Raw genomic sequence first — 57671 nt, forward strand, 5'->3', positions numbered from 1 at the left:
GAATCTTTCAACGCAAAAATTAAAGCTTTTAGGGCACAGTTCAGAGGTGTGAGAAACGTAGATTTTTTCCTTTATAGGTTAACCACAGTATTTGCGTAAACACAACAATTGTTCTTGATCCGTAATATTGTCTCTGTTAGTAGAAAAATATTAGAAGATGGTTTTACTTTAAAGTTTTCTGGGATTGAAGAGATACCAGTTTATTTAGAGCTATTTGAAAATTCAATTCTAGTTTCAGCTTTTATAAAGGACAAAGAGGGTAATATTGTTATCCATATGGAAAATGGAGAATGGGCACTAAACAAGACAAGCAATTTTTCAATAAATTATGATGAAACTGCATTAGAAATTATCAATAAAAAAGGTCTGATAGCATTGCAAATTAGTCTTACTGACAACATTTTTCTATTACAAGGTATTATATTTAAAAAAGCAAATGTGGTTGTTTTTACTGACAAGTTCGCAAGTACATATTCGTATAAAAACAAAAATCTGGAAGAAGAATTATTCAAGCAAACTATTGGAACACCTAGATTATTCAAGCACTATGGAGAAAACTATCTTGGACAAAGATTATCCAATGATTAATTTTTGCCAATCTTTATTTTACATATCCCACACCATTTTCATTAATTCTGCTTAATCAAGTAGCTAATAGGTGTTATAAAATTCAATTAAAAAAAGCCCCACAGTTATGTGAGGCTTTGATATCATAAATAAATTTTCAGAAAAATTACTTCTTCTTAGCCTTAGCTGGCTTTGCGGCTTTGCCGTCCATTTTATCTTTAAGAGCTTGTAAAGCATCATTTGCATCACCTAAAGTAGGTTTTGCTTCTGCAGCAGCTGTAGCAGCTTTTTTGGTAGCAGCTTTTACGTTTGCAATTTCTTCAGCTTTATGTATCGCTGCATGGGATGCAACTACACGTTTAAACTCTTTGTTAAATTCAATGATCTTGAATTCTGCTTTTTCTCCTTTTTTCAATTTGCTACCATCTTCTTTTTCAAGATGACGTGATGGTACAAAAGCAACGATATCTTCGTTAAACTCAATTGTAGCACCTTTGTCAACTATTTCAGAGATTTCAGCTTCATGAGTTGTGTTTAAAGCAAATTCAGTTTCGTATTTATCCCAAGGATTTTCTGTTGTTTGTTTGTGTCCTAAACTTAGTTTACGACCTTCAACATCCAATTCTAGAACAACTACGTCTAACTTGTCGCCTACTGCACAAAACTCAGATGGATGCTTGATTTTCTTAGTCCAAGATAAATCAGAAATATAAATCAATCCGTCAATACCTTCTTCCAATTCAACAAAAACACCAAAGTTTGTAAAGTTACGTACAATACCGGTATGCTTAGAACCTAATGGATATTTAGTTGTAATATCAGTCCATGGATCTGGCGATAATTGCTTGATTCCAAGAGACATTTTACGGTCTTCTCTATCTAAAGTCAAAATTACCGCATCTACTTCATCGCCTACAGAAACGAAATCCTGGGCAGAACGTAAATGTGTTGACCAAGACATTTCAGAAACGTGAATTAAACCTTCAACACCATCGGCAACTTCAATAAACGCACCGTAATCTGCAATAACAACTACTTTGCCTTTTACTTTATCGCCAATTTTAACATCTTCTCCAAGAGCTTCCCATGGGTGTTTGCTTAATTGTTTTAGACCTAATTGGATTCTAGATTTATCTTCATCAAAATCAAGAATTACAACATTTAATTTTTGATCTAACTCAACAATCTCATTTGGATGGTTGATTCTAGACCAAGAAAGATCTGTAATGTGAACTAATCCGTCAACACCACCAAGATCGATGAATACACCGTAAGACGTAATGTTTTTAACAATACCTTCCAGTACTTGACCTTTTTCCAGTTGACCAATAATTTCTTTCTTTTGTTCCTCAATATCAGCTTCAATTAAAGCTTTATGGGACACTACTACGTTTTTGAATTCGTGGTTGATTTTCACAACTTTAAATTCCATAGTTTTATTTACATACTGATCGTAATCCCTAATTGGCTTCACGTCAATTTGAGAACCTGGTAAGAATGCTTCAATACCGAAGACATCTACAATCATACCTCCTTTAGTTCTACATTTAACGAAACCATTAACGATTTCACCAGTTTCGTGTGCTTTATTTACACGATCCCATGCTTGAATTACACGCGCTTTTCTGTGAGATAACACTAATTGACCAGTTGCATCTTCACGCACATCAATTAACACCTCAACCTTGTCTCCTACTTTTAAACCAGGATTGTAACGGAATTCGTTTAAGGAAATTACACCTTCAGATTTTGCATTGATATCGATAATTGCATCTCTATCAGTAATGTGAATTACGGTACCTTGAACAACTTCGTCGTCTAAGGTATCTACAAAATTTTCAGCTACTAATTTTTCAAATTCTTGAAGTTGTTGATCGTCCACCTCATCAATACCTTCTTGGTAATTGTGCCAGTTGAACTCTTTTAAGAATTTTTCGGGATTTGCTTGAGCTTCAGATACTGCCGGAGCTTCTGCTGTTGTTGCTTCAACCACTACTTCTTCCGAAGTTTCTGGGTTAGCTTGTTTTTCGTTTTCAGCCATGTGCTGATTAAAATTTGTATTCTGTATATTTCGAAAAGTTAAACGCTTAATACACAGAAGTGTTATAAAAATGTTTTTCAGTTCCTCTCTATCTTTTCGATCATGCGCTAAAAAGGTGTGCAAAAATACATATTTTGAAGTAATTAGCCTAATTCGTATTAAAAAAAGTCAGACTGAAATTATAAGCTATGAAAAATGCCACGAATACACGAATTAAACTAAAAATCAAGGATGGAAATTATTATCATGAATAAAAATATCTATACCGGTTGTGCATTTTGGCCCTTTTTAATAAACAAATGTCAGAACTGACAAAATTTTCTCAAAATGCACAACGGATTATCTATAGATTTTTTTTTAAAAAAAGTGTAAATTCTTTTTGTATTCATTGTTGACAAAGAAAAAATTCGTGTATTCATGGCAAAATAAATATGTTTTAGCCCTTTGAAAAATAAGTATAATAATATTGTGAACTATTAAATTATTGAAAAGCATAAAAAACCGACATTTCTTTTACTATATTTAGAACGTTAATTTTTAAACTAAAAAAACTATGACAGCAAAAGCTAAATACCAAGAAGTTTTAGATTTGGGAGCATCTCTAAACATTCAAAACGGTGATGTAAAAGAAGAAAATGGGACACTAAAAGTTTGGGGTACGGCTAACACGCCATATGAGAAAAATTTAATTTGGGACAAAATTAAAGCCATTGGAGGGGAAAGTCCCTCGGATATCATGGCGGATATCAAGGTTGCAGATAATAGTGTATATCACAGACATACCGTGAAAAGTGGCGAAACCTTAGGTAAAATTGCTATTCAGTATTATGGGAAAGCTTCTAAATACCAAGATATATTTAAGGCGAATTCCGATATTCTGAAAAACCCAGATGTCATTCATCCAGATCAGGAGTTGATTATTCCCAATGCTTAGAAAACAGAAGTTAAATTGATTGTAAAACGAATCTTTATTGAATAGGGATTCGTTTTTATTTGCCATAAATTCAAAGAAAACTTAGATACGGATTGTAAATTATTTCGCGGAGATACACAGAGTTTTACAGAGGGTTTTTTGACTGAGACTGAAAACTGCGACTGGATACTGAAAACAAAAAAAAATCACTCACACCCTTCCAAAGTCATCTTCACCAGCTCTAAAATCTTAGTGTATTGTTCGTTAAGGGTTAAATCTGAATTATCAATTTCTATGGCATCTTCGGCTTTAACCAATGGGGAATCTTCTCGGTGCGTATCGATATAGTCGCGCTCGGTAACGTTTTGTAAAACTGCTTCATAAGTAATAGCATCCCCACGTTCTTTTAATTCTTGGTAACGCCTTTCAGCTCTTTTTTCTGCGGAAGCAGTCATGAAAATTTTGAGTTCAGCATCCGGAAACACTACAGTTCCTATATCACGACCATCCATAACTACGCCTTTATCCTGCCCTATTTTCTTTTGAATTCCCACCAACTTCTGGCGAACTTTAGAAACTTCAGCTATTTTGCTCACAAAGCTGGAGACCTTTAAAGTTCGGATTTCCTTTTCAACATTTAGCCCATTTAAATACATCTCAGCAAAACCTAACTGGTCATTAAACTGAAAACTCAACTCTATTTGGTCTAGTTGATAAACCAGCGCTTCTTTATTAAAATCGTCTTCTGAAATCAAACCATTTTTAATGGCATAGAGTGTTACCGCCCTGTACATAGCCCCAGAATCCACATATACATAGCCTAAGTGTTTAGCGATTTGTTTTGCTACGGTACTTTTTCCAGTTGAAGAATAACCATCTATGGCAATCGTGATGTTGTTCATATTTTAAATAAATATCTCGGGGCAAGCCCGGGAGGTATTAAACCTGAGATCCCGCTAAAAAGCGGGATTAGTTCAACCATCAAAACTTAATGCGCTGCGCTTTTAAGTTTTGGGTTTCACTAATAAAAAGCAAAAGTAAGTATTTGTCATCATTTAGCTAAACATTCTATTGATTTCATCTTTAAATCCTGCATTAAGAACATATGTTGTATATATATAACCAATTCATCTATCTTCGTTGTTACAAATCTTTAATTTTGTTGATAGAATCTAAAACAATAACTATGAAAAGAATTACACGATTATTAATTTATCTTCTCTTAATTTCATTTAATTCATTTTTAGCGGCTCAAAATATTTATGTTGCTACAAATGGAGATGACACAACGGGAGATGGTTCCTCTGCGAGCCCTTACAAAACTTTTAACAAAGCTGTTTCTGTAATGTCGGCAGGCGATGTATGTATCATCAAAGGCGGTGTTTATGAAGAATCGCTAATTGTTAACAAAAACGGAACTGACGGTAATCTGCTAACATTTAAGGCTGCCGACGGCGAAGATGTTGAAATTAGAGCCACTACAAAAGTTAACGGATGGCAGCTGCATAGCGGAAGTATCTACAAGGCCGATGTAAACATGGGCATTGAAAGCAGGTTCCGTGCCGTATATCACAATGGTGATTATATGGATTTAGCACGATGGCCCAATAATACAGATAATAACCGCTGGACCGTTGACTGTACCCCTGTTACGGGCGGTGATGGCTCTCATTTTCTTGCCAATAACATTCCAAATATAAATTGGACTGGCGGCATGGTCTATTATCTTGGAGCACACTCTGGAACTAGTTGGACACGAATTATCTTAAGTAGCACAACTTCTAGAATTGATTTTACAACGGTCAATATTAATAGTTGGCCATTTACACCTCATAACCCAACAGTTTGGAGAGATTACCCCGGGAATGAAAGAGGACAGTTGTACCTTTTTAATAAACTGGAAGCTCTAGACCATGCTCGCGAATGGTTTTATGACGGCGGTACAAAAACACTTTATCTTCAAACAGCTAATGGCGCCATGCCTGCAGATGGTACTGTTGAATATGCAAGAACTAAACATGCAGCACAATTACAGGGAGATTATATTAAACTTGAAGGTTTAAACTTTTTTGGAGGTAGTGTTAGAATCGATAATAATGCAGACAACAACCAAATTATTAATTGTAAAATAGTTCATGGTAGTGAAGGACATGATGATTTGGCTAATACATCCGCTCAGGTTGGAGAGGCCGCTCTTGATGTTCTTGGAGACAATACCATCATAAAAGGTTGCACCATAGACCATAGTTCGGTCAGTGGCATAAATATAGCCGGTTGGGCAGCCTCAAATTGTACTGTTGAAGGAAACTATATTAGCAATACAGACTACCTAGGAATTCATGCATCACCAATAAGAACTAGTGCTAACAACATGAAAATACTGAAAAACACTATTGTTAATGCAGGTAGAGACGGTATGTATGTTGCTGGTTCTAACTGTGAAGTTGCCTATAATGATGTATCTGGGTCTCAACAAATGAATAGTGACTCTGGTGTATTTTATACGGTTGGAAATACCTCTTTAAAAAATAGTGAAATTCACCACAATTGGTTTCATGATGCTACGGCGCCATCCTATTCGCATGGTACTGGAGGTTCTGCTAAAGCCGCGGGTATCTATTTAGATAACGACAGTAAAGGCTACGTGGTGCACCATAATGTAATTTGGAATGTATCTTGGACTGGTTATCAGGTAAACTGGAACAATACTAATTTAGATTTTTTCCATAATACTATTTGGAATACTAGTAGCGCCATGGGATCCTGGGTTAATGGTCGTGAACAAAAGGATAATAAAGTGTATAATAATTTTGCAAGTGATGGCGAATGGTTTGCTGGTAACGGCCCAACAGAATTTGATATAAAAGATAATGTAATTTCAAGCACTTCTCCTTTTGAAAATGCTGCTAGTGGAAATTTTATGCCAAAATCTGGTAGTGCTGTTATTGATAAGGCGCAAGTTATTTCGGGGTTCACCAAACCTTTTAAAGGAGCTGCTCCAGATATTGGCGCTTATGAATTGGGAGGCACACGATGGACTGCTGGCGTTAATGCTATTGAAGATACTGGTGAAGGTGAAGAACTTTCTATTTCTGATATTCAGTTTACTATTGCTGCTTCATCTGAGACTTGTCCAAATGAAAATAATGGTAAAATCAATATATCTGCAGGTTTCGCAGAGGATTTTGTTGTAACTTTTAATGGTTCTAATACAGATTTTACACAAACATTGGACATTGAAAACATTGCACCTGACACTTATGATTTATGTATTTCCATTAAAGGAGATAGCGAAAGCAAATGTTTTAGTGTAGTGATTAAGGAATCACCAGGAATAAGCAGCAAATCTAGTTTAGGTGTCAATAAATTATCTGTAGCTATTGAAACAGGAACAGCACCTTTTACCGTAACTGTAAATAATGAAGTTGTTCGTGAAACCTCAAGCACTTCATTTGATGTTGCTGTAAAACATGGTGATATCGTGAAAGTGAAATCCAGTAAAGATTGTGAAGGGGAACTTGTTGAAAGCATAGATTTTTTCGGCAATATTCAATCCTTTCCTAACCCTACAACAGGAGATTTTCAGTTCTTGTTACCTATAGCCAACGGTCAGGTTGCTATCGAAATTTACAACATCCAGTCGCAATTGGTGTCTTCAAAAACATATCAAATTAATTCCGGAAAGGTTGATCTTAGTTTAAGCGATAAACCATCAGGAATCTACTTTGCGAAAATTATAGCAAGCAAACCAATCAATGTTAAAATCATAAAGAAATAAAACGATGAAAAATATAAAATTATTAGTAATTCTTGGAATTATTTTAGCCTCTTGTTCTGGTGGCGGTGATGATACTCCAGCCCCTGAAGAAAACAAAGCACCTGGAAAAGTAGGTTCGTTAACCTACCCAACCAATAATCTTCTGTGTATTTCGAACACCCTTCTATTTGAATGGGCTGATGCTATAGACCCAAATGGAGACCCTATAACCTATCTGCTTGAAATTTCAAAGGACAATCAATTTTCTAGTATTGAAGAATCAACAACTACCACAGCAAATTCAAAATCTGTTACTTTAGAAAAAGGGATTGCTTATTACTGGCGTGTTAAAGCCACGGATAGTAAAGGTTTATCAAGCGATTACTCTACAGTATTTCAATTTTACACGGAAGGTATAGCAGAAGTTAACCATTTACCATTTGCACCAAGCATAACTGCTCCAGCAAATGAGGGAACCGCTTCTGGTGCAACGACCAATTTACAATGGGATGCCAGCGATGTTGATAACGATCCTTTAACATATGATGTGTATTTTGATACTGTAAATCCACCAGTAACAAAGGTTGGCGATAATCAAAGTGCAAAATCTTTAACGGTAAACTTAAGCGCTGCAACAACATACTATTGGAAAGTAGTAGCCAAAGATGATAAAGGCGGACAAGCCATAGGACAAGTTTGGAGTTTTAGTGTGAACTAAATTTAAAATACTAGTACTATTTTAAACGACTGGAGCTATACTTCAGTCGTTTTTTATATATCATGGAGAGGTTTTCTTCCTGAACTCTAAACACTTTGATAACCAACTTAAACCTTTTATTTAAATCATATCATACAAGTAATTTTAAACCATATGTTATCCAAAAACGATTGTACGGACAACTTGATATGCAATCAGTTTAATAAATTTATAAAAAAACATTATGAAAAAAACACTACACTTATTTTTATGCCTATCCATTCTTTTTTGTAGTTCAATACTTCTTGCCCAAGATGTATATGTGGCTACAAATGGAAATGACACCACTGGAGATGGAACAATAGGAAACCCTTACCTTACATTTAATAAAGCCGTCTCGGTAATGAATACTGCAAAAAACACATGCATTATTAGAGGTGGTATTTACGAAGAATCTTTAATAGTTAACAAAAATGGCAATAGCACTACCCCTTTAACATTTAAGGCAGCCGCTGGTGAAAATGTTGAAATTAGAGCTACAAGTATTGTAAATGGTTGGTCATTGCACAGTGGAAGCATTTACAAGGCAACTGTAAACATGACTATTGATAGTCGGTTTCGTGCAGTATATCACAATGATGAGTATATGGATTTGGCGCGATGGCCAAATAATACGGATAATGACCGCTGGACGGTGGACTGTACTCCTGTTACTGGAGGTGATGGCACTCACTTTCTTGATAATACTAACAATATTCCTGGTATTGATTGGACAGGCGGACTGGTATATTATTTAGGGGCGCACTCTGGAACTAGTTGGACAAGAACTATAACGAGCAGCACGACTTCCAGAATTGATTTTACAGCAGTTAATACTGGAAGTTGGCCTTTTAGCATCCACAACCCTGGAGTATGGAGAGCTTATCCTGGAAATAATACAGGGCAAATGTATCTTTTTAATAAATTGGAAGCGTTGGATCATGCTCGAGAATGGTATTATGATAGCGGTACAAATACGCTTTATCTTCAAACAGCAAACGGTACTTTGCCGGCTAATGATAGTGTTGAATATGCAAGAACTAAGTATGTAGCAGAAATAACGGGAGACTATGTTAATCTTGAAGATTTAAACTTTTTTGGGGGCAGCATAAAGATTCATAACAATGCTGACAATAACCAGATATTAAATTGTCAAATTATTCATGGAAGTGAAGGACATGATGAATTAAATAATACAGACGCTCAAGTTGGTGAGGCGTCTATAGAAGTTCTTGGAGACAATACTATAATAAAAGATTGTACCATAGACCATAGTTCGGTAAGTGGTATATTTATAGCAGGTTGGGCTGCCTCAAATGGTACTTTTGAAGGAAACTATATTAGCAACATAGACTACGTAGGAATTCATGCGTCACCGATTAGATCTAGTGCTAATAACATGGAAATTCTAAAAAACACTATTTTAAATGCTGGTAGAGACGGTATGTACGTCGCAGGATCTAACTGTGAAGTAGCATATAACGATGTATCTGCATCTCAACAAATAAACAGCGATTCTGGAGTGTTTTACACCGTTGGAAACGCCTCTTTAAAAAATAATGAAATACACCACAACTGGTTTCATGATGCTACCGCACCGGCATATTCGCATGCTGTTGGAGAAGCTCCTAAAGCCGCTGGTATCTATTTAGATAACGATAGTAAGGGCTACGTAGTGCATCACAATGTGGTTTGGAATGTATCTTGGACGGGTTACCAAGTGAATTGGAACAATACCTTTTTAGACTTTTTCCATAATACCATATGGAATGCGCAAGATGCAATGGATTCTTGGGTTAATGGTCATTCACAATCAGATAACAAAGTATATAACAACTATGCAAGTGCTGGAGATTGGCATCCTAATGCTGGGGATACTTATCCTAATGTATTTTTTGATATTCAAGATAACTTAATCACTCCCACATCTCCTTTTGAAGATGCCAATAATCAAGATTTTATGCCGAAAAATGGTAGTGCAGTTGTAGATCAAGGTCAACTTATTTCTGGCATTAATGATTCTTATAAAGACGCAGCTCCAGATATAGGTGCTTATGAATTGGGAGGCACGCAATGGACTGCTGGAGTAAATGCTATTGAAGATACAGGAGATGTCCTTAGTACTTCTGAGGTACTTCTATCTCGAGTGCAATTATTTCCTAATCCAGCACACAATAATTTAAATATTGTATTACCAAATAATTTAAACTATACCAAAGGTTTAGTGGAAGTGTATTCGCTTATGGGGCGTAATGTGAAGACGATGGCTCTAAATGGAAACGACACTACAACGGTATCGTTGCCAATTGCTAATTTAGCGTCGGGAACATACCTTGTTAGGTTGATAGCCTCAAACGGAACATCTTACACTTCAAAGTTTATTAAGAACTAGAGCATCTTAAAATTGATATAAAACGGGGATATCTTATGGTGATGTCTCCGTTTTTTTTTTTGAATTTAGTATTTGGAATTTTACCCCTAGGTTTGCCACGAGGTAATTTATTGTAAATCTATTTGCAAACCAAAGAAGTTAGAATTTGCAGCACTAGTATATTTAGCGTGGGTATAACTAAAACGCATTTTATTTAATTTGATAGAGAACCCGGCAGAAAGCCCAGAGAAATTACGCTGATCTACAATTCTTAATTCTTCTGAACGGCGAAAATTATAACCCAATCGAAGATTAAAACCACCTTCAGGAAATAATTCTGCCCCTAAAATAGTATGCCTGATTACTTGCCCTAAAAATCCAATTTTTTCTGAAGTTTGATTACCAGATAAATCTCTTGTAGCTCTTACAGGATTTGGTCTTCCGATAGGCCATTCTTGTAGATTCTCGAAAGTTACATGCCACCTAAGTGGCACATGCTCTAAGGTTTGAGACATTCCGAAACCAATTTCAAATGGTAAAGGTTCATTTAAACCTGCATAAGTAGTTATTTGGGACCCTAAATTTCTAACTACTAAAGCAGCATGAAAATCTATATCCTCATCTATATATAATAATCCTAAATCTATAGCAGCTCCTAAAGAATTGTACTGTTCTAATTTTGAAGTGATTAATTTAAAATTTCCACCGAAATAAAAATCCGAATACCCCAGTTGAAGTGCATAACCTACAGATAAAGCACTTTCATTACCCGTAAACGTTCCCGTGGAGTTACCATCTTCATCATAACCATCAAAAGAACCATAATTGATATAGCTGATACCAGCGTGAACAGTACCAGTATGTCTATCTATTTCATAAGCATAAGCCGCTGTTCCATAACTTATACCTCCCAAGTAACTTGAGTAATTTAATGCCAATTGATTATCCATTTCAGCATTAATCGTCGCTGGGTTAAATAATCCTTGTGTGACATCGTAATCTACATTGGTAAATACTTTCCCTCCCAAAGCTGCTTGTCTTGGCGAAGACACTAAATTCAAAAACTGATACGTTGTCTCACCTCCTACTTGCGCATAAGCATTAAGTGTTAGAGACAAACAAAAAATAGTGATAATCTTCTTTAGCATATTTACGGTACAAAGTAAATGAATCTATCTTAAAACGATAGCATGTATCATTTATTTTTTTCAAGGGTGCATTTCTATTTTAATCGTAATTTTTGTCCAATAAATATGGTATTATTTTTCAAGGCATTTAAACGCTTTAGCAATTTTACAGTAGTATTTGTTTTTTTGGCAATACTATAAAGCGTATCTCCTTTTGAAACCATCCAAAAATCCGAGTTATTGCCATTAGAATTAATGCTTTCAAAATTTCTAACCCGTATCTTTTTTCCAATACTAATTAAAGTTGTTTCCAGATTATTGGCTTTTTTCAAAACATTTAAACTCACACCATACAATTTAGACAATGTAAATAAAGTTTCCCCGCTTTTTACAACATGAAAATCTGAAATACTTTCAGAATTAGATTCAATTGGAGCTATCGCAACCTTGGCCTCAGGATTAATAAGCGTAAACTCTCCGGTTGCCACATTTAATCTTGCAGGTTTTCCGTCTAAAAGCACCTCTTTATAATGTGGTTTAGATTGCGCAATTGCATGATAACAACAAAAAAATCCAAAGACAATTAAAAATACTAACCTAGAGTTTCTTCGCATTTTTAACTTTTTGATTTGTGATAGCTATGTCGATAACCTCACTCATATCGGTCACATAATGAAATGTTAAGCCCTTTAAATATTCAGCTTTAATTTCTTCAATATCCCGTCTGTTGTCTTCACACAATAATATTTCTTTAATACGTGCTCTTTTTGCAGCTAAAATTTTCTCTTTTAACCCCCCTACCGGCAATACCTTTCCACGAAGTGTAATTTCGCCCGTCATTGCTAAACTCTTCTTTACTTTCTTTTGAGTGAAAAGCGATACTAAAGAGGTTAACATAGTGACACCAGCACTTGGACCATCTTTTGGAGTTGCGCCTTCTGGCACGTGAATATGCACATTGTATTTTTCGAAAACATCAGCATCTATTCCAAAAGTATCTGCATTAGATTTTATGTATTCCATCGCGATAGTGGCAGATTCCTTCATTACCTTACCTAAATTTCCGGTAATGCTCATAGTGCCTTTTCCTTTAGAAAGAATAGATTCTATGAATAAAATATCCCCACCAACACTTGTCCATGCTAAACCGGTAACAACACCGGCAACGTTATTGTTTTCGTATTTATCACGCTCTAATTTTGGGCCACCTAAAACTTCAATGATATCTTCGTTAGATACTTTAACATTGTAGTCTTCTTCCATTGCAATATTTTTGGCGGCAAAACGCACCATTTTTGCAATTTGTTTTTCTAAACCGCGCACACCGGATTCTCGTGTATAGCCTTCTACAATTTTTTCCAGTTGAGGTTTGGCTATTTTCAAATGAGAGGTATCCAAACCATGCTCTTTTAATTGTTTTGGTAATAAATGGCGTCTTGCAATCTCTACCTTTTCCTCAATAGTATAGCCCGTTACATTGATGATTTCCATACGGTCTCTCAATGCAGGTTGAATAGTATTCAAGCTGTTTGAAGTGGCGATGAACATCACCTTAGAAAGATCGTAACCCATTTCCAAAAAGTTATCATAAAACTCATTATTCTGCTCCGGATCTAATACTTCTAACATTGCAGAAGATGGATCGCCTTGATGCGAATTTGATAGTTTATCAATTTCATCTAAAACAAACACAGGATTGGAAGTCCCTGCTTTTTTCAAGCTCTGGATGATACGCCCTGGCATGGCGCCAATGTATGTTTTACGGTGTCCGCGAATTTCCGCTTCATCGCGCAAACCTCCTAAAGACATACGCACATATTCTCTACCTAAAGCTTCCGCAATAGACTTTCCTAAAGATGTTTTTCCAACTCCTGGAGGGCCGTACAGACACAAAATAGGCGATTTCATATCGTTTCGCAATTTCAAGACTGCCAGATATTCTATGATACGGCGCTTTACATCGTCTAAACCATAATGGTCTCGGTCTAATATTTTCTTCGCACGTTTTAAATCGAATTTGTCTTTGCTAAACTCATTCCAAGGCAAATCTAAAAGTAGTTCTAAATAATTACGTTGAATTGAATATTCAGAAACCTGTGGGTTCATACGTTGCAACTTCCCTATTTCCTTTTCAAAATGCTTTGCTACGTTTTCGTCCCATAACTTCTCGGATGCTTTCAGCTTCATTTCCTCAATTTCCTCATCATGACTTACGCCTCCCAATTCTTCCTGGATGGTTTTCATCTGTTGATGCAAGAAATATTCACGTTGTTGTTGGCTCATATCCATTTGAACCCGAGACTGAATATCATTCTTAAGTTCTAATTTCTGAAATTCAACATTCATAAATTTCAGCGTAGCTAAGGCACGTTTCTGAAGATCGTTTATTTCTAAAAGTTCTTGCTTTTCGGTTACAGAAAGGTTCATGTTTGACGACACAAAATTTATCAAAAACGAATTGCTTTCAATATTTTTTATGGCGAAAGATGCCTCACTTGGAATATTTGGATTTTCCTTGATAATTTCTAATGCTAAATCCTTTATAGAATCTATAATTGCACTAAATTCTTTATTTTTTAGAGCAGGTTTCGCTTCAGGAATATCCCTAACCGTAGCATTCATATAAGGTTGCTCCGTAATAACTTCGGCAACTTTAAAACGCTTTTTCCCTTGAATGATAACTGTTACGTTACCATCGGGCATTTTTAAAACTCTTAAAATCCTGGCAACAGTACCCGTTTCATGGATGTCTTTTGCGGTTGGATTCTCAACAGTTTCATCCTTTTGGGCCACAACACCAATTACCTTACTGCCCTTATTTGCATCGTTTATCAGTTTTATAGATTGATCGCGACCAGCAGTAATTGGAATAACCACACCAGGGAACAATACCGTATTTCGCAACGATAGTATTGGAAGCGTTTCAGGTAGCTCTTCTTTATTTATGGCTTCTTCATCTTCAGGTGTCATTAAGGGGATTAATTCTGAATTTTCATCAAATTCCTGTGATGACAAACTGTCAAATGTTATAAAATTAGATTTCTTCATATAGCTCTCTAGGTCATTCTGTCATTAAAACAAAATAAACCAATTTTCAAATTTATTACATAAATATTTAAACATCTAAATATCAATACTTTAATGATAAATTAAATGCTTTATCGTTAATATAAATTCAATAGTTGTGCCAATTATGTTGCGAAAGAATTACATTTTACCTGCTTTCTTTAAAATAAATAAAATAACAATTGGTATTGCGAGTAAAGCAACCATTAAAAAGTTAGTTTTAAACAATACTGGTGATAGTAATAAAGTAATAATGTAACCACCAATTGCGCCACCAAAATGGGCATCGTGACCAATATTTCCCACTCTATTTTTCATACCGTAAATTGAATATAATAAGTAGCCAATACCGAAGATATATGCAGGAATTGGGATGGGTATAAAAAAGATATACAAGCTCATTCCTGGTTGCAACAAAATGGCAGCATAAAGCACACCCATTACTGCACCACTCGCTCCTACTGCGCTGTAGTGGTATTCATCTTTGTGAAAATAAAGCGAAAGTAAATTACCAAGTATTAAACTACCAACATAAATAATAAAAAAACCAAACACATCTAGCAAGCTTATTACCACATTGGCAAAGAAGTAAAGCGTAAACATATTAAAAAATAAATGCGCTGTATCGGCATGTAAAAAGCCAGAACTAAAGAGGCGAACTTGTTCCCCTCGTTTTATACCACCAACATTAAATTTATACTTTTCGAAAAAAGAAAAATCGTTGAAACCCTTGTAGGATATCAAAACGTTAGCGACAATGATAATTATAGTGATGATATCTAATTTACCCATGGACGTAAAACGATTAAATTCAAATTAACATATATTTGCGGTTACAAATCTAAAACTTATAAATGCAATTTCTAGCTTATATTATTCTTTATCCGTTTTTATGGCTAATTTCTATATTGCCTTTTAGATTGTTGTATGCTGTCTCCGATGGTATTTATGTGTTGCTTTATTATATTATCGGGTATCGAAAGAAAGTGGTTAACGAAAATCTAAGGTTGGCTTTTCCCGAAATATCTGATTCAGAGATTCGTAAAATCAGAAAAAAATTCTACCATCATTTATGTGATATGATTGTAGAGGCTGTAAAATCAATCACGATTTCTGAAGCCGAAATGCAAAAACGTTATGCTTTTACTAATTTGGATGTGCTGTATCAATTAGAAAAAGAAAACCGAAGTATTGTTTTATTTATGGGACATTATGCAAGTTGGGAATGGATTTTTATTTTACAAACACATGTGAATTACAAAGGGTACGCCATTTATAAACAGTTAAGTAATAAGTATTTTGATAGGCTTGTAAAACGGATTCGGGCTAAATATAACAGTCATTTAATTACTACAAAAGAAACATTTCCTGCCCTTGTTAGAGCCAAAAGAAATAATGAATTAACGTTTAATGGTTTTGTGTTCGATCAATCTCCAAAATTGAATAAAGCCTTATATTGGCAAGAGTTCATGGGTATTAGAGTGCCAGTTCATGTTGGTGCCGAAGTATTGGCAAAACGACTGGATATGGCTACTTTATTCTTAAAGGTAAAAAAGATAAAAAGGGGCTATTACGAATCTACATTTTCTATTATTTCTAAAAACCCAAAAGAACTAAAAGATTTTGAAATTACCGATATCGCGCTTAAACGCGTTGAAGAACAACTTTACGAAGCTCCAGAATATTACCTGTGGACTCATAAACGTTGGAAACATCGCGGACAAGAGCCTAAATAAGTTATTCCCTAAAATCTATTTCTCTGCAATCTGATTTATAGAAAATTTATGAGTGTTGTTTTTTCGTCCCCAATAAATACAGCAGCGCTCCAGGACCTGACTTTATCCTGCCAATTTCCCAATCGTATGTTTCGGTGTTTTCTAAATTTGCAACAAGTGCTTTCATTTCTTTTACAGAATAGGTTCTGAGTGAAGAAACCACACCATCCCACAAAACAAACAGAGGCACTATTGGAATAAGATATGTAAAAATAATTCGTCCAAATTTAAACGGCCTGATAAAAGGTGTTGTAAACAGAACACTTAAAGGAGAAAATAGCATTGCTAAAATACTAGGTAAACTTCTTTCCTGTGCTTCAAAAACTGCAATAGAACTGTTAGAGTTTACTGCGTTCTGCAAAACTTGTTTTGCATCATTAGGTTTAAAATGGTGCAACGATAAAAATTGAGTCCTTAAACCTTTCAACTCCTTTGGAACATCTCTTGCATCGACTGAAGCTTCAATAAATTCAAAATTAGATGCTTGTTTTTTTGTAAAATTAAATGCCGGAATGTTTGGGTAAAAATCAGTCAAAGTTATTTTTAAATCAGAAATCTCTTTTTTCAATTCAGAATTTAACCAAATTAATCCACCGCCACCACCTGAGCCTAAATCTACAATCTGATTTGTTTTGCTTTTCTGCAATCCTTTAATGAGTATTGGTACTATTGGTTTGTATAATTTCGTTTTGTTTGAAAGAAACTGCAAGAAATCGGTACCATAGTTTCTTAAAAATATTGGAAACCACTTTTGGTCTTCAAATTCGAATAAATGTATTCTTCCCATTTTATAGTGGTTCTTGAATTCACAACTCGCTTTTATATAGATAGTTCTAGGGTTGAATCTCTAAATTAATAAAATAAAATGAACTAGAGAGAAATTTGTAGAATTTTCCAAGTACATAGAAACTAGCACTTAACTTACAGCCAACGGTTTTAATAAACTCCCGTTCTAAGGGTGTTTATTTTTTTGTTGTTGATCTTTATTTCTTTACCTCAATATCATATTTTTTACTCAATACCTTTGGATTAAGGTATCCAGCTTGCAGAACTATTTGGAGTTTATATGGACCATTTAATATTTTGTCTTTTAACTCCCAACCAACAGCAATCATGTTATTCCTGCCCGGTTTTAATTGTTTTGTGCCATCCATTTTTAATGGTGCAAAATATATTTCATTACCTTTTTTCAAACAGAAACTAAATTTATAGGGCAAGTTTTTTTGTTCTAAATCGATCATATAATCATAAGGGTTTTTGATAGTTAAATCTACACGCCCCTTTTTGTTCAGTATTTTAAAGTTGTCGTTATTAATGGATGCCTCCAACTTATTAAAAATTGGATACTTATCAATTTTATGGTGTAAAATTATTTCGTTTGATCCTATTTTCAAACTGTCAAACATTTTATGAGGCCAATTTCCAATAAATAATACCGGAGTATCATTGAAAATAGCTTCAGCATTTAATAAATCATATTGGTTTTTTCTATAATAGGCGTTGTTGTCTGAAAAGGATGCTTCCCCAGTATAAAAAGAATATTTAGCTGCCTTTTGGTAGGAGTTAACAAAAACAACATTTTTACCATTTGCTTTCTTAAATATGGCCTCAAAATAATCCTTTTTTTCTATATGAAACTCTGTTTTTAAGGGTAGGTCCAATACTATCAATAGCCGTGCAGAAAAGATTAATACAATACTTAGAATTCCAATGAGCTTCATTTGTTTTCTAATATAATTATGGGATATCATTAAATTATAAATAAGAATTACCATTGGAATCGCTGAAAAAGCAACCCAATGTGCTTCTATTTTAGACCTGAAAGAATAGATTAGGAAAAAGGCTAAAAATCCTATAAAAATTTGAGTCATAAAATTATTTCTATCCGTAAAAAGTTTTTGTTTTTTGAGATAATAAAAAAATACAATAATTAGCGCAGGATTAAGAATAGCTACTGTACTCAACACATAATGTATCACATTTTTAAAACTAAACTCGCCCGAGGTCCGTTGAAAAAGATGATAATCAAAAGTGATAAAGTCATTTTGATATTGCCAGTTTAGATGCGGTAAAATCAGCAATAACGCCAGTATTCCAGAAATATAGATCCCCCATTTCTTTAAGAGCTTGAATTTTAAAAAAACAGCTAAAATAATTACAATACCACCATGATATTTTGAATAGATTAACAGGGCACTAGCGATGCCAAGAATCAATATATTAGTAAAGGATTCTTTTTTTGACATTCTTTCTAAGGCCAATAAAAAAAGGGCTGCCGCGAAAAGGAAAGGTGCATCTGGAGTAGTAATAAAACCATATATATTGAATATGGGTATCGCTAAAACCAATAGAATAAACATCAGTTCGGAATACTTATGCTCCTTATTTTCTTCTGGAATTAACTTCCAAATAATTTTTAATGTGAAACCAAGGAGAACAATAGTTATAAACCGCACCCCCAAGAGTGTGTTAGAAAACAAATACGAACTTAATTTTATGATATAGGCCACCATGGGAGGATGGTCAAAATAACCTAGATCAAGATTTTTGGAAAAGACCCAATAGTATGCTTCGTCATTTGTTATAGGTGTAAGAACTGCTTGAACAATATTTATGATGCAGATCCCAATAATATAAAGGTTTATCTTCTTTATTGGAATCTGTTTTTTAAGTAATCTATTTTCACCAAATAATATCTTGTTGAGATTCATCAATATATCGCCTAAAATTTATGGGTAAAAAAAGTTGCGTGTTTGAGTGAGAGAATCTCCAAAGAAAACTCAAAAGCTAGCAAAAACAACAAACTTTAGTTATGCCAAAAATAGCTTTTTTTTTAATCAGGTTCTACCTCTGTTAAAATGTTTGCAAATGCATATACAAAAGCTTACAAGACCTGTAAATAAAAGTTGCTTAAAAATGTAGTTTTACACCTCAATTTTGAGAATTCATTATCATTTTTTATGCAACTTCCCCCTCTATTTTATTCAGTTTTGAAATGAAAATTTTACTAAAGAATAAATAATTTTAAAGGTGCTCACAATATTTAAGTGCTTTTTTCTTTTCAACTATATTTGCACAATTCAGGAATTATAATTATGCCGTTTAAGAAACTAATAGCACCTTTAAAAGCTACTTTAGAACATAAAGGTTTTGAAGCCCCGCTACCCTTTCAGAAAAAGATACTATCCAAAATTAAAAGTGGTGCTAGTATGTTTGCCATCGCACCAAAGGGATCTGGTAAAACAACGAGCATCGTTTTAAGTGTGATTCAAAAATTAAAAGGTAAGGCGTTTGAGGATGCGCCTAGGGTATTGATATTTGTAGAGAACAAACAAGCCGCTTTAGATTTGGAATTAGAGTTTAACGCATTTAAAAGAGGTACAGATTTACGAGTGTATTGTGCATACGACGAGAAAAATATTGACGACCAAAGAAATGAAATCTATGATGGCACAGACATTGTTATCGCCACTCCAAAACGCTTAAACAAGATTTTTTTCCTTAACGGCATTAATTTGAATAAACTACAAATGTGCATTATTGAAGATGCCGAGTTTTTACTGGGCAATAATAGTTTTGCTGAAGTCGCCAGAACCCCAGAAAGCATCGGTAAATGTCAATACATAATTTTTGCTGAAAAGCTAGATAAACGTTTCGAGCGTTGGTTAGATACTTTTATGTATAATGCGCCGGTTGTGAAACTTTAAACATTGGTTGATTCAATAATTTCGTAATCGATACTTAGTTTTCCTAAAGTTCTTAAGGCAGAACCGGAGTTTTTATCGCCTACTTCAATGTCAACTGCGTCTCCTTCTAAGAGTATAGCCGTAAGTTCATAAGCCAAGGAATCACTAATATTTAATGAAATTTCTGCAATACATTTTGCTATTGCTCTTTTATCTGGTCTTTGGGCATCACAAGACATTCCATTGGTTGGTTTAATGCAGTACAAACTTGTTATATATAGTAACTTTTATCACTCATATCCCATAAATATATCACAAGGTATAGTAAATTTTATTGCTGTTATCTCAGTAAATATTCTCAATTTAAAGTAAGAAAAAGACACTATTAGATAGCTTAGCCCCGATTGAAACGGCATCCTTTTTAAAACCTAAATGGAACCAGAATTATACAGATTGCCACGTCGCCCACTCCTCGCAATGACGTTTTAATTACAAGCGGGAAACAGCTTCTAATAAAAAAGGATTAAATACCAGCTATAGCTCCAATTTCGGCGATAAACTTATCGGCCAACGCATCGGCTTCTTCTTGCGATTTTGCTTCAGTATAAATTCTAATAATAGGCTCGGTGTTACTTTTACGTAGGTGTGCCCAACTTTCGGAGAAATCTATTTTTACACCGTCTATAGTAGTGAGTTTCTCGTTTTTATAACGCTCTTCCATGGTTTTTAAGATACCATCTACATCCAAGCCTGGTGTTAATTGTATTTTCTTTTTACCCATAAAATAACTCGGATAGGTTTTTCTAAGTTCGCTTACCTTCATGCCTTTTTCTGCCAATAGGCTTAAAAACAACGCGATACCAACCAAGGCATCACGTCCGTAATGTAACTCTGGGTATATGATACCACCGTTGCCCTCGCCACCTATTACTACCTTGTTTTTCTTCATTAATTTTACAACATTTACCTCGCCTACTGCCGAGGCTTCGTACATGCCGCCATGTTTTTCAGTAACGTCCCTCAATGCGCGTGTAGAACTCATGTTGCTTACCGTGTTACCTGGGTTGTGGCCCAACACATAATCGGCACAGGCTACCAAGGTGTATTCCTCGCCAAACATTTCGCCGTTTTCGTCCATAAAGGCCAAACGATCTACATCTGGGTCAACAACTAGACCAAAATCTGCGTTGTGTTTTTTAACGGCATCAGATAGATCTGTTAAGTGTTCTTTTAAAGGTTCTGGATTGTGAGGGAATTGCCCGTTTGGTTCACAGTATAACTTTATAACATCTACACCTAAACGCTCTAATAACAACGGAATAACAATGCCTCCTGTTGAATTCACACCATCTACAACTACTTTAAAACGCTCTGCTTCAATAGCTTTTACGTTTACTAGTGGTAAATCTAAAACTTCAATGATATGTAAATCGAAATAGGCTTTATTTTTTGTAATTTTTCCTAAGCTATCCACATCGGCAAATTCTATGGTGTTGCCTTCGGCTAGTTCTAAAATTTTTGCGCCTTCTTCTCCGTCTAAAAATTCTCCATCCGAATTTAATAATTTAAGTGCGTTCCATTGTTTTGGGTTATGACTTGCGGTTAAAATAATACCGCCATCGGCATGTTCCATAGGTACTGCAACTTCTACCGTTGGTGTGGTTGACAACCCTAAATCAATCACATGAATTCCCTGACCTACTAAAGTGTTCATCACTAAATTCTGAATCATTTTTCCAGAAATACGTGCGTCTCTCCCCACTACAACTTTGTAGTTTTCTTTCGCACGTTGCTGTTTTAACCAAGCGCCATAAGCTGCTGCAAACTTCACAGCATCAATTGGAGTAAGGTTTTCGCCTACTTGTCCGCCAATGGTGCCTCTAATTCCTGAAATTGATTTTATAAGTGTCATATCTATTATTTTCAAATTGAAAAGCAAATATACAATTAGAAAATCGGATTTCTAAAAGTGGAATTCGTAAATTTCACAAATGAATTACTTAGCACACATTTATTTATCTGGAGATAATGATTTGGTAACTATCGGAAATTTTATTGCTGATGGCGTCAAGGGCAAAAGTTATAAAACTTATGATAAAGATGTGCAAATTGGAATTCTACTGCACAGACATATTGATACTTTTACCGATGCGCACAAAACGGTAAGACTAAGCACTAAAAGGTTACATTCAAAATACAGTCATTACTCAGGTGTTATCGTAGATATTTTATATGATCATTTTCTGGCTAAAAACTGGAGTAATTATTGTGATATTCCATTGAATGAATATGTTGATAATTTCTATAATTCACTTGAAGATAATTTTGAAATATTACCCGCAAGAATTCAAAAAATGATGCCTTATATGATGGCTGATAATTGGTTGTTGAATTATGCATCTATTGAAGGAATCAGAAGAGTTTTAGAGGGTATGAACAGAAGAACAAAAAACATTTCGGGCATGAATAAAGCTGTGAACGAACTGGAGGAATTCTATGCTGAATTTGAAGGCGAGTTTACTGCTTTTTTTGACGAACTCATTTTATTTTCCAAGGAAAAACTTAAAGAATTAAATAACGATTAGATGCTGCGATTTTATTGTATTTCTTTGTCATTATGTCTTTTTATAGCGTGTAAAAAAACGTCAGATAGACCAAAACCAATTAACGGTAATCGAGGTGTTATTGCAGAACATGCTATGGTGGTTTCTGCACGATCAGAAGCTTCAAAAATTGGTGTTGATATTCTTAAAAAAGGAGGTAACGCTTTCGATGCGATGATTGCTACTGAATTGGCTTTAGCAGTTTCCTATCCTTATGCAGGGAATTTAGGTGGCGGCGGTTTTATGGTGTATAGAAAAGCAAATGGCGACATTGGGTCTATCGATTACAGAGAAAAAGCACCACTGGCTGCCTCAAAAAACATGTATCTAGATGAAAAAGGCAACATCATTCCCGAAAAAAGCACATTAGGGGCTATGGCCATTGGCGTTCCAGGAACTATTGCCGGTGTTTTTGAAGTGCATGATAAATTGGGGTCTCTACCCATAGCAACCATTTTAAAACCTGTTATTACACTCGCTTATAAAGGTGTGGTGGTTAGCCAAAAGCAGGAAAATAGAATAAAACATTACCAATCGTCTTTCAGAAAAGCAAACAAAGATTCCATTGTTTTTGATTTCAATTGGGAAACTGGCGACACCATAACATATACCGCTTTAGCCAAAACCTTAGAACGCATTTCTAAAAACGGGAGAGATGAATTTTACAAAGGAGAAACCGCTAAAATATTGGCAAAGTTTATTCAAAATAATGGCGGTATGATTTCTGAAGCGGATTTGTCAAAATATGAAGCCAAATGGCGGGATCCGATAACATTCTCTTATGATGATTTGAAAATTATTTCCATGGGGCCTCCTTCGAGTGGCGGTGTTTGTTTGGCACAAATTTTAAAAATGCTCGAACCTTTTCCTTTAGACGAATATGGGCATAACACAGTAAAAACCATTCAAGCCATTACCGAAGCGGAAAGGCGTGCTTATGCCGATAGAAGTTTTTATCTCGGCGATCCAGATTTTGTTGAAATCCCTATTAAAACATTGATTAGTGATTCATATTTAAGTGGAAGGATGTCAAATTTTTCTTTTGAAAAAGCGACACTTTCCGAAGATGTGTCTCATGGAAACATTAAGATAATAGAAAGTATGGAGACTACCCACTACTCTATCGTTGACCAATTTGGGAATGCCATTGCTGCAACCACCACTTTAAATGGCGCTTATGGCTCAAAACTATATTGTGCTGAACTTGGTTTTTTTCTGAATAATGAAATGGACGATTTTAGCAGTAAACCCGGAGTGCCAAATATGTTTGGATTGATTGGTGCAGAAGCAAATAGCATTGCTCCGGAGAAACGCATGCTAAGTTCCATGACGCCAACTATAGTCGAGAAAAACGGCCAATTATATATGACACTCGGTACGCCGGGAGGAGCAACAATTATTACATCTGTATTACAAACCATTCTTAACGTACATGAATTTGATATGACCATGCAAAACGCCGTAAATGCACCGAGATTTCATCATCAATGGTTACCAGATCATATTCTGATGGAGCCCAATTCATTCGATAGGTCAGTAATCACTCAACTTGAAAATTTGGGTTATAAAATCAATGAAGGAGAATCAATTATTCTAGGCAAAGTCGATGGCATACTTGTTTTAGAAGATAACTCCTATGAAGGCGGAGCAGATTATCGAGGAGATGATACGGCTATCGGTTTTTAGCTGTTTTATTTCATCAAATCAATGATAATTAATAATTTAGCAATAGTCCCCAATCTATTAAAATAATGAAACTTAAAAAACCCATAAAAATCATACTTGGTGTTGTTGTGTTTTTAACCCTGCCTACACTTCTTCTTTTTGGTTTTTTATATTATAAACATCATCAAGACATTCCAGAGGGAGTTCAAGGTAAAGCTGCAGATAATTTGGCCACAAAAATGCTTGTCGCCTTAAATTACGAGGCTTACCAAAATACCGATTATTTAGAATGGACGTTTAAAAAAAGAAGGCATTACAAATGGGAAAAGACCAAAAGCATTTGTGAAGTTTTTTGGAAAGATTATAAAATTAAATTGGATTTAAATGACCACTCTGAAAGTAAAGCCTATGTACATGGATTTACTATTGAAGGGGAAATGGGCGAGGAATTAATCGCAAAAGGACAATCTTATTTTAAGGAGGATATATTTTGGTTAATTGCCCCATTTACAGTTTTTGATGAAGGTGTAACGCGACAATTAGTCACACTTGAAAACAACAAAAAAGGACTTCTAGTTACCTACGATAACAATGCATCTTACCTGTGGCATTTTGATGATTCTGGCAAACCAAAAGGTTTTAACATGTGGGATTCTAAAACCCCAATTGACGGATTAGAAGCTTCTTGGAACAATTGGCAAGTTGCAGAAACTGGTGTAAAATTGCCTACATTCCATAAAGTTTTATTTTTTGGTTCTGAAATCTCGCATATAAAGGCTGACTAACAATATAAATTGGTATAAAACCAAGATTTCTTATTCTAAATATTTCTAAAATTATGTTAAAATTGATTTTTCATTAGTTGTAATGGTACCCCTTTTTTTTTAAGGTCTTTTTTGATTAAAATTGATTTTCGCTTTATGGGGTAATCAAAAAAAGTCCCTTGCCCATAATTAAACATCCACTTTTTAAAAAACAACCCTTTTAAAAATAGGGTTCACTGCGTTTTTAAGGCAATATAGCATCTGTTAATTTTCTCTAAAATAAGTTGACAGATATATAGGTTATTTAATAAATTTATAGGAAATGTCGAATTATAAAAATTATAAAATCTAACTATCATGAAAAAACTGATCTTTATTTTGTCTTTATTGTTTACTCTTAATGCTACAATTAACGCTCAAAATAAAATTCCCAAACCAGAAATTGGAGATGTTTTAATGGTTAATGCTCCCGACGGAACCACATATAATCATGTGTTTTTTCCAAGATTAAATTTTCTGGTAAAAAGAGGAAAAGTAGCAAACTATAAAAGCGTTTATGGTAAAAAAGTCGTGGTTAAGGATGTGTTCGAAAAAAATGGTGCTACTTACGTAATGCTCACTCCTAAAAATGGCGAAAAATTTTTTGGGCATGTTTCAAAAGTTAAAGCTAATTATTCAAAATCCATAAATTCAGGAGAGTTATCCAAGGTTAAGGAAAGCCATAAAAAATCTTCAAAGCAAGAGTCATTGGCTATGCTAAGACTTTAAATGCACCAACAATTTTCATAAATTTATAAAGCTCAGTTTTTTTGCTGAGCTTTTTGTTTTCCAGCTGTTTCAAATTATTAATATACCAGCAGATATCCATAATTCAATGGGGAATTTTTAATGCTTTTTATAACAAAACTTACTTTTATTTTTACAACTGAAAAATAATTGGTAAAGAATAGGGAACAACAACAGCTTCCCCTCTTTGCTTACCAGGTGTCATTTGTGGCAGTAAACCAATTACTCTTATAGCTTCATTTTCTAAATCTGGATGTGGCCCTCTAGCGCTAATATCTATAATATTACCTGCTTTGTCAATTTTAAATATTAAATTTATACGTTGTATTCCTGTCAACCCTAAACCATCAGCTACAGCTACATTAAAATTATCATTAACAAAAGAACTTACCTCATTTGAAAAACACGCTTTTTTATCTGTTTCACTCTCACAGCCAGGGAAAATAGGTACTTCTTCTACTACCGCAAAAGGAACCTCAATATCTTGTGGATCATCAATAACAGTTTTAAAATTAAATACCGCACTAAACGTTTTGTTTCCCTTGTTATCTTTGGCAGCCACTTTCCAATAGTACGTAGAGTTTACAGAAAGAAGTGTTGTAACTTCGAAAGCCGAATTTTCTATATCTGAACCCAACTTTGAACTTGGATCCATATTAGTATCCAAATAAAAATCATAAGTAACTGGGTCTCCTTCTGGATCTATAGCTTCTTCCCATGTAAACGACGGATATAAAGAAGCTCCAGTTTGTCCATCAATTAGTGTTAATAAATTGAAATTTTGAGGTGCAGCATTAGGAAGCTGTACAATAGTTGTAAAACTAAATAGTGCACTCTTGGTAGTATTCCCGTTATTGTCTTTTGCAACTACTGCCCAATAATAATCCGTATTTAATTCTAATGATGTAGAAATACTATACTCTGTTAATGATAGGTCTGTTGCCACTTTTTGGGCAGGATCAGAATTTGTGTCCAAATAAAAATCATAGGTTACTGAGTCTCCATCAGGATCTATGGCTGCTTCCCAACTAAATGATGGGAACAAACCAATATTCTTAGCGTTATTAACTATTCCAAGCAAGTCAAAACCCAATGGATTTTGATTTACCCCAACTTCTTCTTTATTGTCTGTATCGCTTGAGCAAGCAATGAATAACAAAAGCAGTATTACAATACTCAATTCTCTTTTAAATTTCATTTCTCTAAATTCTATTGCGTTTTTAAACTTAGGTCGTAATTTCAAAACTAATAATTTAATGATAACAAGGCATCGTTTTATATCGATTTTTTCCTACATCTAAACGAAAACATTTAATATAAGTCTAAAACAACTTCACTTCATTTTTAAACCCAAAAAACGTAACTTCGCAACTTTGCTCGCCGAAAGGGCAGGTTTGTATTGCTATGAGTCATTTTGAAGAAAAAATTGAGGTTAAAGGTGCTAGAGTCCACAACCTAAAAAATATTGATGTATCTATCCCAAGGGAAAAACTGGTTGTTATTACTGGCTTATCCGGAAGCGGTAAGTCCTCCTTGGCTTTTGATACTATTTATGCTGAAGGACAACGCCGTTATATTGAAACGTTTTCAGCCTATGCCAGACAATTTTTAGGAGGCTTAGAACGACCGGATGTCGATAAAATTGATGGCTTATCCCCTGTTATCGCCATAGAACAAAAAACGACGAGTAAATCGCCACGTTCTACAGTTGGCACCATCACAGAGATTTATGATTTTATGAGGCTTTTGTTTGCCAGGGCAAGTGATGCTTACAGTTACAATACTGGCGATAAGATGATTAGCTATAGCGACGAACAAATTAAAGAACTTATCTTAAAAGATTTTGAAGGCAAGCGCATTACTATTTTAGCACCTGTTGTCCGTTCTAGAAAAGGACATTATCGTGAGTTGTTCGAGCAAATTGCAAAGCAGGGTTTTGTAAAAGTAAGGGCCGATGGCGAAATTAAAGACCTTGTAAAAGGCTTGAAATTAGACCGTTACAAAACACATGACATTGAAATTGTTATAGACCGCTTGGTGGTAAAAAGTGATATTGATAACGATAAACGACTCACGGAAACCATTAATACGGCCATGTATCATGGTGATGATGTTTTAATGGTGATTGACCAAGACACAGAAAAAGCGCGCTATTTTAGTCGGAATTTAATGTGTCCGTCTTCTGGGGTTTCATATCCAAACCCCGAACCCAATAATTTTTCTTTTAATTCGCCTAAAGGCGCTTGCTCCAATTGCAACGGTATTGGAGAATTGTATCAGGTAAATGCCAATAAAATTATTCCAGATGATTCACTTTCAATTTCAAATGGCGCATTAGCGCCGCATGGTCCTGAAAAGAAAAGTTGGATTTTTAAACAGTTTGAAACCATTGCACAACGCTTTGATTTTAAATTGACAGATGCTTATAAAGATATTCCAGAAGAAGCGAAGCAAGTGATTTTGTATGGTGGCAACGAAAAATTTTCAGTCGAAAGTAAAACCCTTGGCGTTACCAGGGATTATAAAATAGATTTTGAAGGTGTCGCAAATTTTATAGAAAATCAATATAAAACTGCAGAATCTACCTCTTTAAAGCGTTGGGCAAAAGATTATATGGACAAAATTAAATGTCCGGTTTGCGAAGGTTCACGCTTAAAAAAGGAATCCTTGTACTTCAGAATAAACGATAAAAACATTGCAGAACTTGCAAATACCGATATCGTAGAATTAGCCGAATGGTTTGGAGATTTGCACCATCATCTTTCTGATAAACAATTTAAGATAGCAGAAGAAGTTCTCAAGGAAATCAAATCGCGCTTACAGTTTTTGCTGGATGTTGGTTTAGATTATCTGGCATTAAATAGAAGCTCTAAATCATTGTCGGGTGGCGAAGCACAACGGATACGGTTAGCAACACAAATTGGTTCACAATTGGTTGGCGTGCTTTATATTTTAGATGAACCAAGTATTGGTTTACACCAGCGAGATAATGAAAAACTGATTAATTCATTAGAATCGTTACGGGATATCGGAAACTCCGTAATTGTTGTCGAGCATGATAAAGACATGATAGAACGCGCCGATTATGTAATTGATATTGGTCCGAAAGCAGGAAAATATGGAGGGGAAATTATCAGCATTGGAAACCCTGCGGAATTAAAAACACACAATACACTTACTGCCGATTATTTAAATGGTAAGAAGGAAATAGAAGTTCCGGAACAGCGAAGAACTGGAAATGGGAAGTTTTTAGAACTTAAAGGTTGTACTGGCAATAATCTTAAAAACGTTTCAGCAAAATTTCCGTTAGGAAAAATGATTGGCGTTACCGGAGTTTCCGGAAGTGGAAAATCTACATTGATCAATGAGACGCTCTACCCTATTTTAAACGCTTATTATTTCAATGGTGTAAAAAAACCAATGCCTTATAAAAGCATTAAAGGTTTGGAACATATTGATAAAGTTATCGACATCAATCAATCTCCAATCGGAAGGACACCACGTAGCAATCCAGCAACCTACACAAAAACTTTTGATGAAATTAGAAGTTTATTTGCTAAAATTCCCGAAGCCATGATTCGTGGCTACAAAGCTGGAAGATTCAGTTTTAATGTTACTGGCGGACGTTGCGAAACCTGTAAAGGCGGAGGTTTAAGAGTTATTGAAATGAATTTTTTACCTGATGTTTATGTAGAATGTGAAACCTGTCAGGGGAAACGTTTCAACAGGGAAACATTAGAAATTCGTTATAAAGGAAAAAATATTAGTGATGTTTTAAATATGACCATAAATGAAGCGGTTGCCTATTTTGAACATATCCCTAAAATATACAGAAAACTAAAAACCATTAAAGATGTTGGTTTAGGCTATATCACTTTGGGACAACAAAGTACTACGCTTTCTGGAGGAGAAGCACAACGCATTAAATTAGCAACAGAATTAAGTAAACGCGATACTGGAAATACATTCTATATTTTGGATGAACCTACTACGGGACTTCATTTTGAAGATATCCGTGTGTTGATGCTTGTTCTAAATAAATTGGTAAATAAAGGCAATACGGTATTGATTATTGAGCATAACCTGGATGTTATAAAAACCGTAGATCACATTATTGATATAGGCTACGAAGGCGGTAAAGGAGGTGGAGAAATAGTTGCTAAAGGTGCTCCAGAAGACATCATAAAACACAAAAAAAGCTATACTGCTAAGTTCTTAAAAAAGGAACTAGAAAATTAAAGATTTGGCACTCAAATACTAATTCTATGCTGATTCAAATTATAGATTAACCCATTTGCTACTGTAATTTTAGAATTAGGGAAATTTGTCATAAATTTAGAATAATAACTAAAAACATAAATTTTATGAGAGGTATTCTATGGTTAGTAGCGGTTATTTGTATCATTGGTTGGCTACTCGGTCTATTGGGCATAATTCCCGGAATAGGTACAAATAGTTTAATTCACATTCTATTAGTTATTGCTGTAATTGTAATATTGTACAATATAATTAGTGGAAAACGACCCATTTAGGGCGTATAACAATCTTTTAAAGAGGGCTAAACTTTTCTTAAGTTTAGCCCTCTTTTAATATCCTTTTGTTATTTTGCAGGTCAAAAAGGGATTATAATTAAATATGAGAAAAGAACAACGCAATAAAGGTTGGAATGAAATAAAAACCAACGATTCATGGGCCATATTTAAAATTATGGGCGAATTTGTAAACGGTTTTGAAAGAATGAGCAAAATTGGCCCTTGTGTTTCTATTTTTGGTTCTGCTAGAACTAAACCAGATGATGAATATTATTTATTAACCGAAAAAGTAGCAAAAAAAATAGTAGAAGCTGGTTATGGCGTTATTACAGGTGGCGGCCCTGGTATTATGGAAGCTGGTAATAAAGGCGCCCATTTAGGTGGCGGAACTTCCGTAGGTCTTAATATTGATTTGCCTTTTGAACAGCATGACAACCCATATATAGACTCCGATAAAAGTTTAGATTTCGATTATTTCTTTGTGCGCAAAGTCATGTTCGTTAAATACTCCCAAGGTTTTGTGGTCATGCCCGGCGGTTTCGGTACTTTAGATGAATTGTTTGAAGCCATGACATTAATTCAAACTCAGAAAATTGAAAAATTCCCAATTATATTGGTAGGGACAATTTTTTGGCAAGGACTAATGGATTGGGTTACATCAACATTGCTAGAGAAAAACGGCAATGTTAGTACAAAAGATATGGATTTGATTCATGTTGTGGATACAGAAGACGAGGTGCTTTCAATATTGGATGCTTTTTACAAAGAATCCGGATTAAGCCCAAATTTCTAATAAACATAAGCCTTTACATTCTTAAAATTATATTAATGATGCATTTAATTCATTATATTGCTGCGCCTAAAACACAAATCTGATAATTTTAAAACAATATTTTGAAGTTACGTTTATTAACTTACTTATTCTCTCTTGCCTACGTTATCGCAGGTTTTGGTCAAAATAGTATCAATATTAAAGCTGATTTTAATGTTGAGGAACGATTAATTACCATATCTCAACAAATAACTTACCAAAACACGTCTAAAGACACGCTAAAAACCATTTATTTGAATGATTGGAGCAATAGTTATGCTACCAAACATACAGCTTTGGCAAAACGATTAGCAGATGAATACAATAATAAGTTTCATTTGGCTAAAAACGAAGACCGGGGTTATTCTGTAATTGCTTCAATACTTCAAAATAAAGATAGTTTATCCTTCTCCCAACTCAAAAACCAAATTGATGTTATTAAAGTTGAACTATCAAAACCGTTATTCCCAAAGGAGTCCTATACAATTCAACTAGAGTATATTGTTAAAGTTCCAAACGATAAATTCACAAGCTATGGTGCTACTTCTGATGGCGATTTCAATTTAAGATATTGGTATGTCTCTCCCGCAGTTTATGATACTGAATGGCAGTATTATAGCAACAAGAACTTAAATGATTTGTTTATACCAAAATCTGACATCACATTAGAAGCTACATATCCCAAAACACATGTTTTAACTTCAGAATTAAATGTTGTTGAAGATAAAATTATTGGAAATAGGAAGAAAACAATTTTTAAAGGAAAAGACAGAAATAGCAACGAAGTTTACCTAAATAAAACGGACAAGTTCAAGTCTATTAAAAATGAAAAATTAGAGATTGTTTCAGATATTAAAGACAAAAATTTGGAACTTATCGATAAAGTTTTAGTTACAGAAAAAATAATTAACTACATAAACGACAATATTGGCACCTATCCACATGAAAAATTATTGTTAACTGAAATTGACAATGCCAATGATCCTGTATATGGATTAAACTCGTTGCCCAATTTTTTGCAACCCTATCCAGATTCTTTTGAGTATGAATTAAAGCTTTTAAAAATTACCTTACACAATTATTTAGAAAACACGTTGTTGGTCAACCCCAGAAAGGACCATTGGTTACTCGATGGCATTCAAATATATTTTTTAATTAAATATGTTGAAGACCATTACCCAGACATGAAGTTTTTAGGGGCTTTATCAGATTTTTGGGGCATAAGATCTTTTCATGCCGCCGATTTGCATTATAACGAAAAATACACCATTGCATATATGTCTATGGCGAGAACTAATAGAGACCAGCCAATCACCATGCAAAAGGATTCGCTTTTAAAGTTTAACAGCAATATCGCCAACAAATACAAAGCAGGAATTGGACTTAAATATTTAGACGATTTTATCAATCATGATGTTTTAGAGCATGCCATTAAGCCTTTTTTGGAAACTTATAAATTAGAACAAACATCTACAAAAGAATTTGAGGCATTTTTAAAATCAAAAACCTCAAAAAATATAGATTGGTTTTTTGATGATTATTTAGGTTCAAGAAAAAAAATAGATTTCAAAATTAAAAAAGTAGAACAAACCGAAGATTCCATAACTGTAACCATTAAAAACAAAAGGGATAACGGCATGCCAGTATCCTTATATGCGCTAAATAACGATAGTATAATTTCTAAATTTTGGATTGAAAATATCCGCAGCGAAAAAACAATTACAATTCCAAAGGATGAAGCCAACAAATTGGTTTTAAACTATAATAATGCAATTCCTGAATATAATTTGAGGGATAATTGGAAATCGCTTAAAGGGTTCTTTTTTAACAATAAACCATTACAGTTTAAACTATTTAAAGATGTTGAAGACCCTAACTACAATCAGGTGTTCTTCATGCCAATTATAGAATTCGACAACATATATGATGGATTAAACTTAGGCCTAAAAGCATATAACAATACATTACTTCGGAAAAATTTAAAATATAAAATCCAACCCCAGTACTCTTTAGGTTCTAAAACTATTACGGGTGGCATGTCTGCTTCAATGACACATAATATTGAAAACAAAAATTTATACACTATAAATTATGGCATTGGTTTTGGCTACAGTTCCTACGCAAAAGATTTGTTTGTGAGGCGTATTATTCCATCCTTATCATTCGTATTTAGGGAAGATGATGATTTTAGATCTAATAAAAGACAATTTTTAAGATTCAGGTTTTTAGATTTTAAACGCGATAGAGATCCAACAAATCCCGATAGTAGCGACGAACCTAACTATAGTGTGTTTAACGCACGTTATATCCATTCTAATGATAATTTAATCAATTTCAGTAAATGGTACACAGATTTTCAGTTGGCTAGAACATTCAGTAAGGTGTCTTTCAATTATGAGTACAGAAAGCTCTACGAAAGTAACAGACAATTAAATTTAAGATTCTTTACAGGGGTTTTTATTGACAATAACAATGATGTAAACTCGAATTATTTCAGCTTTGCTTTGGACAGACCAACAGATTATTTATTTGATTACAATTATTTGGGACGTTCTGAAGACTCAGGGATTTTTAGCCAGCAATATATAACTGCAGAAGGCGGGTTCAAATCTCAACTTGAGGTGCCTTTTGCAAATCAATGGATGTCAACTGCAAACGTAAGCACAACTTTATGGAAGTACGTGCTGGTCTATGGCGATTTTGGCTTGGTTAAAAACAAGCTCATATCCCCAAAGTTTGTTTACGATTCTGGGATTCGGATTAATTTAGTAACCGATTATTTCGAAGTTTACTTTCCCATATACTCTAACTTAGGCTGGGAAATTGCCCAACCTAACTACGACCAAAAAATAAGATTCAAATTTACAGTAGATCCTCAATCGCTATTAGGTTTGTTTAGAAGACGTTGGTATTAAGCAATTATCAGTTTTATTGCTATTTCGATATATATTTAATAAAATATCACTACAATATCAAGTTTTATTATAGAAAACGCACTCTTTTTAAGGGTTTATTAATTGCAAAACTCCTATTAATTTACTAATTTCGCGTAAGTTCTTAACCCGCCATATATGCAATCCATTTCCGACTTAAAAAACAACATAACATTTGATGATTTTAAAGCTGAGGTTTTAAATGATTATAAAATGGCTGTTCAAAGTCGAGAATGTAGTTTATTGGGAAGACGTGAAGTTTTAACCGGTAAAGCTAAGTTCGGGATTTTTGGTGATGGTAAAGAAGTGCCTCAGCTCGCCATGGCAAAGGCTTTTTTAAAAGGCGATTGGCGCTCTGGCTATTACAGGGATCAAACATTTATGATGGCTATTGGTGCACTAACCGTCGAGCAATTTTTTGCTGGTTTGTATGCCAATACAAATTTAGAATTAGAGCCCATGTCTGCCGGACGCCAAATGGGCGGTCATTTTGTAACACATAGTTTAGACGAAAATGGCAATTGGAAAGATTTGACAAAACAATATAATTCAAGTGCAGACATCTCTCCTACTGCTGGACAAATGCCACGACTTTTAGGACTAGCCCAGGCATCAAAAGTATATAAGGAATTAAAGGACATCAACTCCAAAAAGTTTTCTATTAACGGAAACGAAGTCGCTTGGGGCACCATTGGAAATGCCAGTACAAGTGAAGGCTTGTTTTTCGAAACCATAAACGCTGCCGGTGTTTTACAAGTTCCAATGATAATTAGTGTTTGGGATGATGAATATGGAATTTCCGTGCACGCAAAACATCAAACTACAAAAGAAAATATTTCGGAAATCTTAAAAGGTTTCCAAAGAGATAAAGACCATAAAGGTTTTGAAATTCTTCGTGTTAAGGGTTGGGATTATCCTAATGTGGTTGCCACTTATCAAGAAGCGGTTGCTATTGCCAGAGAAGAGCACGTACCGGTTTTAATTCATGTCACCGACTTAACACAACCCCAAGGACATTCTACTTCCGGTTCTCATGAACGCTACAAAAGTGGCGAACGTTTACGTTGGGAAGCAGATCACGATTGTAATAAAAAAATGCGAGAGTGGATTGTTGAAAGTGGTATTGCAGACAATGAAACATTGACCAATATTGAACGCACCTTAAGACGCGAAGTAAAACAAAGTAGAACCAAAGCATGGAATACATTTTTAGCACCTGTAAAAAGAGAGCAACATGAAATTATATCGTTATTGGAAAAAGTTGCTAAAAGTAGCGATAATGGCGTCTTTATTTCAAAATTAAAAGACACGCTTAAGGCCATTAATGAACCAACTAGAAAAGATATTTTATCAACCGCAAGAAAGGTGTTAAGATATACCATTGGAGAAAACACTAATGAAAGTAAACAACTCGGGGATTGGATAAACAACTACTTTAAAATAATTCAACCAAAATTCAGCTCACATTTGTATTGCCAAACCGATAAATCGGCTAGACATGTTACCGAGGTAAAACCTTTATTTGATGAATCTTCGGAATTGGTTGATGGCAGAATTATAATTAGGGATAATTTTGATGCACTTTTTCAAAAGCATCCAGAAGTTTTAATTTTTGGAGAAGACACCGGAAATATTGGTGATGTAAATCAAGGATTAGAAGGGCTTCAGGAAAAATATGGCGAAACGCGAGTTGCAGATACTGGTATTAGAGAAGCAACCATAATTGGCCAAGGTATTGGCATGGCATTAAGAGGCTTGCGCCCTATTGCCGAAATTCAGTATTTGGATTATACACTTTATGCCTTAAATACCATTAGCGACGATTTAGCATCGTTACACTACCGAACAAAAGGCAGACAAAAAGCACCGTTAATTATTAGAACGCGAGGCCATAGACTGGAAGGCATTTGGCATTCCGGTTCCCAAATGGGCGGTCTTTTAAACTTAATGCGAGGTGTTTTTGTGTTAGTGCCAAGAAATATGACCAAAGCCGCAGGTTTTTATAATACCTTATTATTGAGTGACGATCCTGCATTAGTTGTTGAATGTCTTAATGGCTACCGTTTGAAAGAAAGACGGCCCAATAATATGGGGAATTTTAAGACCCCAGTTGGTGTTGTAGAAACCATTAAAGAAGGATCTGATATCACTTTAGTTTCCTACGGCTCAACCTTACGTTTAGTTGAAGATGCAGCTAAAGAACTTCTAGCTGTCGGTATTGATGCAGAAATTATCGACGTTCAATCTTTAGTACCTTTTGATATTCATCACGATATTGTAAAAAGTATTGCGAAAACCAATCGCCTTATGGTAATAGATGAAGATGTTCCTGGCGGGGCTTCTGCCTATATTTTAGATAAAATATTGAATAAACAAAACGCATTTGAATATTTGGATAGCTCTCCAAAAACATTATCGGCCAAAGCCCACAGGCCGGCATATGGTAATGATGGTGATTATTTCTCAAAACCGTCAACAGAAGATATTTTTGAAGCTGTTTATGATGTAATGCATGAATTGAGCCCTAATGATTTTCCTAAGTTGAGATAATATATTAGTGAATTAATAAAAAGGATGCTGTTTAAAAATAAGACACGAATTTCACGAATTAGCACGAATAAAAAAATTTTAAAGCTTAAAATTCGTGCCTAATAAAATAGATTGATTCTATATATTCAAACTAATCAACTTTTTAAATGAAAGCAGTAAATCTCCCAGAAATAAAAAAAGAACTCCATACGCTTTCAACCCAAGAAATTCAAGACATCTGTTTAAGATTGGCTCGATTTAAAAAAGAAAACAAAGAGCTACTCACCTATTTATTATTTGAATCCCATAACGAAAGTGGCTATATAGAAAGCGTTAAAAATTATATAGATGATGAATTTGAACTGATAAATACAGATAGTTATTATTACATTAGAAAAAGTGTTCGTAAGATATTAAGGAACATCAAAAAGTATATCCGCTATTCTCAGAAAAAAGAAACCGAAGTAGAATTACTCATCTATTTCTGCGGAAAACTAAAAGATTTTAAACCAACTATCAAACGCAGTACACAACTGCAAAACATGTATGATAGACAAATACTTTTGGCTAAAAAAACGATTGCTAAATTACACGAAGATTTGCAGTATGATTATAATTTGATGTTGGAGGAGCTGTGAAATTTTCAAAATGAAACATTTAGTCACTTTATTAATTTCAGTATTATGTTTCATAAACTGCAACAACCCCAAAAAAGACATAGCACAAAATATAACCAAGGAAACTGGAATTACATGTTCTAACAACGGTTGCGAAGGCACATATCAAGGTGCTGAATTTATAAACGGTTCTGATATTGCACATCAATTTTCTAATAAAATGTCTCATGCTGTGGGCAACAAATTAAAAGAGTCATATCATTCTAAACAATACAGAAAAGTAGATTTTCCAAAAATTAAAATGACTACTGAAGGCATGGGTTCTGGCAAAGTCATCTATAAATTAACCATTCCTTTTATTGCTGTTGAAGAAAAATGTGATGCGTTTACGTCTTTCGATCATGTTGGCGGTTGGAATCACCCTCCTGCTTTAGCAGAAAGAAAGTTGCAATTGAAAAAATTGCTCATGCCAGCACATGAATTAAATATTAGTAACTTAAAAACAACTCCCGAAGGATTACAGGAATATTGGATACAATGGAAAAATAAAAAGGTGCAGTTTGATTGTGAGTAAACTATCATTAATTCATTTTAGAGTGGCAAAATTATAAAAAACACCCGCTAAAGTCCACTCAAATAGATAACAAATTAACAGATATTCTACACATTTATTTGTAGTACCTATTCTTCGATTAATTGAATTGATAGACCCAACGCCTTAGCTAATAAAGCAAAATTAGACAACCGAATATCCTCTCCATTTTCAATTCGGGAAATATATGGTCTTTTCTTTCCAACTTTTTCGGCGAGATTCTCTTGAGTCATTTGCAATTCCTTTCTGCGGTTTTTAATGATTTCACCAAAATAATAGGAAAAAGCACTTTCTCTAAATTCTTCGCGTTCTTTTGAACCTTCTTTTCCGTAACGTTTGGCAATTAGTTCTTTTGCCTTTATTGACTTTCCCATAGTTAGTTTTCTTTTAGATAAACTTCTAATATTTTTTCGGCTTGTTTAATTGCCTTGTTATAATCTTTAGTTCCTTTTTTCTGAAATCCACACAAACACATTGCTTTTGTGCATTCGGAAAAATTAAGATGGTCGATAGCAAAGATTACAACTCGATATTCGTTTCCTGCTTTTATTCGTAATTCATAAAATTGTGTCGATTGTAATTTTTTTAGAAAGTTAGAATTTATTACTTTAATTTCACCAATAACTTCTATGAGTTGGAAGAATTTAAGCGAAACCCTTTCGTTTTGTTTATCGATAAATTCCAAACATTCTTCTGTGATATCGATTTCTCTCTTATTACAAATGTAACGAATTCGTTACAATTTTATTTCATTCAGAACGCTATTTTTTTTAAAGAAGGATGAGTGCATTAAACAAACTACGAGTAACTAGGACAATAGCTTAGAGAACTACTAAATAACAAAATTACCAGAGGCAAAAACAAACAACATCTACAACACCAAATACCTAGCCAAAGTATCTTGATAAATCTTTTCATATTGAGGTACAATGGCATGTAAATCAAATTTTAAAGCTTCGTTTCGGGCATTGTTTTTAAATGTATTTAATCGTTCGTCATCACTTAAAATATAAAGTGCGTTTTTTACCATGTCTTCTATATCACCAACATCGCTTAAAAACCCTGAAACGCCGTTTACATTTACTTCTGGGATTCCACCTGTATTACTTGATATTACTGCAACTCTGGATGCCATAGCTTCCAATGCGGCCAGCCCAAAACTTTCGGTTTGTGATGGTAGTAGAAACAAATCGCTGAAACATAATATTTTATCAATTTCATTAGATCTTCCAAAGAAAATCACTTTATCTAAAATACCTAGTTCTCTACAACGTTTTTCAACCTTTTCCTTTTCAGGGCCTTCGCCTATAAACATCAATTTAGCAGGTATTTTCTTTTGAATGCCGTAAAACACGCTAATCACATCTTGAACTCGTTTTACAGGGCGTAAATTGCTAATATGGGTTATTATTTTTTCATCATCATTTGCCATTATAACGCGTTGACAATCGGTATAACTATGATTGTATTTATCTAAATCTATAAAATTTGGCACGACATGAATCTCGTTTTTGATATCGAACAAACGTATCGTATCATCTTTTAAACTCTTTGAAACAGCAGTAACCGCATCAGATTTATTAATGCTAAAAGTAACCGCTGGTTTATAAAATGGATGACTGCCCACAAGCGTGATATCTGTGCCATGTAAAGTAGTTACAATTGGCAGATGAATACCTTCCTCCTTTAACATTTTCTTCGCCATGTAAGCTGCGTAAGCGTGAGGAATGGCATAATGTACATGTACTAATTCTATACCATGGAGCTTTACCATATCCACCAATTTACTTGACAATGCCAACTCATAAGGTTGGTAATGAAATAATGGGTATTCAGGAACATTAACTTCATGATAATGCACATTGTTGCTCAACAGCTCCAACCTTACTGGCTGATTGTAGGTAATAAAGTGAATTTCGTGACCACGCTTAGATAGCTCTAAACCTAATTCTGTCGCTACTACGCCACTACCTCCAAATGTTGGATAACAAACAATGCCTATTTTCATATAATTAGTTTTAAATACTTTAAGTACTTTTAATCAACAATCGCTTCGTAAATAAAACGTTGAATTTCAGTTCTAATATTTCGTTTTAATAATAAATTTTTATCTGCATGTGGATAGGTTCTATTGGCTAAAAACACATACACAATTTCTTCCTCTGGATCTGCCCATGCGTAAGTTCCCGTAAACCCGGAATGTCCAAAACTTGTCATGGATATACAGCCACAAGTTGGTCCTGCATCTCCCAATTGCGGTTTATCAAAACCAACGCCCCGCCTATTATCTTTATGGCAATAATGACAGGTGTTGAATTTATCAATGGTTTTAGGGCTTAAATAGCGTTTTCCTCCGTAAAATCCTTTCTGTAAATACATCTGCATAATTTTAGCAACATCATTGGCATTACTAAAAACACCTGCATGCCCGCCAACGCCGTTTTGCATGGCAGCTCCCATATCGTGTACATAACCTTGTATTTCCTGGTAACGGTAGTACTCATCAACCTCTGTTGGTACAATGTGTTTATTGCTTATTTTTCTATATGGGTTATACATGGTGTAATTTGCGCCTAAAGATTGATAAAAATGATCTTGAACCAATTCATCTAAACCTTTGTCGTAATGTTTCTCAATAAATTTCTTCAAAATATAATACGGAAAATCGCTATACCTATAACGCAAACGATCTAACAACTCCGAATCTTTGATTATTTTCTGAATAGAATCCTGGTAATCAGACCTTAAATATAAATTCTTAGAGACTTCAATATTGAATTTTTTACTCTTTTCCGTTCTGTAATATTTTCCACTTGGACGTTTTGTGATGGTATCTAAAGTGTGGTAATAGAATGGTTCCCAAGGTCGTAATCGTGCGTAATGTGATAACATTTGCTTTAAAGTGATATTTGCTTTATTCGAACCCTTATACTCTGGCAGTAATTCTGATAACGGACTATTTAAAGATACCAACCCTTTCTCTTCCAGCTCCATTACAAGTGGTAATGTGGCTAAAATTTTTGTTAAGGATGCCACGTCATAAATATCATCAAAGCTCACTTTTTCTTTGCCTTTATAGGTATGCTTTCCAAAATTCTTATTATAAATTACTTTTCCTTTTCTGGCGATTAATAACTGAATGCCTGGGGTCATCATAGAATCGATTGCAACTTGAGCGATGGAATCTATTCGCTTCAATTTTTCGGAATTCATACCAACACGTTCAGGAATAGTATATCCCAATCTTTTAATAGCATTATTCTCTATACCCCCGCCCGCTTTAAAATTTGAACCAATAGAAACCGGTAGTTTTCCTTTTGAAGGAATAGCTCCAAAAATTAATTGTGCCGATTTTTCTTGAGCAATTTTACTGTTTTGATAGCTTACAATAATGCTCTCTATATTCTCAATAGTTTTTAAATCGTTTAGAGCATAGGGCTTCGTAAAAACATTTAATATAACATGGTGTGTTCTGGCAATTTCGTAAAGCCATACCAATTCCCGACTTGTAAACTTATGTGCTTTCCAAGGATTTTCATTTGAACGGTGAAACCCAACCACAACCGTATTATAAGGCTGTAATTTCTTGATTAATGGATATAGATTATCATCTTGAATTTGATGCACCTTGGTATATTTTTTTAATTCATTGAAAAATACGCTTCCATCATCATCTCCCATTTTAACATAGGCAATGGTTTTAGTTTCCAATTTGGTAATTGGGACTAAATCCTCTTTGCTTTTAACGACGGTTATGGCATTCTCCATCAATTCTTCATAAAGAATGTCGTCTTCCAATCTGTTTAAATCCTTGGTTAAATTGTACAATCCTATAGGTTCGTAATTATGTAAACCAACTTTATATTTAGCAAGAAGTATCTTTTTGACAGAATGTGCTAAACGCGTTTCAGTTATCTCTCCACTATTGTAGGCACCAATAAGTTTAGAAACACCTATACCGACGTTTTCGGACATGAGCATCACATCGTTTCCTGCTTTAAATGCTGCTAAATCAATGTCTCCAGATTCGCTAAAATCTGCTGCGCCCTTCATGGTAAGTGCATCAGTAAAAATAAGCCCTTTAAAACCTAACGAATCTTTTAAAATATCAGTAACGATGTGTTTTGATAACGACGAAGGGTAGCCGTCTCTAGGTTCCAAACTAGGCACGTTTAAATGTGCCACCATCACACTTGACAAGCCTTTTTTTATCAGTTTTTTATACGGATATAATTCAATAGAATCAATCCGTTTTTTATCAAAATTTATGGTTGGCAATGTAAGATGCGAATCTACTTCCGTATCTCCATGTCCAGGGAAATGTTTCGCATTTGCTAAAACGCCCGCACTTTGCATCCCTTTCATAAATGCTAATCCTTTTTCGGTCACGTTATCCCTATCTTCTCCAAAAGAACGATTCCCTATAATTGGATTTTTGGGATTTGTGTTGATATCAACCACAGGTGCAAAATTAAAATGAACACCGAGACGTTTACAATGCTCTCCTATTTGTCTGCCAGTTTGTTCAACAAGATTATTATCCTTTATAGCACCGAGAGCCATATTATAGGGAAACGCATAAGTAGAATCTAAGCGCATACTCAAGCCCCATTCGGCATCCATACCGATTAGCATTGGGATTTTAGACAGATTTTGCAATTCGTTATTCAATTGCGCCTGTCTCACCGGACCTCCATTGGAATAAATAATACCACCAATATGATGGTCTCTAATCAAGTTTATGATGTTTTTTTTGGCCAGAGCATTTTGGTTAGACATGACCTGAACCATGTATAATTGACCAACTTTTTCTTTAAGTGACATGGTATTATAAATACTATCTACCCATTTTTGTTGGGCTTCTGCGTCTTCACTTAAAAGAGGATTGGATATGTCTTGGGCTTTTGATAAAAAACAAGAGAAAAATAGTAGGCAATAAAAAAAATGGCGCATACGGGGATTAATTAAGCAATTTAACTGTGCAAAGATAGTCAGTAATAATCATGCCAAAATACTACTTTTCAAAAAAAGAGGAAAAGACTTTAGGATAGTTTTATAAAAAACTAGTGAACGACCTCTTTACCTGTTAATTCAATACAACAATTAATCTTTTAATTTCCATGAGCGCACCCAGTCGTAATATGTTGTTCTATCCTTGCTAGACCCTGTCATTCCCCCATCTGCAGGAACTGGATTCCAATTGTATGTCTCAACAACCATCCTTAAATACATCGGAATATTAAAATCTGCCGCTGGTGTAATTTTAGTTTGGAATTTCCCATCTAAAAAGAACAATACTTCATCTTTGCTTTTCCACCAAACACCATATACGTGATAGCCGTCGTAAACTTTTGCACCAATTTCGGCTTTTCCCCCAACAGTTCCTTTTAATATATCGCAATCTTTTGGAATATTTCTACTATGGGTATTAAAATTCATGGAATGGTCAAATTTTTGAAGTTCAGGATTTTCGCCAGTTATTTCTCCAACACATTCTTGAATATCTAATTCTGTGGTTCGGTTATCACATCCATTTAAATCTTCTCTATCATTAATCAACCAAAATGTAGAAGACATAAATGTTTTATTGGCTTTCATTCTACATTCGTAATAGCCATAGGTCATACCTTTTCTAGAGCCAGCATACCCACCGCCATGTGTAAACGTTTTTCCTTGTTTTACAATTGGCTTCGGAAGTTGCGTTGTTGTTATTTGTAAATAACCATCGGCAACCGTTACATTATGCGCCAAGAACAAACCAGGAGCACGCCCAATCCATCCTTGACCAGAAATTTGCCATTTTTTAGTGTTTATTTTTTTGCCTTCGAATTCGTCAGACATTTTTTTAACCAATACCCATTTTCCTTCTAATGGTTTTGGGTCTTCATCTGTTAAAAAATAAGGTGTGTTTTGAGCATATAATGAGCTTGCCAATAGTAGCAAAACCAAAATGGATATTTTTTTTAATGATTTCATTTTGAAATATTTTGATTACTTGTTTCTGATTAAATTGTATTCAAACTTAAGAAAAGCATACTGCACTAAAAGCTACAAAACATCTAAAAATAACAACAAACTATCCAAATTAAATATAACATCAAAAAAAAGCCCTACTTAAAAGTAGAGCTTTTGTAATTATATCAAGAATTATTTTCTACCAGAACATTGCGTACAGTACTGCCAACACAATACAAACTGCAAAGGATCCCATATTAAATAACGGAGTTGTTTTGAATAAATCTTTAGTAATTTCAATTCCTTTAGGGTCATCAGCACCATTATTTTCTAAATGACTAATAACCATAACAATAAGTATTGATAATACAGTTGCTATTCCCATTTGGTGCATCCATGGTTCCAAAAACGAAAATGCATCAACATACATTGGTAAAAACTTTAATGCCAACGCAATTGGAATTGATAAAACAGCGCCCCAAATTGCAGCATTGTTTGTCGTTTTTTTCCAGAATAAACCTAGTAAAAATACTGCCAATATACCAGGACTTACAATACCTGTATATTCTTGTATAAACTGGAATGCTTGGTCTATACCACCCAATAAAGGCGCCACAATAACCGCAATAATTAATGCCACCGCAGCAGAAATACGTCCCATATTTACAGTAGCTTTATCGTTTGCCGTTGGATTAATGTATTGCTTATAGATATCCATTGTAAAAATGGTAGATGTAGAGTTTAACATAGAAGCTAAAGACGATACAACCGCAGCAGCCAATGCAGCAAACGCCACACCTTTAAGTCCCGTTGGTAAAAATTGTAATAACCATGGATACGCTTTATCGGCTTGTTCTGTTGAAGGTACGTTAAGCATACCAACTTCCCCTAAATTTGCCATAATTGCTGGATCGTTAACCATTACATAAGCAGCAATACCAGGAATAACAACTATTAACGGAATAACTAATTTTAAACAAGCCGCCAGTAAAATACCTTTTTGAGATTCTTTTAAAGATTTAGCCGCCAATGTTCTTTGAATAATATATTGATTGAAACCCCAATAGTAAATGTTTGCAACCCATAAACCTCCGATTAAAACCCAGATACCTGGTAAATTAACGTAGTTGTCATTAGATTCATCAAGAATCATATGGAATTTTTCCGGTGCTGCTTCTACTACTTTGGCAAATCCAGCTAAAATGCCCTCTCCACCTGAAACAGTATTTAATGCTAAGTAGGTCGTTACTAAACCACCTAAAACCAAAAACACTACTTGTATAACATCTGTCCATGCAACAGCTGATAAACCACCATATAATGAGTATGCTGATGCAAACAAGGCTAATCCTATAATGGCATAGATCATATCTACTCCCATTATGGTTTCGATGGCTAAACCACCTAAATATAATACAGAGGCAAGATTCACAAAAATGTAAAGTCCTAGCCAGAATATTGCCAGAATAGTTTTTAAGTTGGTAGAAAAACGTTTTTCAACAAATTCTGGAATTGTATAAAGTCCTTTTTCAATAAAAATCGGTAAGAAATATTTACCAACAATTAATAAGGTTAATGCCGCCATCCACTCGTAAGACGCAATGGCCAAACCTAAGGCAAACCCAGATCCAGACATTCCAATAAACTGTTCTGCTGAAATATTTGCTGCAATTAATGAAGTACCAATGGCCCACCATGGTAACGATTTACTTGCCAAAAAATAATCCTCGGCGTTTTTTTCGTGACCTTCCTTATCGCGAGAAACCCATAATCCTACCCCTAAAATAAGGATAGCGTAGGCAATAAAAACGATGTAATCCCACGTATCAAATCCTGCTGTCATAATAAAATATTTAGTATAGTTAGTAATAAAGTTTCAAATATATAGATTAAATTCCAAAAAATAGTTTTTTTATAAGAAAAAAAACAAACTAGTAGGGTCTAGTAGGTTTTTTAAATAAAAAATTGTATCTTTGTTTATAATTATGATAAAAGTCAGCAAAAAGATAAGTACTCCCAAGTATAAACAGATTGTTAATTCTGTTGAAAGCGCAATAGCGTCGGGGTCTCTAAAAAAAGGAGACCAAATACCTTCTATTAATTCAATTAAGCAACAACATAAATTATCTAGAGATACAGTGTTGATGGCTTTTAACGAACTAAAAAATAGAGGAATTGTACAATCAGTTGTTGGTAAAGGGTATTATGTGACTAGTGAAAATATAAATGTAACCCAGAAAATATTCTTGCTTTTTGATGAATTAAATTCGTTTAAAGAGGATTTGTACAATTCTTTTTTACGACATTTAGAGGAAAATACTCAGGTTGATATTTTCTTCCATCATTTTAATAAAAATTTATTTAGAAAATTAATACATGATAATTCTGGCGATTATAATTATTACGTGATTATGCCGGCAAATTTGAAAAACACAAATGATGTTATTAAAAATTTACCAAAAGAAAAAGTTTATATTTTAGATCAAGTACATGAGGATTTATTAGAATATCCTGCTGTATATCAAAATTTTGAAAAAGCAATTTTTAACAATCTAAGCAAGGCATCTTATCTTATTAAAAATTATAAAAAATTAGTATTGGTCTTTTCAGATGAAAAGCAGCCTAAAAGTATGCTCAAGGGGTTTCAGACCTTTTGTAATGAAAACACCATACCTTTTGATGTTATTGATTCATTAAAAGACAGGAATATTGAAAAAGGAGAGCTCTATATAATTCCTGACGATAAGAGTTTACTTAGAATCATTAAGAAAATGAGAACTAAAAACTGGAAACTTAAAGAAGATATTGGCGTTATATCTTACAATGACACTTTGCTTAAAGAAATTGTAGAAGGTGGAATTACCACGATTTCAACAGATTTTAATTTGATGGGCAAGCGTCTAGCAGAAATGATTTTAAACAAAGAACAACTAAAAATAGAAAACCCTAACAACCTTATTATCAGGAATTCATTATAACAAAAAGAAACAGCATGTACACCATAAAACATCACCAAGACCAAAATATTTTAGAGATTAAAAACTCTGAAAATTCCGTTTACGGAAAAATTCATTTAGATGCGGGAGCTAGTCTTCAAGAACTCACTATTGGAGGTCATGCAATAATCCAGGATTTAAGTCCGCTAACATATGAGAGTACGTATGCTTCGGCTATTTTATTTCCTTTTGCGAATCGTATCAAAGATGGAACATATGAGTTTAATGGCAAAAGCTATCAACTTAAAAAAAACCAAGAGGAAGAACAAAACGCGCTTCATGGTTTAGTATATAACAAAACATTTAAAGTTATTCAACAGGAAGCTACCAATAGTGAAGCTAAAGTAGCTTTAGAATATATTGAAAACAATACTTCTCAAGGATTTCCTTTTACTTATAAAATAAAAGTTGATTATACCTTTAAGAAAAACGCTGTAAACTTAGGAGTAACAATTACTAATACGAGTACAAAACCTTTTCCATTTACATTAGGTTGGCATCCTTATTTTATAAGTGAGAACTTGAACGAAAGTGAATTAAATTTTGACAGTCATCAAAAACTAGTTCTTGGAGAGCGCAACATCACAACAGGAATTGAAGCGATTGAAAATACTGGTACATTACATTTGAAAGACCAACAATTAGATGATTGTTGGATTTTAAATTCTGATAAAGTGACTTTTAAAACCCCAAAATACAATCTAGAATTTAGTACTTCTGGCACCAATAATTACCTCCAAGCATACACACCACCAAAACCAAATGTTATTGCTATAGAGCCAACAACTGGAGTTTCTGATAGTTTTAATAATTCTATTGGATTAGAAATTTTAAAAGCTAATGGTTCCCATACCATAAATTGGGGTTTGAAAATAACTAATTAACAACTAAACGAATTAAAATGAGCGCAACATTAATTAAAGATGTAAAAAAGACATTTGTTAAAACATTTAAAACCGACCCATTACTTATTTTTTCTCCCGGAAGAATAAATATTATTGGCGAACATACCGACTATAACGACGGATTTGTTTTTCCGGCCGCTGTTGACAAGGGTATTGCCGCAGCCATTCAAAAAAGCGATTCTGGTAACTGTACCGCAATTGCTCTAGATTTAGATAGCACTATAGAATTTGAATTGGATAAATTAAAACCGTCTAAAGAAGGCTCTTGGGAGAATTATGTTTTTGGTGTAATTGCCGAAATCCAGAATAGAAACAAAGTTGTAGGCGACTTTAATATCATTTTTAAAGGGAATATACCAGGTGGCGCAGGGATGTCCTCCTCTGCTGCTCTAGAAAATAGTGTGGTTTTTGGTTTAAATGAATTATTTGATTTGGGACTTTCTAAACACGACATGATTTTAATTTCACAAAAAGCAGAACATAATTACGTAGGTGTTAAATGTGGGATTATGGACCAATATGCGAGCATGTTTGGAATTAAGAACAACGCATTGCATTTAGACTGTAGAACAATAGAATCTAAACCTTACGAGATTAATTTTAAGGATCATCAGTTAATGCTCATCAACACAAACGTAAAGCATAGTTTATCTGATAGTGCTTATAACGATAGGCGTTCGGCTTGCGAAAGCATTTCAAAACTATTGGGCGTAACGGCATTAAGAGATGCTACCGAAGCAGATTTAGAAACCATAGTTGATAAGGTTACACCCGAAAATTATCAAAAAGCATTGTACGTCATTCAAGAAAATAACAGAACCATAAAAGCTGGTAAAGCCATAGAAGATAACGATTTAGAAAAATTGGGGTCTTTAATTTATCAATCTCACGCAGGACTTTCTAATCAATATAAAGTAAGTTGTGACGAATTGGATTTTTTGGTGGCCCAAGCAAAGAAAAACAAACATGTTTTAGGTGCTAGAATGATGGGTGGCGGTTTTGGTGGCTGTACTATTAATTTGGTGGCAAAAACCGAGGCTAAAGCTTTTGGTGAAACAGCTTCAAAAGCATACAAAAAGAAATTTGATAAAGAGTGTTCAGTCTATTTCATTCAACTTTCAGACGGCACTCATTTAGTAAACTAATCAACCACAATATATTTTAAAATGAAGAATTCAAACTTACAAGATTATTCACATAAGCGTTTTAACATTCTAACTGGAGAATGGGTGTTGGTATCGCCACACCGCGCAAAAAGACCATGGCAAGGACAAAACGAAGCAGTTAATAATGAAAAACGACCGGCATATGACGAAAAGTGTTATTTATGCGCGGGCAATACAAGAATTAACGGAGAGGTAAACCCAAAATACTCTGATGTTTTTGTATTTACTAACGATTTTGCAGCACTACAAAGTGATTCCCCAACATTTTCTGTAAACGACGGATTGTTGGTCGCAGAAAGCGAGACAGGAATTTGTAAAGTAATTTGCTTTAGTCCAGACCACTCTAAAAGTTTAGCAGATATGTCGGCCGAAGAAATTCAAAAAGTAGTTTTCGCCTGGCAAAGAGAATATAAAGAACTGGCTGCAAAACCTAATATAAATTACGTTCAGATCTTTGAAAACAAAGGTGCTGTAATGGGGTGTAGTAATCCGCATCCACACGGACAAATATGGAGTCAGTCAACACTTCCAAACGAGGTTGATAAAAAAGACACTCAGCAATTAAATTATTATAACGAAAAAAACAGCAGCCTTTTAGGAGATTATTTAGGGCAGGAATTAGACAAACAAGAGCGCATTATTTTCGAAAATGATGGTTTTGTGGTGTTAGTTCCGTTTTGGGCCATATGGCCTTTTGAAGCGATGATTGTTCCAAAACGACAAATGGCCAATATTTTGGACATGACAGATGAAGAAACATTGCAATATGGAGAAGCTATTGCTGTTTTAACTAAAGCATATGACAAGTTGTTTAACACCTCTTTCCCATATTCTAGCGGAATCCATCAATCTCCAACTGATGGCAACGAAAACAAACATTGGCATTGGCATATGAGTTTTTACCCGCCATTGTTGAGAAGTGCTTCGGTTAAGAAATTTATGGTAGGTTATGAAATGTTTGGTTCTCCACAACGAGATATAACTGCTGAAAGTGCTGTAAAAATGATTAAAGCATTGTTATAACTGAACAACTATAATTAAACTTTACTAAACTGAAAACCTGATACGGCTTAACACCTATCAGGTTTTTTTATGTAAAAATGTTAAGACTTCATTAATTCTTATGTTAAAGTATCTTAATTTTTAATCGGCTATTCATCAAAATACTTTAATTTGATACTCAATAACCAAGGAATGACATTGAGACATTTATTTTTTTTGCTGCTCCCCTTTTCAATGTTTGCTCAAAACATCAAGGGAAAGGTTTATGATAACGAATCTACCGTTAAGGGCATTAAAGTCTTCAATGTCAGTAAAAAAACAAAAACCTACACCGATCAAGATGGTAGTTTTACTATCGCAGCAGCCATAAACGATACGCTTTTATTCCAATCACTATTTCATCATGAAAAAAGTGTTGCACTTAAACCTAATCATTTTCATGATGTAGCTGTTTTTGAGTTGAAGAAAATGGTAAACAAATTGGGAGACGTTCTGGTAATTGATGAAAAATCTAAAGAATTTAATGCTGTTGAATACACCGAAAAAACGGGACTTCAATTAGCAAATGATATGAAAAACAACCCTCATTTATACACCAATCCTCCTAAATATGGCTTGGATTTTATTCAAGTAGCATCTCTTATCGGTAAACTTTTTAAGAAGAAAGATAAACCCAAAATTCAACCTATAGAATTTATAACCTACAAAACCTTAGATTCGCTTTTCAAAAAAGATAAATTATTCAACTTAAAATTGCTTAATCAAGATTTGAAGATTCCCGAAGAATACGCTCATCTTTTCCTCGATTATTGCGATTCTAAAAATTTAAATAAACGGTTAACTTCCGAAGAAAACAAAGTCATTCTTTTAGACTCCTTGTTTAAATTTAGTAGGGAGTTTCTAGAAATTACCCAAGAATTCGAAAAACCTGAAGATTCTTTTCCTTTAAAAAACTAATATCATACTAATTCTTCTTTTCAAAAGTTATATTTTTAGCCATTAATTACTTTTGCTTTGATGAAACAATATATCTACTTTATAATTACAGTTTGTTTTTTAGTCCTTTGGAGCTCTTGCCGCAAGGATTTTGAATTTTCACCAAGTACTGGAAGTCTTGAATTTTCAAGAGACACCGTCTATTTAGACACGGTTTTTACCAATATTGGTTCTAGCACATACAACCTAAAGGTCTATAATAAAAGCGATAATGATATCCTCATACCCAGCGTAAAGTTGGCAACGGGAAATGCCTCGCAATACAGACTTAGTGTGGATGGCATGGCTGGGAAAACGTTTGAAAACATTGAGTTATTGGCAAACGATAGCCTTTTTGTTTTTATAGAAACCACATTAGACATCAATTCTACCCCGAATATTAATGGTGAATTTTTGCATATGGACCAAATTGAATTTGATTCTGGCGGCAACCTACAAAAAGTTGAGTTGGTCACTTTAATTAAAGATGCCGTTTTTATTTATCCTAATAGAGATAACACCACCAAAGTTATTGATACACTTACGCTTAATATCGGAGGGGAACAATTTATAACAAATTTACAAGGGCGAGAATTGTTACCCCATGAATTAACGCTTACCAATGAAAAACCTTATGTAATTTACGGATTTGCAGCAGTTCCAAGCGGACAAACATTAACTGTTGAGGCGGGTGCAAGATTACACTTTCATGAAAATTCCGGGATTATTGTTCAGTCTGGTGCCTCAATAAAAGTGAATGGCACTTACAGTCCAGACCAAGAAACTTTGGATAATGAAGTGATTTTTGAAGGCGATAGACTAGAGCCTAACTTTTCGGAAAGACCCGGACAATGGGGCACTATTTGGTTATTAGATGGCAGTTTTGGCAATACATTTAATTATGCAACCATAAAAAATGCATTGGTTGGAATTTTATGTGATGGCAATGTCAATGCGTTTAATGGCAAACTCAATATTAAAAATTCCCAAATATATAATTCTGGAAGTTTTGGGATTTTAGGTAGAAACACCTCTATTAATGGAGAAAATGTGGTTTTAAATAATGCGGGGCAATCGTCGTTGGCAGCTACTTTTGGCGGTAAATATAATTTTACACATTGTACTATTGCTAATTATTGGCAAAACAGTTTTAGACCGTTGCCTGCCTTATTAGTTAATAATTTTGTAATTGATGAAGATGAAACCGCTACCGTTGCTGATTTAGATGAAGCTAATTTTAACAATTGTATTATCTATGGAAATGATAATCCAGAATTTCTTTTAGATGAAATTGAAGACGATGCTGTGAGCTTTAATTTTAAGTTTACGAATTGCTTAGTTCGATTTGAAGATAGAAACAACAACTTTACAGGCGATAATTACAATTTTGAAAATACCGCACTTTATGAAGGTGTCATCTTTAATAAAGACCCTGATTTTAAAGACCCGAGTAAAAACATGTTGATTATTGGCGATGATTCCGCTGCAAATGCTAAAGGTAATAGCTCTTTTGCAAGCCAAGTTCCTGATGATATTTTAATGGTAAATAGAACTGCAAGTCCAGATTTGGGAGCATATCAGCATATTACTTTTCCTGATGAGGAAGAAAATTAAAATCACTATTGTCCGATTAAATTTCGCTCCTATGGAGCTTTATAACATTTTTTGCTTCGATCTATAAAGATTACGCTCCTCTGGAGCTAAAAGAATCCCATAGGGATGGAATCTTTGAAGCAAAAGGATATAAACTAAAAAACAAGCCCCAACGGGGCGACATCTTAAAAATCGCTTATTTAGTAGGAGATTTTTTTATTGGTTTAATTGCTCTTGTAATTCGCAATAGTATTAAAAAATGGCGATTATTAAGAAACACAACTCGGTAATCTCAAATTGATTATAGATAAGATAATCTACTCACGCTCCAACTGCGCCTTATACAATTCTAAATTAGCCTTAACATCCTCATCCAGCTCTGGCTCTTTAATATCAGTATATTTACTCAAGGCATCATACATAATCTTTGCTACGATATAACGTGCTGTAGGTTTATCATCTGCAGGAATGTTATACCAAGGGGCATGTTTTTTTGAAGTTCTATTGATGGCATCTTCATAACAGTCTTGATAGGTGTCCCAAAGTTTGCGTTCCTTTAAATCGCCTGGAGAAAATTTCCAATTTTTTTCTTGTTTTCTCAATCGTCTTAACAATCTGAATTTTTGTTCTTCTTTAGAAAGGTTCAAAAAGAATTTAAAGATTATCGTCCCGTTTTCAGCAAGATGCTTTTCAAAATTATTGATTTGCTCAAAACGCTTGTCCCAAAAAGCATCGTTGATATCTTCGACTGAATTCACATCTGGCAAATTTTCGCCTAAAATATAATTTGGATGTACTCTAGTTACTAAAACATTCTCATAATGAGTTCTGTTGAAAACGCCAAATTTTCCGCGTGGCGGAAGTGCAATATAATGTCGCCATAAATAATCATGGCCTAGCTCTAAATCGGTAGGTACTTTAAAACTATGGACTTGTACGCCCCTTACGTTAAAACTTTTAAAAACCTCACGTACCAAACTGTCTTTTCCAGACGTATCCATCCCTTGTAAACACACCAAAACGGCATATTTATCATGCGCATACATAGTATTTTGAATTTCACTTAATTGTTTTCTTAATTTCTTAAGCGCACCTTCTACTTCGTCTTTGGTAGCCTGAGCATCATAAGACGTTGGCAAATCTTTGATGCTTATTTTTGAAGTGATTTTAAAATCGTTCTCTTTTATGTGTTTCATTTTAATGTCTTATTATTATCTAATTAAAACCTGCTAACGACGATTAGGGACATTGCAGTTAATTTAGTTTCTATAAATTTTAGCCACGAATTACACTAATTATCACAAATCTATACGTGAATGATATCATTTCAATTCTCATGGTTTTAATTGTTACGAATGAAACAGACTTTCAGTCTGTTATTTTGAAGCAAATAGTTTCACATCTTGTTCGCTTACCTCACTTCCTCCTAGAATAATAAGTCGCTCTACAACATTGCGTAGTTCTCGAATATTTCCGGTCCAATCGTAATCTTGCAGCAATTTAATGGCTTTGTCGGAAAAGTTCTTTTGGGCAGTTCCTTGTTCATCAGAAATCTTTTTAGAAAAATGGTTTATCAATAAAGGGATATCCTCTCTCCGTTCATTTAACGATGGAACTTTAATTAAAATAACGGCTAACCTATGGTATAAATCTTCACGGAATCTACCTTCTTCAATCTCTTTCTTCAAATTTTTATTGGTCGCAGCAACAACACGAACATTCACTTTAATATCCTTATCACTTCCAACACGTTGAATACGGCCTTCTTGTAAGGCCCGTAATACTTTTGCTTGTGCCGATAAGCTCATGTCTCCTATTTCATCTAGAAAAATAGTACCACCATTGGCAGCTTCAAACTTACCAGCTCTATCTTTATTGGCACTCGTAAATGCGCCTTTTACATGACCGAATAATTCGCTTTCAATCAATTCACTCGGGATTGCAGCACAATTTACTTCAATCATTGGTGCTTTAACGCGTTCGCTTTTTTCGTGCAACCAATGTGCCACCAGTTCTTTTCCTGTTCCGTTAGGGCCCGTAATTAATACCCTAGCATCTGTTGGCGCTACTTTATCTATAATAGCTTTAATTTGAGAGATAGAATCGCTATCTCCTATCATTTCATATTTCTTGCTTACCTTTTTCTTGAGAATTTTGTTTTCTACAACCAATTCTTTTCTGTCCAAGGCGTTTCTAACCGTGTTTAATAATCTATTTAAATCCGGTGGTTTCGAGATATAATCGAACGCCCCCATACGCATTGTATTTACTGCGGTATCTAAATCGCCATGGCCCGAAATCATGACTATCGGAGTTTCTGGTTTTATTTTTTTTGTGGCTTCCAATACTTCTACACCGTCCATTTTTGGCATTTTAATATCACACAGCACCAAATCGTAATCGTCTTTCTTAATTTTTTCAATTCCGGACAAACCATCTTCAGCTTCTTCAACTTCATATGTGTCATTTTCCTCCGAAAGGATTTTAACCAATACACGTCTTATCGCTGCTTCGTCTTCAATTATTAATATTTTGGGCATAATTAACTTATTTTATTTTTGAATAATATGAATATCTCTTTGTGGGAATGGTATTGTAATATCGTTTTCCCTGAATAGTCTGTCTATTTCAAAACGAATATCACTTTTAGGAATAGCACCTTGAAAACTATCATTTAAGGTAAAAACCAATCTGAAATCTAAAGAACTATCTCCGAAATTATCGAAAAACACATATGGTGCTGGATGCTTTAAAACCATATTGTGACTTGAGGCTGCTTTTAGCAATAATTTTTTAACCAATTGCACATCGCTACCATAAGCCACACCAACTTTTACGCTTTCCCTGGTTGTGGTTCCGTTTTGTGTCCAATTATAAAGGCTATTTGTTAAGTAGAGATGATTAGGAATAATCAACACTTTATTATCGATGGTAACTGCTCTGGTTGTGCGCAATTTAATTTCATCTACACGCCCCACTTTTCCATCTAATTCTATAATATCGCCAACATGGACAGATTGATCGATTAAAATAAACACACCCGAAATAATGTCTTGAAACAAGGTTTGTAACGCTAGACCAATACCTATAAGCAATGCTGCAGATGCAGCAAAAACGGCTGTAACATTAACGCCGATAGCATTTAGGGTAATCAACAGTATCACTAAATATACCAACCACCTAAAATAGCCAAAAACGACATTGAATTTACTTTTATCGTCATCTGGTAAGTTCTTTGTAATGAGTTTAAAAACTACTTTTAAAATAAGAGTGGTTATAAATATTACCGTGATTATAACAATAACATCTTTAACAGAGATGGTTAAATCCTTACTAAAATCATAGTGCAGGTTGAGAAATTCGCTAAATTTTTCCCAAGCAGTACTTTCTTTAATTTTTTCTTCTATTTCGTCTAATTGCAAGATCATAATTAATATTTAATCCATTTAATTAATTCTCTATACGTTGGTTTTTTACCATACATTAAAATACCAACTCTGTATATTTTGGCCGCAAACCATACTGTAAACATAAAACTTCCTATTAATATCCCCAAGGACAATAGCTGTTGCCAAATTGGGACACTAAAAGGGATACGCATGAGCATCACTACCGGCGAGGTAAGCGGTATAAAAGAAAACACGGTAGATACAGTTCCGTGAGGATCTTCTATTACAGTAAATATACCAATATATACCGCCAATATTAACGGCATAATTATCGGGAGCATAAATTGTTGTGTATCGGTTTCATTATCTACTGCTGCCCCTATAGCTGCGTAAAATGAGCTATAAAGCAAATAGCCACTAATAAAAAATAAAATAAATGCCACTATTAAATTGGTTAGCGGTAAATTATAAAACCCTGCTAAAGCTTCTTGAATTTTTTGATTTACTTCTGGGTTATCCATGGCTTGCTCAATCATCGCTTGCTGTGGTGTTTGCATTTGCGACATATCTATTCCCAAAATTGCAGAAACAACAAACAATAATATACTACCCAAAACAAGCCAAATTGCAAACTGCGTAATTCCAGCCAAAGATGTCCCAATAATTTTACCAAGCATTAACTGAATTGGTTTTACAGAAGATACTATGATTTCAATAATTCTACTCGTTTTTTCTTCAATGACACTTCGCATAATCATATTGCCATAAATGATGATAAACATGAACAATAAATATCCCGCTGCGCCACCGAAAATGAGTTTTATTACATTATCTGTTGTTGAGGATGTTTCTCCAACAAAATTTTCTTGAAAAATAGTAACGTTTATTTTTGATGATTCTATCTTATCGATATCAATATCTAAGTTTTTATAATTCAACCTAGTTAACCGTTTTGTTAATTGATACTCTAAATTAGAAATTGTGGAAATTGAAGGAGATTCTTTTGAATAAAACCGTATGCCTTTTGAAAGTAAATTTACGTCGTCGTTATTTTGAATGTGCAATAGGCCATAACCCGAAGATTCGGTTACCACTTCTTTTGCGGTATCGAGAGACATGTCCTCAAGTTTGTGATAGATAGTATTATCTGTGTTTTCAAAAACGTCTGCGACCAATCCAGATTCATCTAAAATTGAAATCACACGTACTTTATCATTATTTACTTGTGATAAGTAAGCAACAACACTAATCAAAACTATCATTATAAGAGGACTTAAAAATGTCATTACAATGAACGACTTGTTTTTAACCTTAGACAGATACTCACGCTTTATGATTAGAGGTAAATGATTCATAAGTTATTGTAGGTTATTTTGAGTTACAGTTTGAATGAAAATATCATTAACACTTGGTATTAGCTCTACAAAATGAGAGACTTCCCCTTTTGATGTTAAGTAATTCAACAAATCATTTGGGTTTTGATGTTCTTTTAATTTGATATTCAATTTCAACTCTTCATTTAAAGTTTTAAAACTTGCAGGTGCGATATCAAAAGTATCTGAAAGTTCTTTTTGCAGCACAGTCGTATCAGATACTTTAACACCAACTTCATAGGTATTGGTTTTATAACTTCGTTTGACGTCCAAAATTTTTCCGTCCAAAATTTTATTAGACTTATGGATTAATGTAATGTCATCACATAGCTCTTCCACCGATTCCATACGATGTGTAGAGAAAATAACGGTTGCTCCATTTTCGCGTAAACGTAAAATTTCATCTTTAATTAAATTGGCATTAATAGGGTCGAAACCTGAAAAAG

General features: G+C 34.3%; 46 protein-coding genes (1 of these 46 running past the window's edge). 24 read left to right on the forward strand and 22 right to left on the reverse strand.

The window, feature by feature from the left end; translation table 11 throughout:
* Positions 1-114: 114 nt before the first annotated feature.
* Entirely contained in the window at positions 115-588 is a 474-nt protein-coding gene (locus tag ABXQ82_RS17680) for a hypothetical protein (RefSeq protein ID WP_367062926.1), read from the forward strand.
* A gap of 145 nt (positions 589-733) precedes the next feature.
* Here ABXQ82_RS17680 and rpsA read toward each other — a convergent pair whose 3' ends face one another.
* Entirely contained in the window at positions 734-2608 is a 1875-nt protein-coding gene (gene rpsA, locus ABXQ82_RS17685) for a 30S ribosomal protein S1 (RefSeq protein WP_367062928.1), read from the reverse strand.
* 553 nt (positions 2609-3161) lie between these two features.
* Here rpsA and ABXQ82_RS17690 point away from each other — a divergent pair.
* Positions 3162-3542 (forward strand): LysM peptidoglycan-binding domain-containing protein, encoded by a 381-nt coding sequence (locus ABXQ82_RS17690; RefSeq protein WP_367062930.1) that lies wholly within the window; start codon positions 3162-3164, stop codon positions 3540-3542.
* Positions 3543-3727: 185 nt separating this feature from the next.
* Here ABXQ82_RS17690 and cmk read toward each other — a convergent pair whose 3' ends face one another.
* Complete coding sequence (cmk, locus tag ABXQ82_RS17695; RefSeq protein WP_367062932.1) at positions 3728-4423, reverse strand: (d)CMP kinase; 696 nt, start codon at positions 4421-4423, stop codon at positions 3728-3730.
* A 284-nt stretch (positions 4424-4707) separates the two neighbouring features.
* On the opposite strand from cmk, the gene ABXQ82_RS17700 reads away from it, so the two are divergent.
* The 3 genes from ABXQ82_RS17700 (at position 4708) to ABXQ82_RS17710 (ending at position 10406) form a co-directional block, all read left to right on the forward strand.
* Positions 4708-7299, forward strand: coding sequence for a T9SS type A sorting domain-containing protein (locus ABXQ82_RS17700; protein WP_367062934.1), 2592 nt, complete (start codon positions 4708-4710; stop codon positions 7297-7299).
* A 4-nt stretch (positions 7300-7303) separates the two neighbouring features.
* Positions 7304-7996 carry a hypothetical protein gene (locus ABXQ82_RS17705; RefSeq protein WP_367062936.1) on the forward strand — a complete coding sequence of 231 codons (693 nt, stop codon included), beginning with the start codon at positions 7304-7306 and terminating at the stop codon, positions 7994-7996.
* Positions 7997-8219: 223 nt separating this feature from the next.
* On the forward strand, positions 8220-10406 hold the full coding sequence (locus tag ABXQ82_RS17710) for a T9SS type A sorting domain-containing protein (RefSeq protein WP_367062938.1): 2187 nt from the start codon (positions 8220-8222) through the stop codon (positions 10404-10406).
* A gap of 107 nt (positions 10407-10513) precedes the next feature.
* On the opposite strand, the gene porQ is transcribed toward ABXQ82_RS17710, so the two are convergent.
* From porQ to ABXQ82_RS17730, 4 genes are all read right to left on the reverse strand, one after another.
* Positions 10514-11533, reverse strand: coding sequence for a type IX secretion system protein PorQ (gene porQ, locus ABXQ82_RS17715; RefSeq protein ID WP_367062940.1), 1020 nt, complete (start codon positions 11531-11533; stop codon positions 10514-10516).
* Positions 11534-11607: 74 nt separating this feature from the next.
* Positions 11608-12126, reverse strand: coding sequence for a LysM peptidoglycan-binding domain-containing protein (locus ABXQ82_RS17720; protein ID WP_367062942.1), 519 nt, complete (start codon positions 12124-12126; stop codon positions 11608-11610).
* Complete coding sequence (gene lon, locus ABXQ82_RS17725) at positions 12110-14560, reverse strand: endopeptidase La (protein WP_367062944.1); 2451 nt, start codon at positions 14558-14560, stop codon at positions 12110-12112. Before lon ends, ABXQ82_RS17720 begins: the two co-directional genes overlap by 17 nt.
* A gap of 159 nt (positions 14561-14719) precedes the next feature.
* On the reverse strand, positions 14720-15370 hold the full coding sequence (locus ABXQ82_RS17730) for a rhomboid family intramembrane serine protease (protein ID WP_367062946.1): 651 nt from the start codon (positions 15368-15370) through the stop codon (positions 14720-14722).
* Positions 15371-15432: 62 nt separating this feature from the next.
* Between ABXQ82_RS17730 and ABXQ82_RS17735 the strand changes: the two genes are divergently transcribed.
* A complete protein-coding gene (locus tag ABXQ82_RS17735) occupies positions 15433-16314 on the forward strand; it encodes a lysophospholipid acyltransferase family protein (protein ID WP_367062948.1) in 882 nt (293 codons plus the stop codon).
* Between the two features lie 46 nt (positions 16315-16360).
* On the opposite strand, the gene ABXQ82_RS17740 is transcribed toward ABXQ82_RS17735, so the two are convergent.
* On the reverse strand, positions 16361-17140 hold the full coding sequence (locus ABXQ82_RS17740; protein ID WP_367062950.1) for a hypothetical protein: 780 nt from the start codon (positions 17138-17140) through the stop codon (positions 16361-16363).
* A gap of 196 nt (positions 17141-17336) precedes the next feature.
* Positions 17337-19064: a glycosyltransferase family 39 protein gene (locus ABXQ82_RS17745; protein WP_367062952.1), complete on the reverse strand. Its 1728-nt coding sequence runs from the start codon at positions 19062-19064 to the stop codon at positions 17337-17339.
* Positions 19065-19448: 384 nt separating this feature from the next.
* Between ABXQ82_RS17745 and ABXQ82_RS17750 the strand changes: the two genes are divergently transcribed.
* A complete protein-coding gene (locus ABXQ82_RS17750) occupies positions 19449-20060 on the forward strand; it encodes a DEAD/DEAH box helicase (protein WP_367062954.1) in 612 nt (203 codons plus the stop codon).
* Here ABXQ82_RS17750 and ABXQ82_RS17755 read toward each other — a convergent pair.
* Complete coding sequence (locus ABXQ82_RS17755; RefSeq protein WP_367063017.1) at positions 20057-20278, reverse strand: hypothetical protein; 222 nt, start codon at positions 20276-20278, stop codon at positions 20057-20059. The two genes, ABXQ82_RS17750 and ABXQ82_RS17755, sit on opposite strands and share 4 nt — an antisense overlap.
* A gap of 284 nt (positions 20279-20562) precedes the next feature.
* Positions 20563-21951 carry a phosphoglucosamine mutase gene (gene glmM / locus ABXQ82_RS17760; protein WP_367062956.1) on the reverse strand — a complete coding sequence of 463 codons (1389 nt, stop codon included), beginning with the start codon at positions 21949-21951 and terminating at the stop codon, positions 20563-20565.
* 79 nt (positions 21952-22030) lie between these two features.
* Here glmM and ABXQ82_RS17765 point away from each other — a divergent pair, with 79 nt between their 5' ends.
* From ABXQ82_RS17765 to ABXQ82_RS17780, 4 genes are all read left to right on the forward strand, one after another.
* Positions 22031-22624 carry an acyl carrier protein phosphodiesterase gene (locus tag ABXQ82_RS17765; RefSeq protein ID WP_367062958.1) on the forward strand — a complete coding sequence of 198 codons (594 nt, stop codon included), beginning with the start codon at positions 22031-22033 and terminating at the stop codon, positions 22622-22624.
* Positions 22625-24328 carry a gamma-glutamyltransferase gene (gene ggt, locus ABXQ82_RS17770; protein WP_367062960.1) on the forward strand — a complete coding sequence of 568 codons (1704 nt, stop codon included), beginning with the start codon at positions 22625-22627 and terminating at the stop codon, positions 24326-24328. It abuts the gene before it with no gap.
* A 65-nt stretch (positions 24329-24393) separates the two neighbouring features.
* Positions 24394-25092, forward strand: coding sequence for a hypothetical protein (locus ABXQ82_RS17775; protein WP_367062962.1), 699 nt, complete (start codon positions 24394-24396; stop codon positions 25090-25092).
* A gap of 336 nt (positions 25093-25428) precedes the next feature.
* On the forward strand, positions 25429-25839 hold the full coding sequence (locus ABXQ82_RS17780; protein WP_367062964.1) for a hypothetical protein: 411 nt from the start codon (positions 25429-25431) through the stop codon (positions 25837-25839).
* A gap of 151 nt (positions 25840-25990) precedes the next feature.
* On the opposite strand, the gene ABXQ82_RS17785 is transcribed toward ABXQ82_RS17780, so the two are convergent.
* Positions 25991-27055 (reverse strand): energy transducer TonB, encoded by a 1065-nt coding sequence (locus ABXQ82_RS17785; protein WP_367062966.1) that lies wholly within the window; start codon positions 27053-27055, stop codon positions 25991-25993.
* A gap of 206 nt (positions 27056-27261) precedes the next feature.
* Here ABXQ82_RS17785 and uvrA point away from each other — a divergent pair, with 206 nt between their 5' ends.
* The 7 genes from uvrA (at position 27262) to ABXQ82_RS17820 (ending at position 37853) form a co-directional block, all read left to right on the forward strand.
* Positions 27262-30096, forward strand: coding sequence for an excinuclease ABC subunit UvrA (gene uvrA / locus ABXQ82_RS17790; protein ID WP_367062968.1), 2835 nt, complete (start codon positions 27262-27264; stop codon positions 30094-30096).
* A 125-nt stretch (positions 30097-30221) separates the two neighbouring features.
* Positions 30222-30389, forward strand: coding sequence for a lmo0937 family membrane protein (locus tag ABXQ82_RS17795; RefSeq protein WP_367062970.1), 168 nt, complete (start codon positions 30222-30224; stop codon positions 30387-30389).
* Between the two features lie 103 nt (positions 30390-30492).
* Positions 30493-31182: a TIGR00730 family Rossman fold protein gene (locus ABXQ82_RS17800; protein ID WP_367062972.1), complete on the forward strand. Its 690-nt coding sequence runs from the start codon at positions 30493-30495 to the stop codon at positions 31180-31182.
* 101 nt (positions 31183-31283) lie between these two features.
* Complete coding sequence (locus ABXQ82_RS17805; protein WP_367062974.1) at positions 31284-34115, forward strand: metalloprotease; 2832 nt, start codon at positions 31284-31286, stop codon at positions 34113-34115.
* A 156-nt stretch (positions 34116-34271) separates the two neighbouring features.
* Entirely contained in the window at positions 34272-36683 is a 2412-nt protein-coding gene (locus ABXQ82_RS17810) for a thiamine pyrophosphate-dependent enzyme (RefSeq protein ID WP_367062976.1), read from the forward strand.
* 146 nt (positions 36684-36829) lie between these two features.
* Entirely contained in the window at positions 36830-37300 is a 471-nt protein-coding gene (locus ABXQ82_RS17815; RefSeq protein WP_367062978.1) for a hypothetical protein, read from the forward strand.
* A gap of 10 nt (positions 37301-37310) precedes the next feature.
* Positions 37311-37853, forward strand: a complete 543-nt coding sequence (locus ABXQ82_RS17820) for a hypothetical protein (RefSeq protein ID WP_367062980.1) — start codon at positions 37311-37313, stop codon at positions 37851-37853.
* A gap of 107 nt (positions 37854-37960) precedes the next feature.
* Here ABXQ82_RS17820 and ABXQ82_RS17825 read toward each other — a convergent pair whose 3' ends face one another.
* From ABXQ82_RS17825 to ABXQ82_RS17850, 6 genes are all read right to left on the reverse strand, one after another.
* A complete protein-coding gene (locus ABXQ82_RS17825; RefSeq protein WP_367062982.1) occupies positions 37961-38245 on the reverse strand; it encodes a helix-turn-helix transcriptional regulator in 285 nt (94 codons plus the stop codon).
* A 2-nt stretch (positions 38246-38247) separates the two neighbouring features.
* Positions 38248-38556: a type II toxin-antitoxin system RelE/ParE family toxin gene (locus tag ABXQ82_RS17830; RefSeq protein ID WP_367062984.1), complete on the reverse strand. Its 309-nt coding sequence runs from the start codon at positions 38554-38556 to the stop codon at positions 38248-38250.
* Between the two features lie 186 nt (positions 38557-38742).
* Complete coding sequence (gene bshA / locus ABXQ82_RS17835) at positions 38743-39879, reverse strand: N-acetyl-alpha-D-glucosaminyl L-malate synthase BshA (RefSeq protein ID WP_367062986.1); 1137 nt, start codon at positions 39877-39879, stop codon at positions 38743-38745.
* A gap of 29 nt (positions 39880-39908) precedes the next feature.
* Entirely contained in the window at positions 39909-42824 is a 2916-nt protein-coding gene (locus ABXQ82_RS17840; protein ID WP_367062989.1) for a glycoside hydrolase family 3 N-terminal domain-containing protein, read from the reverse strand.
* A gap of 150 nt (positions 42825-42974) precedes the next feature.
* Positions 42975-43847 carry a family 16 glycosylhydrolase gene (locus tag ABXQ82_RS17845; protein WP_367062991.1) on the reverse strand — a complete coding sequence of 291 codons (873 nt, stop codon included), beginning with the start codon at positions 43845-43847 and terminating at the stop codon, positions 42975-42977.
* Positions 43848-44025: 178 nt separating this feature from the next.
* Positions 44026-45669: a sodium/sugar symporter gene (locus ABXQ82_RS17850; protein ID WP_367062993.1), complete on the reverse strand. Its 1644-nt coding sequence runs from the start codon at positions 45667-45669 to the stop codon at positions 44026-44028.
* 142 nt (positions 45670-45811) lie between these two features.
* Here ABXQ82_RS17850 and ABXQ82_RS17855 point away from each other — a divergent pair, with 142 nt between their 5' ends.
* The 6 genes from ABXQ82_RS17855 to ABXQ82_RS17880 all read left to right on the forward strand — a co-directional run bounded on the left by ABXQ82_RS17855 (position 45812) and on the right by ABXQ82_RS17880 (position 52484).
* Positions 45812-46804: a GntR family transcriptional regulator gene (locus tag ABXQ82_RS17855; protein ID WP_367062995.1), complete on the forward strand. Its 993-nt coding sequence runs from the start codon at positions 45812-45814 to the stop codon at positions 46802-46804.
* 14 nt (positions 46805-46818) lie between these two features.
* Positions 46819-47706, forward strand: a complete 888-nt coding sequence (locus ABXQ82_RS17860) for an aldose 1-epimerase (RefSeq protein WP_367062997.1) — start codon at positions 46819-46821, stop codon at positions 47704-47706.
* Between the two features lie 17 nt (positions 47707-47723).
* Positions 47724-48872, forward strand: a complete 1149-nt coding sequence (gene galK, locus ABXQ82_RS17865) for a galactokinase (RefSeq protein ID WP_367062999.1) — start codon at positions 47724-47726, stop codon at positions 48870-48872.
* 21 nt (positions 48873-48893) lie between these two features.
* A complete protein-coding gene (locus tag ABXQ82_RS17870) occupies positions 48894-49916 on the forward strand; it encodes a UDP-glucose--hexose-1-phosphate uridylyltransferase (protein ID WP_367063001.1) in 1023 nt (340 codons plus the stop codon).
* Positions 49917-50093: 177 nt separating this feature from the next.
* Complete coding sequence (locus tag ABXQ82_RS17875; protein ID WP_367063003.1) at positions 50094-50852, forward strand: carboxypeptidase-like regulatory domain-containing protein; 759 nt, start codon at positions 50094-50096, stop codon at positions 50850-50852.
* 60 nt (positions 50853-50912) lie between these two features.
* Entirely contained in the window at positions 50913-52484 is a 1572-nt protein-coding gene (locus ABXQ82_RS17880) for a hypothetical protein (RefSeq protein ID WP_367063005.1), read from the forward strand.
* A 296-nt stretch (positions 52485-52780) separates the two neighbouring features.
* Here ABXQ82_RS17880 and ABXQ82_RS17885 read toward each other — a convergent pair whose 3' ends face one another.
* From ABXQ82_RS17885 to ABXQ82_RS17905, 5 genes are all read right to left on the reverse strand, one after another.
* Entirely contained in the window at positions 52781-53659 is an 879-nt protein-coding gene (locus ABXQ82_RS17885) for a PPK2 family polyphosphate kinase (protein WP_367063007.1), read from the reverse strand.
* 180 nt (positions 53660-53839) lie between these two features.
* Positions 53840-55003, reverse strand: coding sequence for a sigma-54 dependent transcriptional regulator (locus tag ABXQ82_RS17890; protein ID WP_367063009.1), 1164 nt, complete (start codon positions 55001-55003; stop codon positions 53840-53842).
* Between the two features lie 12 nt (positions 55004-55015).
* Entirely contained in the window at positions 55016-55891 is an 876-nt protein-coding gene (locus ABXQ82_RS17895; RefSeq protein WP_367063011.1) for a mechanosensitive ion channel domain-containing protein, read from the reverse strand.
* Positions 55892-55893: 2 nt separating this feature from the next.
* Positions 55894-57207, reverse strand: coding sequence for an ABC transporter permease (locus ABXQ82_RS17900; RefSeq protein ID WP_367063013.1), 1314 nt, complete (start codon positions 57205-57207; stop codon positions 55894-55896).
* A gap of 3 nt (positions 57208-57210) precedes the next feature.
* Positions 57211-57671 carry the 3' end of an ATP-binding cassette domain-containing protein gene (locus ABXQ82_RS17905; RefSeq protein ID WP_367063015.1) on the reverse strand. It continues 475 nt past the right edge of the window, so 461 of the gene's 936 nt are visible here — the last part of the coding sequence; its start codon lies beyond the right edge, outside the window — the gene reads right to left on this strand; it ends in the stop codon at positions 57211-57213.

The sequence above is a fragment of the Algibacter sp. 2305UL17-15 genome (assembly GCF_040720935.1).
GTDB lineage: Bacteria > Bacteroidota > Bacteroidia > Flavobacteriales > Flavobacteriaceae > Jejuia.

Coding starts and splice junctions, on each gene's coding strand:
- cmk (WP_367062932.1), bottom strand. CDS start 4,423: ATGAACAACATCACGATTGCCATAGATGGTTATTCTTCAACTGGAAAA.
- ABXQ82_RS17810 (WP_367062976.1), top strand. CDS start 34,272: ATGCAATCCATTTCCGACTTAAAAAACAACATAACATTTGATGATTTT.
- uvrA (WP_367062968.1), top strand. CDS start 27,262: ATGAGTCATTTTGAAGAAAAAATTGAGGTTAAAGGTGCTAGAGTCCAC.
- ABXQ82_RS17855 (WP_367062995.1), top strand. CDS start 45,812: ATGATAAAAGTCAGCAAAAAGATAAGTACTCCCAAGTATAAACAGATT.
- ABXQ82_RS17705 (WP_367062936.1), top strand. CDS start 7,304: ATGAAAAATATAAAATTATTAGTAATTCTTGGAATTATTTTAGCCTCT.
- ABXQ82_RS17735 (WP_367062948.1), top strand. CDS start 15,433: ATGCAATTTCTAGCTTATATTATTCTTTATCCGTTTTTATGGCTAATT.
- ABXQ82_RS17720 (WP_367062942.1), bottom strand. CDS start 12,126: ATGCGAAGAAACTCTAGGTTAGTATTTTTAATTGTCTTTGGATTTTTT.
- bshA (WP_367062986.1), bottom strand. CDS start 39,879: ATGAAAATAGGCATTGTTTGTTATCCAACATTTGGAGGTAGTGGCGTA.
- ABXQ82_RS17890 (WP_367063009.1), bottom strand. CDS start 55,003: ATGCCCAAAATATTAATAATTGAAGACGAAGCAGCGATAAGACGTGTA.
- ABXQ82_RS17820 (WP_367062980.1), top strand. CDS start 37,311: ATGAAACATTTAGTCACTTTATTAATTTCAGTATTATGTTTCATAAAC.
- ABXQ82_RS17880 (WP_367063005.1), top strand. CDS start 50,913: ATGAAACAATATATCTACTTTATAATTACAGTTTGTTTTTTAGTCCTT.
- ABXQ82_RS17800 (WP_367062972.1), top strand. CDS start 30,493: ATGAGAAAAGAACAACGCAATAAAGGTTGGAATGAAATAAAAACCAAC.
- ABXQ82_RS17795 (WP_367062970.1), top strand. CDS start 30,222: ATGAGAGGTATTCTATGGTTAGTAGCGGTTATTTGTATCATTGGTTGG.
- ABXQ82_RS17900 (WP_367063013.1), bottom strand. CDS start 57,207: ATGAATCATTTACCTCTAATCATAAAGCGTGAGTATCTGTCTAAGGTT.
- ABXQ82_RS17885 (WP_367063007.1), bottom strand. CDS start 53,659: ATGAAACACATAAAAGAGAACGATTTTAAAATCACTTCAAAAATAAGC.
- ABXQ82_RS17730 (WP_367062946.1), bottom strand. CDS start 15,370: ATGGGTAAATTAGATATCATCACTATAATTATCATTGTCGCTAACGTT.
- lon (WP_367062944.1), bottom strand. CDS start 14,560: ATGAAGAAATCTAATTTTATAACATTTGACAGTTTGTCATCACAGGAA.
- porQ (WP_367062940.1), bottom strand. CDS start 11,533: ATGCTAAAGAAGATTATCACTATTTTTTGTTTGTCTCTAACACTTAAT.
- ABXQ82_RS17750 (WP_367062954.1), top strand. CDS start 19,449: ATGCCGTTTAAGAAACTAATAGCACCTTTAAAAGCTACTTTAGAACAT.
- ABXQ82_RS17825 (WP_367062982.1), bottom strand. CDS start 38,245: ATGGGAAAGTCAATAAAGGCAAAAGAACTAATTGCCAAACGTTACGGA.
- ABXQ82_RS17700 (WP_367062934.1), top strand. CDS start 4,708: ATGAAAAGAATTACACGATTATTAATTTATCTTCTCTTAATTTCATTT.
- ABXQ82_RS17740 (WP_367062950.1), bottom strand. CDS start 17,140: ATGGGAAGAATACATTTATTCGAATTTGAAGACCAAAAGTGGTTTCCA.
- ABXQ82_RS17765 (WP_367062958.1), top strand. CDS start 22,031: ATGAATTACTTAGCACACATTTATTTATCTGGAGATAATGATTTGGTA.
- ABXQ82_RS17780 (WP_367062964.1), top strand. CDS start 25,429: ATGAAAAAACTGATCTTTATTTTGTCTTTATTGTTTACTCTTAATGCT.
- ABXQ82_RS17815 (WP_367062978.1), top strand. CDS start 36,830: ATGAAAGCAGTAAATCTCCCAGAAATAAAAAAAGAACTCCATACGCTT.
- ABXQ82_RS17710 (WP_367062938.1), top strand. CDS start 8,220: ATGAAAAAAACACTACACTTATTTTTATGCCTATCCATTCTTTTTTGT.
- ABXQ82_RS17845 (WP_367062991.1), bottom strand. CDS start 43,847: ATGAAATCATTAAAAAAAATATCCATTTTGGTTTTGCTACTATTGGCA.
- glmM (WP_367062956.1), bottom strand. CDS start 21,951: ATGACACTTATAAAATCAATTTCAGGAATTAGAGGCACCATTGGCGGA.
- ABXQ82_RS17840 (WP_367062989.1), bottom strand. CDS start 42,824: ATGCGCCATTTTTTTTATTGCCTACTATTTTTCTCTTGTTTTTTATCA.
- ABXQ82_RS17775 (WP_367062962.1), top strand. CDS start 24,394: ATGAAACTTAAAAAACCCATAAAAATCATACTTGGTGTTGTTGTGTTT.
- ABXQ82_RS17785 (WP_367062966.1), bottom strand. CDS start 27,055: ATGAAATTTAAAAGAGAATTGAGTATTGTAATACTGCTTTTGTTATTC.
- galK (WP_367062999.1), top strand. CDS start 47,724: ATGAGCGCAACATTAATTAAAGATGTAAAAAAGACATTTGTTAAAACA.
- ABXQ82_RS17690 (WP_367062930.1), top strand. CDS start 3,162: ATGACAGCAAAAGCTAAATACCAAGAAGTTTTAGATTTGGGAGCATCT.
- ABXQ82_RS17745 (WP_367062952.1), bottom strand. CDS start 19,064: ATGAATCTCAACAAGATATTATTTGGTGAAAATAGATTACTTAAAAAA.
- ABXQ82_RS17895 (WP_367063011.1), bottom strand. CDS start 55,891: ATGATCTTGCAATTAGACGAAATAGAAGAAAAAATTAAAGAAAGTACT.
- rpsA (WP_367062928.1), bottom strand. CDS start 2,608: ATGGCTGAAAACGAAAAACAAGCTAACCCAGAAACTTCGGAAGAAGTA.
- ABXQ82_RS17870 (WP_367063001.1), top strand. CDS start 48,894: ATGAAGAATTCAAACTTACAAGATTATTCACATAAGCGTTTTAACATT.
- ABXQ82_RS17850 (WP_367062993.1), bottom strand. CDS start 45,669: ATGACAGCAGGATTTGATACGTGGGATTACATCGTTTTTATTGCCTAC.
- ABXQ82_RS17755 (WP_367063017.1), bottom strand. CDS start 20,278: ATGTCTTGTGATGCCCAAAGACCAGATAAAAGAGCAATAGCAAAATGT.
- ggt (WP_367062960.1), top strand. CDS start 22,625: ATGCTGCGATTTTATTGTATTTCTTTGTCATTATGTCTTTTTATAGCG.
- ABXQ82_RS17860 (WP_367062997.1), top strand. CDS start 46,819: ATGTACACCATAAAACATCACCAAGACCAAAATATTTTAGAGATTAAA.